The organism is Streptomyces lichenis (assembly GCF_023218175.1).
GTDB classification, from domain to species: domain Bacteria; phylum Actinomycetota; class Actinomycetes; order Streptomycetales; family Streptomycetaceae; genus Streptomyces; species Streptomyces lichenis.
The window spans coordinates 1-55674 of the sequence record NZ_JALPTH010000002.1 but is presented as its reverse complement, the minus strand read 5'-3'; the positions used below and the strand labels follow the sequence as shown (position 1 = coordinate 55674).

Below are 55674 nucleotides of genomic sequence, written 5' to 3'. Positions count from 1 at the left end.
GCCGCCGCACCAGGGAACCGCGCCGATGACGACCACGGACACGGACACGACATCGGGCCCGGCCACGGACCCGCCCGCCATCGAGACCCACCAGCTGGTCAAGGTCTTCGGCACCAACCGGGCCGTCGACGGCATCGACCTGCGCGTGCCCGCCGGCACCGTCTACGGGGTGCTCGGCCCCAACGGCGCCGGCAAGACCACCGCCGTGCGGATGCTGGCCACCCTGCTGCGGCCGGACGGCGGCGAGGCCCGGGTGTTCGGCAAGGACGTGGTGCGGGACGCCGACGCGGTGCGCGCCCGGGTCAGCCTCACCGGGCAGTACGCCTCGGTGGACGAGGACCTCACCGGCGCCGAGAACCTGCTGCTGCTCGGGCGGCTGCTCGGACATGGCAAGGCGGCCGCCCGGCAGCGCGCGGCGGAGCTGCTGGAGGCGTTCGGGCTGGCGGACGCGGCCGGGCGGCAGGTCAAGAACTACTCGGGCGGGATGCGGCGCCGGATCGACATCGCCGCCTCCATCCTCAACACCCCCGACCTGCTCTTCCTGGACGAGCCCACCACCGGGCTCGACCCGCGCAGCCGCAACCAGGTCTGGGACATCGTGCGCGCGGTCGTCGCCCAGGGCACCACGGTGCTGCTGACCACCCAGTACCTGGACGAGGCCGATCAACTGGCCGCCCGGATCGCGGTGATCGACCACGGCAAGGTCATCGCCGAGGGTACCAAGGGCGAGCTGAAGGCGTCGGTGGGCTCGGGCTCGGTGCACGTACGCCTGCGGGAGGCCGGGCAGCGGCCGGCGGCGGAGCGGGTGCTCACCTCCGTACTGGACGCGACCGTCACCCTGGACCCCGACCCGGTGGCGCTCACCGCCACCGTGGACGGCCGGGCCAGCGAGCTGGGCGCCGCCGAGGAGGCGGCCAGGGCGCTGGCCGAGCTGGCCCGGGCCGGGATCGCGGTGGACAACTTCGCGCTGGGCCAGCCGAGCCTGGACGAGGTCTTCCTCGCCCTCACCGACCGCCGCACGGGCGACGGGCGGGACGGCGCCGGGCCGGACGGCAGGGGGCCGGACGGTGGGGGGCCGGACGGTGGGGACGGCACGCGGGTGGACGACCCGACCGAGAGGACGACGGCCCGATGAGCACCAGCACGACCACCAAGGCCTCGGGGCCGGCCGAGGACACCGCCTTCACCGCGCCCCGCGCCGAGGACCTGGCCGCGCTGCTGGTGTCGGCCCGGCGGCCGCCGCGCCCCAGCGCCCTGTCGGCCTCGCTGACCTTCGGCTGGCGGGCCATGCTGAAGATCAAGCACGTGCCGGAGCAGCTCTTCGACGTGACCGCGTTCCCGATCATGATGGTGCTGATGTACACGTACCTCTTCGGAGGTGCGCTGGCCGGATCGGTCGACCGGTATGTGCAGTTCCTGCTCCCGGGCATCCTCACCATGAGCGTGGTGATGATCACCATGTACACCGGGGTGGCGGTCAACACCGACATCCAGAAGGGCGTCTTCGACCGCTTCCGCACCCTGCCGATCTGGCGGCCCGCGCCGATGGTCGGTTATCTGCTGGGCGATGTGGTCCGCTATGTGATCGCGTCCGTGGTGATGCTGGCGGTGGGGATGGCGATCGGCTACCGGCCGGAGGGCGGGGTCCTCGGGGTGCTGGCCGGGGTGGCGCTGCTGCTGGTCTTCTGCTTCGCCTTCTCCTGGATCTGGACCATGTTCGGGCTGCTGCTGCGCACCGAGAAGTCGGTGATGGGCGTCAGCATGATGGTGATCTTCCCGCTGACCTTCCTGAGCAACGTCTTCGTGGACCCGAGGACCATGCCGGGCTGGTTGCAGGCCTTTGTGAACAACAGCCCGGTGACCCATGTGGCGAGCGCGGTGCGGCGGCTGATGGCGGGCGAGTGGCCGGCCGCCGACATCGCCTGGTCGCTGGGGTGGGCGGCGCTGTTCGTGGTCGTCTTCGGGACGGTGACGATGCGGCTCTACAACCGCAAGTAGGGCGTCCACGGCGGCGGGTGCCCACCCCCGGCTCCCGTCTCAGGCAGGCTTCGCCACGTCCCCGCGTACCACCACGACCGGGCAGGGCGCGTGCTGGGCGACATGGGTGCTGACCGAGCCGAGCAGCGCGGCGCGCACCCCGCTGTAGCCGCGGTCGCCCACCACCAGCAGGTCCGCGCCCTCGGCGAGCTCGGTGAGCACCTGCGGGGGGTGCCCCGCGACGATCCGCCGGACCACGCCCGCCGCGGTGGGCCCGCCCAGGGCGGCGGCCAGGGCCTCGTCCAGCTCCTTGCGGGCCAGCTGCTCGGGGTCGTAGTCGTCGGGGAGCGCGGGCGCGGTGGGGCCCATTCCGGTGGTGAGCCCGGCCCAGGCGCTGGGCGGGTACTCCCAGCAGATCACCGCCTCCAGCGCGGCGCCGGTCAGCCGGGCCTGGCCCGCCGCCCACACCAGGGCCTTCCGGGCCGGTTCGGAGCCGTCGACGCCCACCACGATCCGGTTCGCCGCCATGGCCACCACCTCCGCGTGTCAGCCGCCGAGCCGCGCAAGCTGCTGCTCGAACGGTACGAGGTCCGCTTCCAGGTCCCTTTCCGCACCCCTGGCCCGGGATCCGTCCAGGTCACCCTCACCGTCCTCCTTACCCGAACGCGCCGCCGCAACCGGGCGGCCCGCCACCAGCGCGGCCAGCTCGCCGCCCGCCCGGGTGATGCGCTCCGCCAGGCCGCCGTCCCCGCTCCGCCCGCCGGCCGCGCCCCAGTCCTCGGAGGCCGCGTAGACGGCGGTGGGCACGGTCACGGCCCGCAGGTAGGCGAAGAGCGGGCGCAGCGCGTGCTCCAGCACCAGCGAGTGCCGGGCGGTGCCGCCGGTCGCCCCGATCAGCACGGGCATCCCGGTCAGCGCGTCCGGGTCGACCAGGTCGAAGAAGGACTTGAACAGCCCGCTGTAGGAGGCGGTGAAGACCGGGGTGACCGCGATCAGCCCGTCCGCGCCGGTCACCGCGTCCAGCGCGGTGCGCAGCGCGGGCGGCGGGAAGCCGGTGACCAGGTGCTTGGCGATGTCCACGGCCAGATCGCGCAGCTCCACCACCCGGACCTCCACCGGGGCGGCGGCGGCCTTGGTGACGGCCTCCGCGAGCCGGTCGGCGAGCAGCCGGGTGGAGGACGGGCTGCTCAGCCCGGCCGAGACGGCGACGACACGGACAGGGGTGCGGGACATCACGAGGCCTCCGGGGCGGTGTCGGTCAGCGCGGGGTGCAGCGGCGCGGTGGCGGGGACGTCTGCCGGGCGCAGGTTCTCGAACTCCTTGCGCAGCACCGGGACGACCTCCTCGCCGAGGATGTCCAGCTGCTCCAGCACGGTCTTCAGCGGCAGCCCGGCGTGGTCCATCAGGAACAGCTGGCGCTGGTAGTCGCCGACCGCCTCGCGGAAGCCGAGGGTCCGCTCGATCACCTGCTGCGGGGAGCCGACGGTGAGCGGGGTCTGCTCGGTGAAGTCCTCCAGCGAGGGGCCGTGCCCGTAGACCGGCGCGTTGTCGAAGTACGGGCGGAACTCCCGTACCGCGTCCTGCGAGTTGCGGCGCATGAACACCTGGCCGCCGAGGCCGACGATGGCCTGCTCGGGGGTGCCGTGGCCGTAGTGCGCGTACCGCTTGCGGTAGAGCTCGACCATCCGGCGGGTGTGCTCCTGCGGCCAGAAGATGTTGTTGTGGAAGAAGCCGTCACCGTAGTAGGCGGCCTGCTCGGCGATCTCCGGGGAGCGGATCGAGCCGTGCCAGACGAACGGCGGGATGCCGTCCAGCGGGCGCGGGGTGGCGGTGAACCCCTGGAGCGGGGAGCGGAACGTGCCCTCCCAGTCGACCACGTCCTCGCGCCACAGCCGGTGCAGCAGGGCGTAGTTCTCGATGGCGAGCGGGATGCCCTGGCGGATGTCCTGGCCGAACCACGGGTAGACCGGCCCGGTGTTGCCGCGCCCCATCATCAGGTCCACCCGGCCGTCGGCGAGGTGCTGGAGGACCGCGTAGTCCTCGGCGATCTTCACCGGGTCGTTGGTGGTGATCAGGGTGGTGGAGGTGGAGAGGATCAGCCGCTCGGTGCGGGCCGCGATATGGCCGAGCAGGGTGGTGGGGGAGGAGGGGACGAACGGCGGGTTGTGGTGCTCGCCGGTGGCGAAGACGTCCAGCCCGACCTCCTCGGCCTTGAGCGCGATGGCGACGGTCGCCTTGATGCGCTCGTGCTCGGTCGGGGTGCGGCCGGTGGTGGGGTCGGTCGTCACATCGCCGACGGTGAAGATGCCGAACTGCATGGTGCTCACCTCTCGCCTTCCGTCGGGGCCCCGGTCTCTCACCGGACCGCTCCCGCGGTTGTTGAAGCAACTGGTTGAAGCTTAAACTATCTCGCTCAACGGCGCCACCGCCTCCGCTATTCCGCCCTCTCGCAGGGGTGGGGTCCGCCGGGGCGCTCGGGTGGCGGCCGGTAGGGTCGCGGCCGTGAGCAGCACCGACACCGGGCAACCGTCCCCCGGCCCCCGGCCCACCGGGCACCCCCACCCCGTCACCGTCGTGGGGCTCGGCGCCGACGGCTGGGCCGGGCTGCCGGAGGCCTCCCGGGAGGCGCTGCGCGCGGCCGAGGTGCTGATCGGCGGCGCCCGCCAGCTCGACCTGCTGCCGCCACAGGAGTGCCCCGGTGAGCGGATCGGCTGGCCCTCCCCGCTGCGGCCCGCCGTGCCCCGGCTGCTCGCCGAGCACACCGGGCGCCGGATCGCCGTGCCGGCCAGCGGCGACCCGATGTTCTACGGGATCGGCCGCGCCCTCGGCGAGACGGTCGGCCCGGACCGGCTGCGCGTGCTGCCGCACCCGTCCTCCGTCTCGTACGCCTGCGCCCGCCTCGGCTGGCCGGTGGAGGACACCGAGACCGTCACCGCGGTCGGCCGCCCCCTCGCCGCGCTGGCCGCCGCGCTGCACCACGGGCGGCGGCTGCTGGTGCTGAGCGCCGGGCCGGCCACCCCCGGGGAGGTCGCCGCGCTGCTCCGCGACCGGGGCTACGGGCCGAGCCCCCTCACCGTCCTCGAACAGCTCGGCTCCGACCGCGAGCGGACCCTGACCGGCACCGCCGACGACTGGCCGCACCCACCCGGCGACCCGCTCAACCTCGTGGCCGTCTCCTGTGTCCGGGCGCCCGGAGCGCTGCGGCTCGGGTCCGTCCCCGGCCTGCCGGACGAGGCGTACGAGCACGACGGCCAGCTCACCAAGCGCCATGTGCGGGCCGCCACCCTCGCCGCCCTCGCCCCGGCCCCCGGAGAACTGCTGTGGGACATCGGCGGCGGTTCGGGCTCCATCGGCGTGGAGTGGATGCGGGCCCACCGCTCCTGCCGGGCCATCGCGGTGGAACGGGACGGGGCGCGGGCGGAGCGGATCGGCCGGAACGCCGCCGCGCTGGGCGTACCGGCGCTGCGGGTCGTGCACGCGCCCGCCCCGGACGGCCTCGCCGCCCTCCCCGCCCCCGACGCGGTCTTCGTCGGCGGCGGGCTGACCGCGCCCGGACTGCTGGAGGCCTGCTGGTCGGCGCTGCGGCCGGGCGGCCGGCTGGTCGCCAACACGGTGACCCTGGAGTCCGAGACACTGCTCGCCGACGCCTACCGCCGGCACGGCGGCGAACTGGTCCGGCTCGCCGTGGCGCACGCCGTCCCGGTGGGCGGCTTCACCGGCTGGCGGCAGGCCATGCCGGTCACCCAGTGGTCCGCCACCAAGCCCCCGTCCGGCGCTGGAACTCCCCGGCCCCCGTCCGACGGCAGTGGTGCCCCCCGGCCCCCGTCCGACGACGGCGACGCTCCCCGGCCGTCATCCGGCGGTGGCCCCCTCCCGCCCCCGTCCCCCAGCGACGCCCACCGCCCTCCGCCCTCCGCACGAAAGTGATGCCCCATGACCGTCTACTTCATCGGGGCCGGCCCCGGCGCCGCCGATCTGATCACCGTGCGCGGGGCGCGGCTGCTCGCCTCCTGCCGGGTCTGCCTCTACGCGGGTTCGCTGGTGCCGCCCGAGCTGCTGGCCGAGTGCCCGCCGGACGCCCGTCTGGTGGACACCGCCCGGCTCGACCTGGACGCCATCACCGCCGAACTGGTCGCCGCCCATGAGGCGGGGCAGGACGTGGCCCGGCTGCACTCCGGCGACCCGGCCGTGTTCAGCGCGGTCGCCGAGCAGATGCGGCGGCTGGACGCGGCCGGGGTGCCGTACGAGGTGGTGCCGGGGGTGCCCGCGTTCGCCGCGGCGGCGGCCTCCCTCAAGCGGGAGCTGACCGTGCCGACGGTGGGCCAGACGGTGATCCTGACCCGGATCGCCGAACAGGCCACCGCGATGCCGCCCGGCGAGGACCTGGCCACCCTGGGCCGCTCCGGCGCCCTGATCGTGCTGCACCTGGCGGCCCGCTACGTGGACCGGGTGGTGGCCGAGCTGACCCCGCACTACGGCGCCGACTGCCCGGCCGCCGTGGTCGCCCTGGCCAGCCGCCCCGACGAGATCGTGCTGCGCGGCACCCTGGCGGACATCGCGGAGGCGACCAGGGCCGCCGGCATCACCCGTACCGCGGTGATCATCGTGGGCCGCACCCTGGCCGCCACCCAGTTCCGCGACAGCCACCTCTACTCGCCGGAGCGCGACCGCCACACCTGCTGACACCGTCCCTCGGCCGCCTGACCGCCTGGCCGCCTGGCCGCCTGACCGCCTGACCGCCTGACCGCCTGACCGCCTGACCGCCTGACCGCCTGGCCGGTGGCGGCCCGGTCGGTGGCCGGTGGCGGCCTAGCCCCCTCCCCATCATGGAAGGACCCTGGACCTCTCGTGCACCTGCTGATTCTGGGCGGCACCACCGAGGCCCGCCGGCTCGCGGAGGAGCTCACCTCGCCGTCCGCCGCCCCGCCCCTCCGGGTCACCAGCTCGCTCGCCGGCCGGGTGGCCGCGCCCCGGCTGCCGGCCGGTGGCGAGGTGCAGATCGGCGGCTTCGGCGGGGTCGAGGGCCTCACCCGCTGGCTGGGCGAGCACCGGGTGGACGCGGTCATCGACGCCACCCATCCCTTCGCCGAGACGATCAGCTCCCACGCGGCCCGCGCCGCCCGCGACGCCGCGATCCCCCTGCTGGTGCTGCGCCGACCCGCCTGGGCCCCCACCGAGGGCGACGACTGGCACCGGGTGCCCGGCCTCCCCGAGGCCGCCGAGACCGCCGCGCGGCTGGGGCGCCGCGTCTTCCTGACCACCGGCCGGATGGGCCTCGCCGCCTTCGCGCACCTGGCCGACCCCTGGTTCCTGGTCCGCTCCGTGGACCCGCCCGAGCCGCCGCACCCGCCGCGCCTGGAGGTGCTGCTCGACCGGGGCCCCTTCACCCTGGACGGCGAGCGGGAGCTGCTGCGCCACTACGCCGTCGATGTGCTGGTCACCAAGGACAGCGGCGGCGCCGCCACCGCCCCCAAGCTCACCGCCGCCCGCGAGGCGGCCATCCCCGTCGTCATCGTCGACCGCCCCCCGACCCCACCCGGCACCCCCGTCACCACCACCGTCCCCGAGGCAGCGGGCTGGGCGAGAGCCCTGGCCCGACCCTGACCGGAGCCCCGGCGGCCGTTGTCCGGCGGGGGGCTCAGCTGTCCGGGTAGGTCCTCGGGGTCCAGGCCAGCCGGGTGCCGTCGGGGCGGGTGGTGGTGCGGGTCTGGGAGGAGCCGATCAGCAGCAGGGTGCGCATGTCGACCTCGGCGGGGTCCAGGTCGGCGAGGGGGAGGACGCGGACCGACTCCTCGGGGCCGCCGACGTCGCGGGCGACGACCACGGGGGTGTCCGGGGCGCGGTGTTCCAGGAGGAGTTCGCGGGCCTTGGCGACCTGCCAGGTGCGGCTGGCCGAGCCGGGGTTGTACAGGGCCAGCACCAGGTCGGCGGCGGCCGCGGCGGCGAGGCGGCGGGCGATCACCTCCCAGGGCTTGAGCCGGTCGGAGAGCGAGATGGTCGCGTAGTCGTGGCCCAGCGGCGCCCCGGCCTTGGCGGCCGCCGCGTTGGCCGCGGTCACCCCGGGCAGCACCCGGACCGGCACGTCCGCGTACGCCTCCTGCGCGGCCACGTCGAGGACGGCGGTCGCCATGGCGAACACGCCCGGGTCGCCGCCGGAGACCACCGCGACCCGGTGCCCGCGCCGGGCCAGGTCCAGGGCGAACTCGGCGCGTTCGGACTCGACCTTGTTGTCCGAGCCGTGCCGCCGCTGCCCGGGCCGCTCCGGCACCCGGGCCAGGTAGGTGGTGTAGCCGACCAGGTCGGTGGCGGAGGCCAGCGCCCCGCGGGACTCCGGGGTGAGCCAGCCCGCGCCCGCCGGGCCGGTGCCGACCACCAGGACCTCACCCGACCCGGGGCGGGGCTCCGGCGGTGCGGCGTCGATCCGGGACGGCAGCACCGCCACCGAGAAGTACGGCACCGACTCGGGGTCCACGTCCGTCAGCCGGCCGGTGCGCTCACCCGCCATCGTGGCGCGCTCCACATACCGGGCGTCCTCCAGCCGCCCGGCCCGCTCCAGCGCCCGGCGCACGGCCGGGAAGGTGCGGCCGAGCTTCATCACCACCGCCGAGTCGGCGGCGGCCAGCCGGGCCGTCAGCTCCTCCTCCGGCAGGGTGCCGGGGATGATCGTCAGCGTCTCCTCGGCCTCGCACAGCGGCTCACCCAGCCGGGCCGCCGAGGCGCTGACCGAGGTCACCCCGGGGATCACCTCGGTGTCGTAGCGGTGCGCCAGCCGCTTGTGCATGTGCTGGTAAGAGCCGTAGAAGAGCGGATCGCCCTCGGCCAGCACCGCCACCGTGCGCCCCGCGTCCAGGTGCGCGGCCAGCCGGGCGGAGGCCTCCGCGTAGAAGTCGTCCAGCGCGCCCCGGTAGCCGCCGGGGTGGTCGGTGGTCTCCACGGTGAGCGGGTACATCAGCCGCTCCTCGATGTGGTCCTCGCGGATGTGCTTGGCCGCGATGGAGCGCGCGATGGACCGGCCGTGCCGGGCCGAGTGGTACGCGACCACATCGGCCGCCGCGATGGCCTCGACGGCCCGTACGGTCATCAGCGAGGGGTCGCCGGGCCCGAGCCCCACCCCGTACAGCTTCCCGGGCGGGAGAGCTTGCTCCTCCGTCTCCGTCACCGACACCGGCTCCGTCCGGTCGCTGTCCATCGCGTGACCGCTGTCCATGGTGCTCACTCCGCCTCGCTCGCGATCGCGTTGACCGCCGCCGCCACCATCGCACTGCCGCCGCGCCGGCCCCGGACCACCAGGTACTCCAGACCCTCGGTGGCCGCCAGCGCCTCCTTGGACTCGGCCGCGCCGATGAAACCCACCGGGATGCCGAGCACGGCCGCCGGGCGGGGCGCCCCCTCGGCGATCATCTCCAGCAGCCGGAACAGCGCGGTGGGCGCGTTGCCGATGGCCACCACCGAGCCTTCCAGCCGGTCCCGCCACAGCTCCAGCGCGGCGGCGCTGCGGGTGGTGCCCAGTTCGGCCGCGAGCGCCGGGACGGCCGGGTCGGACAGGGTGCAGAGCACCTCGTTCTCCGCGGGCAGCCGCTTGCGGGTGACCCCGCTGGCGACCATCCGCGCATCGCACAGGATCGGCGCCCCGGCGCGCAGCGCGGCCCGGGCCCGCAGGACGACGTCCGGGCTGTAGGCGAGGTCGCGGACCAGGTCGGTCATCCCGCAGGCGTGGATCATCCGTACGGCGACCTGGCTCACCTCGGCCGGCAGGCCCGCGAGGTCCGCCTCGGCGCGGATCGTGGCGAAGGACTGGCGGTAGATCTCCGCCCCGTCCTTCTCGTAGGCGTAGCCGTCCGCGGAGGCGGATGCGTCGAACCCTGTCACTGTGCTGCTCTCGCTCATCTCATTGGTCATGGAGGGGTGGGCGGGGCCCGGGGACGGTTTCACGTGAAACATCCTGTGCGACACCGTGTTTCACGTGAAACATCGCGCCGGGCGCACCCGCACGAGTGTGCACCGTCTGCTGGTAGGAGCCCTCACCGGTGGCGACCATGTCGACCCAGTCGCCGCGCGGGTGCCCGCAGCGCCGCTCGCAGCCGGACCAGTGGACCGGGAGCCCACCGCCCAGCGGGCGGGCGTCCCCCCGGACGTCGGCCAGCGACTTGGCGCAGCCGGGCCGCCCGGTGCAGGCGCTCACTGTGGCCCAGGGCGTGTCCGGGGCGGTGAGGTAGCCGGCCGCCGCCAGCTCGGCCAGCCGGTCCCGGGCGGCAGCCTCGTCCGGCCAGGCGGGGAGGACGAACCCGCGCCAGGGGGTGACCCGTATCTCGGCGGCCGGCAGCAGCGCGCGGAAATGGTCGCTGGTCACCCGGCCGAGCCGGGCCGACACGGAGATGAAGCCGCCGTCGAGGATGCCGGGCGGCGGGGGGCCGGAGCCTGCCGAGGGGGTGACCGGCCGGGCGGCGGGGGAGGCCGTCACTCCCGCCCGGGCCAGCTCCTCGGCCACCTCCATCCCGCGTCCGCCGTCGGGCAGTTCACCGATCCGCCAGGCACCGGTTCCGGCGGCCTCGGCGGCGGTCAGAAAGGCCCGGGCGGCGGCCAGCGCGGCGGCCGGGGCGTCGGCTCCGGCGACCTCGTACGCCTGGTCGGCGACGACGAGGAGGAAGGCCCCGCCGGCCCCGCAGCCCCCGCCGGCCCCGCAGCCCCCGCCGGCCCCGCAGTCCCCATCAGCCCTGAAGTCCCCATCGGCTGGGAGGTCCCGATCGGCTGTGGAGTCCCCATGAGCCTCGAAGTCCCCGCCGGCCTCGGAGTCCCCGCCGGTTGTGAAGTCCCCGTCCGCCGCCGCCCGCAGGGTCACATCCGCGCCGAGCGCCGCCACGTCCCCCCGGCCGTCGTCCACCGCGAACAGGAAGCGCCCGGAGAGCCCGGTCGTCCAGGCCTCCCCGCACAGCAGCGCGTCCAACGCATGGGCCGCGGCCTGCACCCGGGGGCCCGCCAGGGGCGAGACGACCATGTTGCGTATCCGCTCATGCGCCTCGGAGTCCGGCAGCAGTCCGGCGCCGCGCAGCAGCTCGGCCAGCTCCAGCCCGCAGCTCTCGCCGAGGCCGCGCAGCTCCAGGTTGCCGCGCGAGGTGAGCGAGAGGTGGCCGTCGCCCAGCCGGTCGGCGGCGTCCGCCAGCACCCGTGTCTGGTGCTCGGTGAGGACACCGGTGGGCAGCCGCAACCGGGCCAGCGCGCCGTCGTCCGCGCGGTGCAGCCGCAGCGCCCCGGGGCAGGCGTCACCACGGTCACGGATACGGCCGGAACGGCGGGTCCGTATATGGCCTTCGCCCGGTTCGGGGCGTTTGGGTGAGCTGGACGGCATGGCGGCGAGCATACGCGCAGCCTCTACTATGCAGACGGCACAGGGTCCCAGGGCCCGAGGGAGGAAGCCCGGTGGAAATCCGGCGCGGTCCCGCCACTGTGAGTCCGGCCGCGGAGGCGGTCCGGGCGAGTCAGGAACTCCCGCCGTCCTCATCACCACCCGGGGCGCGGACACCCCGAGGAAGGCCAGCGCAGCGATGACGCACGCCGACGAGCCGACGACGACCCCCGACGCGCCCGATGCGCCCCCCGCGGCCGTGTCGCCCGCCGCGCCGCAGCCGGGGATAGCCGAGGGAGCACCGGAGGAGGCCGCCCCCGCGCCGGAGAGGTCTTCCGCCGCCCCCGTGCTGCTCCTCTCGCACTCCGACACCGACCTGCTCAGCGCCCGCGCGGCCGGCGGCCCGGTCGAGTACCGGTACGCCAACCCCTCCCGCCTCCCCCAGGAGGACCTGCCCGCGCTGCTGGACGGTGCCGGGCTGGTGGTCGTCCGCCTCCTCGGCGGCGTACGGGCCTGGGAGGACGGGCTCGCCGTCCTGCGCGACAGCGGCCTTCCGCTGGTCGTGCTCACCGGCGAGCAGGCGCCCGACGCCCAGCTGATGGAGGCCTCCACCGTGCCGATCGGCCTGGCGGCCGAGGCGCACGCCTACCTCGCGCACGGCGGCCCCGCCAACCTGGAGCAGCTGGCCCGCTTCCTCTCCGACACCGTGCTGCTCACCGGCCACGGTTTCGAACCGCCCGCCCCCGCGCCCACCTGGGGCGTGCTGGAGCGCACCACCAGGGCGGTCGACGGCCCGACCATCGCCGTCCTCTACTACCGCGCCCACCACATGAGCGGGAACACCGCCTTCGTGGACGCGCTCTGCGGTGCCATCGAGGACGCCGGGGGCCGCCCGCTCCCGCTCTACGTGGCCTCGCTCCGGGCCCCCGAGCCGGAGCTGATCGACCGCCTCCGGGCCGCCGACGCGGTCATCACCACCGTGCTCGCGGCCGGCGGCACCAAGCCCGCCGAGGCCCAGGCGGGCGGGGACGAGGAGGCCTGGGACGCCGGTGCGCTGGCCGGGCTCGATGTGCCGATCCTCCAGGCGCTCTGCCTGACCGGGTCCCGGGCCGCCTGGGACGAGAACGACGAGGGACTCTCCCCGCTGGACGCCGCCACCCAGGTCGCGGTGCCCGAGTTCGACGGCCGGCTGATCACCGTCCCGTTCTCCTTCAAGGAGATCGACGAGGACGGGCTGCCGGTCTACGCGCCGGACGCCGAGCGCGCCGCCCGGGTCGCCGGGATCGCCGTCCGGCACGCCAAGCTCCGGCACATCCCCAACCCCGCCAAGAAGCTGGCGCTGGTCCTCTCCGCGTACCCGACCAAGCACTCCCGGATCGGCAACGCGGTCGGCCTGGACACCCCCGCCTCCGCGGTGGCGCTGCTGCGCCGGCTGCGCGCCGAGGGCTATGACTTCGGCCCCGAGGAGGAGATCCCCGGGCTGGTCTCCGGCGACGGCGACGAGCTGATCCGGGCGCTGATCGACGCCGGCGGCCACGACCAGGAGTGGCTGACCGAGGAGCAGATGGCCCGCAACCCGGTCCGTATCCCGGCCGCCGACTACCGGCGCTGGTACGCCACCCTCCCCGCGGCGCTGCGCGAGCAGGTGGAGGAGCACTGGGGCCCGGCCCCCGGCGAGATGTTCCTGGACCGCTCCCGCAATCCGGAGGGCGACATCGTGCTCGGCGCCCTGCGCCGCGGCAACCTCCTGATCGTCATCCAGCCGCCGCGCGGCTTCGGCGAGAACCCGATCGCGATCTACCACGACCCCGATCTGCCGCCGTCGCACCACTATCTGGCCGCCTACCGCTGGATCGCCGCTCCCGCCGAGGACGGCGGCTTCGGCGCCGACGCCATGATCCACCTGGGCAAGCACGGCAACCTGGAGTGGCTGCCCGGCAAGAACGCGGGCCTGTCCGCCGCCTGCGGCCCCGACGCCGCCCTGGGCGACCTGCCGCTGGTCTACCCCTTCCTGGTCAACGACCCGGGCGAGGGCACCCAGGCCAAGCGCCGCGTCCACGCCACCCTGATCGACCACCTGGTCCCGCCGATGGCCCGTGCCGACTCCTACGGCGACATCGCACGGCTTGAGCAGCTGCTGGACGAGTACGCGCAGATCTCCTCCATGGACCCGTCCAAGCTGCCCGCGATCCGCGCGCAGATCTGGACCCTCATCCAGGCCGCCAAGCTCGACCACGACCTCGGGATGGCGGACCGCCCCGACGACGACGGCTTCGACGACTTCCTGCTCCATGTCGACGGCTGGCTCTGCGAGGTCAAGGACGCCCAGATCCGCGACGGGCTCCATGTCCTGGGCGGCGCCCCGGCCGGCCCCGAGCGGGTCAACCTGGTGCTGTCCATCCTGCGCGCCCGCCAGATCTGGGGCGGTACCCAGGCGCTGCCCGGCCTCCGGGAGGCCCTGGGCCTGGACGAGTCCGCCGCCACCCTGAAGACCGCCGACGAGGCCGAGGCCAAGGCCCGTGAACTGGTCGAGGCCATGGAGGCCGCCGACTGGGACCCGGCCGCCGTCACCACCGTCGCCGCCGGGCACGTCCAGGCCGTCGCCGACATCCTGGACTTCGCCGCCCGCCAGGTGGTGCCCCGCCTCGCCGCCACCACCGACGAGCTGGACCACGCCGTGCACGCCCTCAACGGCGGCTTCGTGCCCGCCGGGCCCTCCGGCTCGCCCCTCCGCGGCCTGGTCAACGTCCTGCCGACCGGCCGGAACTTCTACTCCGTCGACCCGAAGGCGGTGCCCTCCCGGCTCGCCTGGGAGACCGGCCAGGCGCTCGCCGACTCCCTGCTCACCCGCTACCGCGAGGACAACGGCGACTGGCCCACCTCCGTGGGCCTGTCCCTCTGGGGCACCAGCGCGATGCGCACCGCGGGCGACGACATCGCCGAGGCGCTCGCCCTGCTCGGCATCCGCCCGGTCTGGGACGACGCCTCCCGCCGGGTCACCGGACTGGAGCCGGTGCCGCTGGCCGAGCTGGGCCGCCCCCGGATCGACGTCACCCTGCGGATCTCCGGCTTCTTCCGGGACGCCTTCCCGCACACCGTCGGCCTGCTGGACGACGCCGTCCGCCTCGCCGCCGCCCTGGACGAGGCCGACACCGACAACCACGTCCGCGCCCACACCCGCGCCGACCTGGCCGAGCACGGCGACGAACGGCGCGCCACCACCCGTATCTTCGGCTCCCGGCCGGGGACCTACGGGGCCGGTCTGCTCCAGCTGATCGACTCCCGCGACTGGCGCACCGACGCCGACCTGGCCGAGGTCTACACGGTCTGGGGCGGCTACGCCTACGGCCGCGAACTGGACGGCCGCCCGGCGCGCGAGGAGATGGAGACCGCGTACAAGCGGATCGCCGTCGCCGCGAAGAACACCGACACCCGCGAGCACGACATCGCCGACTCGGACGACTACTTCCAGTACCACGGCGGCATGGTGGCCACCGTCCGCGCCCTGCGCGGCACCGCCCCCGAGGCGTACATCGGCGACTCCACCCGCCCCGAGACGGTCCGCACCCGCACCCTGGTCGAGGAGACCTCCCGGGTCTTCCGTGCCCGGGTGGTCAACCCCAAGTGGATCGAGGCGATGCGCCGCCACGGCTACAAGGGCGCCTTCGAGCTGGCGGCCACCGTGGACTACCTCTTCGGCTACGACGCCACCACCGGCGTCATCGCCGACTGGATGTACGACAAGCTCACCGAGACCTATGTCCTGGATCCGGAGAACCGCAAGTTCCTCCAGGAGGCCAACCCCTGGGCCCTGCACGGCATCGCCGAACGCCTCCTGGAGGCCGAGTCGCGCGGCATGTGGGCCCAGCCCGACCCGGAAGTCCTGGACAAGCTCCGCCAGGTGTTCCTGGAGACCGAGGGCGAACTGGAGGGCGAGTGACCCCGGACCCCGAGGTCCGGCTGACGATCGGCGGCGAGGACCAAGACCTCTCCGACCGCCTCGACCGCGAGCTGACCGCGTACAACAGCGCCGCGGTCGACGCCGAGGAGGCGGAGGTCTCGGTCCGCGCCGAGGACGCCTCCGGTGCCCTGGTGGGCGGCCTCACCGCCTCCACCTGGGGCACCCTGGGCAGCATCCACATGCTCTGGGTGGACCCCGCCCACCGCGCCTCCGGCCTCGGCGGCCGTCTCATGGCCGCCGCCGAGGAGGAGGCCCGCCGCCGCGGCTGCACCGTCATGGAGGTGTCCTCGTACACCTTCCAGGCCCCGCCGTTCTACCGCCGCCTCGGCTACACCGAGACCGGCCGCATCGAGGGCGTCCCCGGCGGCCACGCCGACGTCCACCTCACCAAGCCCCTGGCCCCCGCCCCCAACCCGCCCTTCCACCTCACCGCCATCGTCGACTACCCGTCGGACCACACCGCCCCCGCCCGCGCCGCCGAAGAGGCCGCCCTGGCCCTCCTCCCCCGCCACGGCGGCCACCTGGAACGCCGCCTCATCACCCCCGACGGCCGCTCCGAGGTCCACCTCCTCCGCTTCCCCTCCGAGTCCGCCTACCGCGCCTACCTCGCCGACCCCGACCGCCCCGACCCCCAGGCGACGGGCACACAGGTCCGGGTCCTGGAGGTCGGCGAAGTCCACGGCTGACGGCGCCGGGGCGGGTCGAGGGTGGTCAGGCCACCGGCCGGTCCGGAGCATCCAGCCAGACCCGACCCCCACCGCCCCCCGCCCCGACCGTCAGCCCGAACCGCTCCACCCCCGGCGACCCGGCCCCGCGCCACCACGCGTACGCCGCCGCCACCTCGTCCCACACCCGCCGCGCCCCGTACTGGTGCACCGCGAACTCCTGCTCCCCGCCTACGTCCACCGCCGCCCAGGACGTGCCGTCCACCGTGGCCACCCACAGCCGGGCGGCCACCCCCGCCACATCCGGGTCCTCCTGCCAGGCGTGCCAGACGTCCCCCACCGACAGCCCCACCGCGAACCGCGCGTCCAGGTCGTCCCCCGCCACCGCCCACGGGGAGAGCCCGGTCACCGACCCCTCCGGCACTTGGCCGTCCCGCACCACGTCCCGGAAGATCCGCAGATCGGCGCGGTGGCCGCGCATCACCATGAACGCGGAGTGCGGGGCGAACCGCCCGGAGGCCGTGCCGTCGCCCTCCACGGTGAGCCGCAGCAGCCCGTAGCAGCACCAGGGCGAGTCCCACGGTGTCAGGATGACCCCGCCCGGAGCCGTCTGCCCGACCCAGGCGTACGGCACCTCCCGTACGGAGCAGGTGGCCACGACCCGGTCGTACGGCGCCCCCGGCGCGTACCCCTCGGCCCCGTCCCCCGCGACCACCTCCACCCCCAGCCCCGCACCCCGGAGCCGGGCCAACGCCCCTTCCGCGAGCCCGGGGTCCACCTCCACGCTGGTCACCCACCCCGCGCCGCCCAGCCGCTGGGCCAGCAGCCCGGCGTTCCACCCGGTCCCGGTGCCGATCTCCAGCACCCGCTGCCCGTCCCGTACATCGAGCAACTCCAGCATCCGGAACACGATCGAGGGCGCGGATGCCGAGGAGGACGGCCAGGGGGTGTCGTCCTCCCCGGTCTCCTCGCCGTCGTTGAACTGGGTGATGGCGGGCTCGTCCTCGTACGCCGCCCGCAGCCACTCCGCCGGCTCCTCCCGCCGGTCCACGGGCACGCACTCCGGCCCCCGGTGGAACCGCTCCGGCAGGAAGTGGTGCCGGGGCGCCGCCCAGTAGGCCTTCTCCCAGGCGGCGGCCAGGGGATGGCCCAGGTCCTGGGCCATGGCGTGGAGCAGGGCGCGCATGGCAGCGGTCTGTTGCGTGGCCTTGTTCTGCGTCATGCGGAAGTCGATTCCTCTCGCCTGGCGATGGTGGGGCGTACGCCCCGGACCAGGAGCGTGCCGATTCGGCGGCTGCCGGTTGCCGGAGCGGGGAGAACGGTGGCGGTGACGTCCTCGAACCCGAACTGTTCGAGAGTGAGCGCCCATGTCTCGGACGGGTAGTCCCAACGCTTCACGATGGCCGGGTCCTCGTCGGGGCCTCGGGGGATGTACGACGCCTGACATCCGTGGCAACCATCGACAGCAGGGTGCTGGGACATCACGAACACCCCGCCAGGTTTGAGCCGGTCGAACACGGCGGGGAGGGTGAGCCGGGGGTCGGTGAAGTAGGCCGCTCCGAAGACGGAGTAGATCGCGTCGAGCGGTTCCTGCCGGGCCAGGAAGTCCAAGGCTTCGCCTTGGTGCAGCTCCATCCCGCGCACGCCGGACCAGCGCTCGCCGGCCTTCGCAAGCTGTGCCGGGGACAGGTCGACGCCCATGGCGCACATGCCGAGCTCGGCCAGGTGGGCGAGATTTCCACCGGACCCGCAACCGAGGTCCACGACGCGGCCGCCGGGCGGAAGCGACAGGAGCTCGGCTCCCGGGCCGTGGTCGGGATGCTGGGTCCAGTTGAACCACGTGGTCTCGCCCTTGGCGTTCGTTCTCCGCCGCTGGGGCTTCGTGCGCGCATAGCTGTCCCAGGCGGCAGGGCGGGCGTCGGTCATCGCGGGTCCGTTCTCGGTGAGGGCGCCGGCCGACCGGCAGTGTGCCGGTCGGGCGAGCCCTGGTGGGCTGGTCGCCCCCACATGGCTACCGCTCGCGCCCGAGCCGGTTCCCCATGCATGACGTGCTCCCTCCTCGGAGGACGGGCCCATCCCTAGGGATGGTGGAGCATTATCCCTAGGGAGGACTATCCCTCGGATGGGTGCATGACGCTGGATGGGTGTGCGAAAGGGAGGTCAGCCGGGTATGGCTGACCTCCCTTCACCGTGGAATCGTTTCAGCTGCTCAGGTGGTACTCCATGACGTAGACCCCAGCGTCCAGCAGCATCCGGTTGAGTTCCACGGCGCGGCCGTCCTCGGTGAAGGCAGTGCGCCAGACCTCCACCACCGGCGTTCCTTCAGCGAGTTGAAGACGCTCTGCCTCGTCCGGGGCCGGCATGCGCGCACGAAGCTCCTCCACGAAGCGGTCGGGCGAGAGGCCCAGCTCCGCCAGCCGTGCGTAGGTGCCGCCGGGGCCGGTGTCGGGCCGGGCGATGGCGCTGTCGCGCACCAGCTCGGCCGGGAGGTAGGAGGTGGCGAGCTGGACCGGCTGGTCCTCGACCACGAACCGGCGGTCCCGGACGAGGACGGCCTCGCCCTCCGCCAGGCCGAGGGCCTGGGCCACACGGGGTGGCGCCGGGGCCTCCTCGACGGTCAGATCGGTGACCGACAGGGGCCGGTCCTCCAAGTCCGCCTGCCAGATCGAACGCCCGGCCGCCCAACCGTCCTGGGCCGGCCGCCGGTTGGCCACCCGCCGGATCGGCCGGAAGTCGCGTACGTACGTTCCGCTGCCGCGCCTGCGGACGGCCAGGCCCTCGGTGACCAGGAGGGTCAGCGCCCGTCGGGCCGTCTCCTTCGCCACCCCGTGGTCGCGTACGAGCGCGGGCTCGCCCGGCAGCCGCGCGCCCGGTGCCAGCTCGCCGGAGTGAATGCGCTCACGCAGCTCGTCCGCGATCTGCCTGGCACTCTGCGCCATCGTCGTGCCCTCACTTCCCTAGGGTGGCCTCCTTCCACCTTGGCACAGCGCGGACGATCAGCCGTCTGCGGGACGCCGAAGGGGCCGGTCACGGTGGCGGTGACCGGCCCCTCACGCGTCAGCAGGCCTCAGACGCCGATGTCGCGGCCGTCCTTGCGGTAGACGGCGACGACCGAGGGGCGGACGATGCGGCCCGGGCCGTCGGGCCAGGTGGAGGCGGGCTTCTCGACGGAGGCGCCGTCCACCTCGCCCGGGTGCTGGACGGCGACCAGGACGCGGCGGTCCTGGATGAGCGGGCCGCAGGTCTCCGCGCCGGTGGGGACGGTGAGGAACTGCTTCAGCTCACCGCGCCGCTCACCGTGCACGGCCACCCCGAACAGCCCGTCGTGCGAGCCGAGCTGGTTGCCGTCGGTGGAGATCCACAGGTTGCCGTGCGGGTCGAACGCCACGTTGTCGGGGCAGGAGATGGGGCTGACCTTCTCCTTGGGGTAGCCCGCGAAGTAGGTGGCCGGGTCGTTCGGGTCGCCCGCGACCAGGAACAGCCGCCAGGCGAAGCCGTCCGACGCCGGGTCGTCCCAGTGCTCGGCCAGCTCCAGGATCTGCCCGTGCTTGTTGAGGTTGCGCGGATTGGCCTCGTCCGCCCCGGCCTTGCCCGCCTTGCCGCGGTCGGTGTTGTTGGTGAGCGCCACGTACACCCGGCCCGTGCGCGGGGAGGGCTCCACGTCCTCGGGGCGGTCCATCTTGGTCGCGCCGACCTTGTCCCCGGCGAGGCGGGTGAAGACGTACACCTCCTCCGCGGTCATCCCCGGGACGTGCGAGACGTCCCCGGTGGCGAGCGGGATCCAGTGGCCGGAGCCGTCGAACTCCCCGTCGGCGGGCAGCTTGCCGGTGCCGTCGATCTCGGCGGCGGGCGAGTCGCCGGTGATCTTCGCGACGTAGAGGGTGCCCTCGTCCAGCAGGGTCAGGTTGTGCTCCCGGGCCCGCCGCGAGTCGCCCTTCATCATCCGCTTGGAGGAGACGAACTTGTAGAAGTAGTCGAAGCGTTCGTCATCGCCCATGTAGACCACCGGGCGCCCGTCGCGGGTCAGCCTCGGCTGCGCCGCCTCGTGCTTGAACCGGCCGAGCGCGGTCCGCTTGCGCGGGGTGGAGTCCGGGTCGTACGGGTCGAGCTCCACCACCCAGCCGAAGCGGTGCGGCTCGTTGGGCTCCTGCGCCACGTCGAAGCGCTTGTCGAACCGCTCCCACTTGCGCTCGGTCGCCCCGGTGCCGATGCCGTACCGCTTGTCGGTGGCGCTCGACGCGTTGGCGAAGTACTGGTTGAAGTTCTCCTCGCCGTGCAGCGTGGTGCCCCACGGGGTGGTGCCGCCCGCGCAGTTGTTGAGCGTGCCCAGCACCCGGCGGCCGCTCGGGTCGGCCGAGGTGCGCAGCAGGGCGGACCCGGCCGCCGGGCCGGTCAGTTCGAAGCGGCTGGTGGCGGTGAGGCGGCGGTTGAGCGGGTGCCGGGAGACCGGGGTCAGCCGGCCGTCGCGGTGCTGCTCCTGGACCACGACCACCGAGAGCCCGTGTGCCGCCCAGGCGATCTCCACCTGCTCACGGGTCGGGTTCGCCGCGTCGTACCCGCGGAACATCAGCACCTCGTCGGTGTACTCGTGGTTGGCCACGAGCACCTGCCGGCCGCGCTCGCCCTTCAGCGGCAGCAGCGAGAGGAAGTCGTTGTTGTAACCGAACTGCCCGGCCTGCGCCTTGGCGCTCTGCTTCTCGGAGTCGAAGGCCGGCGCCCCGCGCAGGATCGGCTCGCCCCAGCGGATGACCACGCTCTGCGCGTACCCCTCGGGCACGGTGACCTTGTCGTCCTTGTTGGGCGCGACCGGGGCGAAGCGCAACCCGCGCGCCCCGCCGGGACCGTGGTGTCCACCGCGTGCGGGGACGGCGGCCTGGGCGGCCGGGGCGCCCGCGCCCTGGGCGAGCACCGCGCCGCCGGCCGCGGTGGCCACGGTCACCGCGGCGGTGGCCCGCATCATCGAGCGCCGCGAGAACACCCCGGCGATCACATCGCCCGCGTACTCGTTGTCGCTGGTGTTCGGCACCTCCTGGAAGCACGCGTCCCCGCACCGGTAGCGGCAGGTGAGGGCGGACCGGCCGCCCCCGTGCGGGTGGTTGCCGAGCAGCGGCAGCAGCTTGCGCACGTGGTCCTCCTTCGGCGCGGGCCGCGCCGACATCGTGTCGGTAATCCTTCGGCCGCGACGTTAGGGGCGGAGGTGTGCAGGTCGGCGGCGGCACGATGAACGGCCGGTGAATGCGGTCCGTCCGGAGTGATGTTGACGCGATCGCCCCTTGCCTTTCGCCGCTGCGCGGGACGGCTAACCTTACGTATCGCCGCTGGCCATGGATGATTTCCCCGATAACAGGCCAGTGTGGACATACACGGCACCCCACATGCGAAAGGCCTCTCCCCATGGGCATTCGGAGCTTGCTGCGCAAGGTGTTCGGCCGCGACCGTGCGGAGAGCGAGGAGACGTCGACCGTCTCCGTCCCGCCCCAGACGGGACGCGCCGTGCCCCAGGACACCTCCGCCCCGGCCGCCGATGCGGATGAGGGCGGTAAGGAGAAGAAGAAGGACGAGGGCGAGGGCCGCGCTGGGGATGCGGGCCGGGCGGACGACGGCGGTGATCGGCAGGAGCGGCGGGACGAGGACGAGCGCCGCCCGGACACGGTGGAGCCCGGCACCGGCGGCGAGGGCTCCGGCGCGGACCGCCCCTCCGACGAGCCGACGGCATCCCGCGCGGCGGATGCGGCTGATGCCTCCGATGTGTCCGGTGCGTCTGATGAGTCGGTTGCGGCGGATGCCTCTGAGGGGTCGGACGCTTCCGGCGGTGGTGGGAGCGGTTCCGCCGGTACGGGCAAGGGCACGGGTGCCGGCCGTTCGCGTGGCGCGAAGGCTTCCGGCGGTACGGAGCCGGTTGCCGCTTCCTCGGGTGCCGCCGCCTCCTCGGTGACGGTGCCGTCCCCGGCGGCCCCCTCCCCGGCGGCCCCCTCCCCGGCCGAGCAGACGGCCGCGGACCTGGTCGCCGCCTCCTTCGACCAGCCGCGTGCGCGCCGCGCCCAGGTTCCGGCCGCCCGCGACGAGGCCGTTCCGGAGCGCAACGAGGACGAGCAGCGGGACGCGGAGCCGAAGGCGGGCATCCCGGCCCAGACCTCCTCGTCCGCACCGGAGCGCAAGGCCGAGTCTGAGCCCACCACCGGGCCTGCGACGGAACCGGCGGTCGAGCCCGCGCCGGAACAGGAGACGGCGCCCGAGGCGAAGCCCGTACCGAAGAAGTCCGAGAAGGCGGCACCCGAGAAGCCCGCTGAGCAGGCGGCAAAGAAGACCGCCGACAAGGCGCCCGAGAAGCCCGCCGGGAAGGCGGCAGCGAAGGCGACGGAGAAGACCGTCGAGAAGGCCGCCTCCCAGCCCGCCGGGAAGGCGCCCGGCAAGCCCGCCGCCGAGAAGCCCGCTGGGAAGGCGGCAGCGAAGGCAGCGGAGAAGGCCGCCGACAAGGCGCCTGAGAAGCCCGCCGGGAAGGCAGCCTCCCAGCCCGCCGCCGAGAAGGCCGCCTCCCAGCCCGCCGCCGCCGGGAAGCCGGCCGGCAAGGCCGCCGCCGCGCAGGCGTCCGGCAAGCCCGCGTTCACGCTCGCGCGGGTGAAGTCGCGGGCGCCGCAGCTGGCGGAGGCGTACAAGGCGGCCGGGGCGGTGCTGCGGAAGCAAGGGCTGACCGGGGCGCGGGCGACGGTGTACCTGGTGCTCGACCGCTCCGGTTCGATGCGGTCGTTCTACAAGGACGGCAGCGCCCAGCACCTGGCCGAGCAGGCGCTCGCGCTGGCCGCGCACCTGGACGAGCGGGCGACCGTGCCGGTGGTCTTCTTCTCCACCGAGGTGGACGGCACCGGCGAAGTGTCCCTGGAGGACGTCGAGGGCCGGATCGAGGCCCTGCACGACGAGCTGGGCCGGATGGGCCGCACCCACTACGAGCAGGCGATCGAGGAGGTCCGGCGGCTGCACGCGGCCTCGGAGGCGGCGGGCGGCCCGGCGCTGGTGGTCTTCCAGACGGACGGGGCGCCGGAGTCCCGGACGGCGGCCACCAAGGCGCTCGCAGAGGCGGCGGAGGGCAGCCCGGAGATCGAGTGGCGGTTCGTCGCGTTCGGCGAGAAGGACGCGAAGGCGTTCGACTACCTGCGCAAGCTACTGGAGGACGGGACGGAGAGGTTCGGCTTCCAGCACGCGGGCCCGGCCCCGGCCGAGGTGCCGCACGCCACCTTCTACCGCGAGCTGCTGGCGGACTGGACGACCGCGTCCTGAGTCCTCTTCGGGGCCCGGGAGCCGGAGCGCGGCGGGTCCGCGGCCGGTTCCCGGGCCCTTCTCGTCCGGCCTGTTCCCCGGGGCGGCGCGTGGAGTCCTTGAGCTCGATGCCGTGATCACCTTGGGGGAGGGGCCGACATGCACTGGGGGACGTTGGTGGCGACGGTCAGCGGGCCCGACTCGCGGAAACCGGCTACGCCGAAGGTCCTGTGGAGGCCCACTGAGGCCTCTCCGGTGTACCGGCAGGGCCCCGGTCCCGAGGGCGTTCCTCGGGGCCGGGGCCCTGTGCGGTGCCGGGGGCCGGGTTACTTGTCGGCGACCGGCTTGCGGAGCTGGATGTTCAGTTCGCGCAGGCGGGACTCGTCCAGCTCGGTGGGGGCGCCCATCATCAGGTCCTGGGCGTTGCCGTTGAGCGGGAAGGCGATGGTCTCGCGGATGTTGGGCTCGTCGGCGAGGAGCATCACGATGCGGTCCACGCCGGGGGCGATGCCGCCGTGCGGGGGGGCGCCGAAGCGGAAGGCGCGGAGCATGCCGGCGAACTCGTGCTCGACGGTGTCGCGGTCGTAGCCGGCGATCTCGAAGGCCTTGATCATGATCTCGGGCTCGTGGTTCCGGATCGCGCCCGAGGACAGCTCCACGCCGTTGCAGACGATGTCGTACTGCCAGGCCAGGATGTCCAGCGGGTCCTGGTTCTCCAGGGCGTCCAGGCCGCCCTGCGGCATCGAGAAGGGGTTGTGCGAGAAGTCGATCTTGCCGGTCTCCTCGTCCTTCTCGTACATCGGGAAGTCCACGATCCAGCAGAACCGGAAGACGCCCTCCTCGAAGTGGCCGGCGCGCTTGGCGGCCTCCACGCGGACCGCGCCCATGATCTTGGAGACCTCGGCGTACTCGCCCGCGCCGAAGAAGACGGCGTGCCCGGCGGCCAGGCCCAGGCGCTCGGTGAGGACCTTGACGTTGTCCTCGGTGAGGAACTTGGCGATCGGGCCGGTGAGCGAGCCGTCCTCGCCGACGCGGACCCAGGCCAGGCCCTTGGCGCCCTGCTCCACGGCGTAGTCGCCGAGGCCGTCGAAGAACTTACGGGGCTGGGCGGCGGTGTCCGGCACCGGCAGCGCCCGTACGTGCTTGCCCGCGAAGGCCTTGAACTCCGAGCCCTCGAAGACATCGGTGATGTCGACCAGCTCCAGCTGGGCGCGCAGGTCCGGCTTGTCGGAGCCGTACTTGTCCATCGCCTCGCGGAAGGGGATGCGGGGGAAGGGCGAGGTGACGTGCCGCCCGCCGCCGAACTCCTCGAAGAGCTCGGTCATCAGCTTCTCGATCGGCTGGAAGACGTCTTCCTGCTCGACGAAGCTCATCTCCACGTCGAGCTGGTAGAACTCGCCCGGCGAGCGGTCGGCGCGGGCGTCCTCGTCGCGGAAGCAGGGCGCGATCTGGAAGTAGCGGTCGAAGCCGGAGACCATCAGCAGCTGCTTGAACTGCTGCGGCGCCTGGGGCAGGGCGTAGAACTTGCCCGGGTTGAGGCGGGAGGGCACCACGAAGTCGCGCGCGCCCTCGGGGGAGGTGGCGGTGAGGATCGGGGTGGCCATCTCGTTGAAGCCGAGCGCGACCATCTTGGAGCGGATGGCGGCGATGACCGCCGAGCGCAGCATGATGTTGCGGTGCATGCGCTCGCGGCGCAGGTCGAGGAAGCGGTACTCCAGGCGCCGCTCCTCGTTGACGCCGTCGTCCGCGTTGATGGTGAACGGGATCTGCTGGGCCGCGCCGAGCACCTCGACCTCGGCGGCCTCGATCTCGATCTCACCGGTGGGCAGCTCGGGGTTGACGTTCTCCGCGCCGCGCGAGACGACCTTGCCGTCCACCCGGACGACGGTCTCCTTGGTCAGCTTGTCCAGCACCTCGGCGGCGGCCGTGCCGGGACGGGCCACCAGCTGCGTGATGCCGTAGTGGTCGCGCAGATCGATGAAGAGGATGCCGCCCAGGTCGCGCCGATTGTGCAGCCAGCCGCTCAGCCGGACGTCGGTGCCGACGTCAGAGGCGCGGAGCTCGCCGCAGGTGTGGGACCTGTACCGATGCATCGTCGTTCATCCAGTCTTCGGGGTTGGGTGGTCTTGCGTGTGGTGTCGCGCGGGCGGGCGGGGTTCGTGCCTCCGGCGTGGGTCGGCGGCTGCCGGCGCCTGCTCCGCGCGTGTTTCACGTGAAACATCTCGCGTCAAACGACTCGCGTGACCCGTCAAGGTTACCGGTCGTCGCAAGATCGCTGCCCGGGGATTCGGCGGGGGGAGGGGACGACGGCCGGGGGCGGGGCCGGTGGCGACCGGTCGGTTCGTCTTCTTAAAGTGGGGCAATGCGCACCGAGGACGTCCTGGCCGCCACCGTGACCGGTCTGTGGCGATGGGACAACGCGTCCGGGATCGTCACCCTGGACGCGGAGGCCGCCCGGTTGCTGGGGCTGCCCGCCGAGCGGGTCACCCTGACCGAGGCGGGCGTGCGCTCGCGGTTCCACCCGGTGGACTGGAACGAGATCGACGGTGTGGTGAACCTGGCGGTCGCCGAGGGCACCCTCGCCGAGGCCCGGCTGCGGATCGTGGACGGGGAGGGGCGGGTGCTGCGGACCGTACGCAGCCGCTCCAAGCCATATGTCAAGGGCGGCGACTTCGAGCTGGTCGGGATGTTGCAGGAGGTCGCCGACGCCCAGCCGGGCACCGCCGCGCGCACCCCGGTCACCGGGGACTGGCGGCGCTCGCGGGAGGCGTTCCTGTTGGACGCCGGGCGGGCGCTGGCGGAGGCCCGTTCCACGGCGGAGGTGCTGCGGGTGGCGGCCTCGCTGTCGATGCCGGGCTTCTCCCCGGACGGGCTCGCGGTCTTCGGGGTGCAGGGCGACCAGCTGACGGTGATCGGCCACCACGGCCACGGCGTCACCGACGAGAGCCCGTTCACGGAGATGGCGCTCGACATCGACTACCCGGCGGCCGAGGTGATCCGCACCGGCCGCGCGATCTACCTCCCCACCCCGGAGGAGTACAAGTCCCGCTTCCCCGCGACCTGGCCGCTGGCCGAGCCGTTCGGCCGGGAGTCCTGGGCCTTTCTGCCGCTCACCGTGGCGGGGCGGACCCTGGGCGCCTGGATGGCCGCCTTCACCTACCGGGTGGGCTTCTCCCCGGACGAGCGGTCGGTGCTGACCACGGTGGCCCGGATGCTGGCCCAGGCGCTGGCCCGGGCCGGGGTCGCCGAGTCGGAGCGGGAGCTGTCGCTGGGCCTCCAGCGGGCCATGATGCCGGTGCTCGGCCCGGCGATCCCCGGCATGGAGGTCGCCGCCCGGTATGTGCCGACCGGCGGCGGGCTCCAGATCGGCGGCGACTGGTACGACATGATCCAGCTCCCCGGCGGCCGGGTGGCGCTGGTCATCGGCGACGTCCAGGGCCATGACGTCCGGGCCGCCGGGCTGATGGGCCAGCTGCGGATCGCGCTGCGCGCCTACGCCTCCGAGGGCCACCGGCCGGACGCGGTGCTCTCCCGTGCCTCCCGCTTCCTGCACGGCATCACCGAGGGCGGTATCGCCGACGGCGGCGGGAGCGCCGGTGCGGGGAGCCTGGGCGGGGTCCAGATGCGGGGCGGCGGCCTCGGCGCGGGAGGCGGCGGAGGCGGGATCGACGCCTCGGCGCGGTTCGCCACCTGCCTGTATCTGGAGGTCGACCCGGCCACCGGGACCCTCGACATCGCCCGGGCCGGCCACCCCGACCCGGCGATCCGGATGGCGGACGGCACGGTGATGGTCCGCCCCACGGCGGGCGGGCTGCCGCTGGGCATCATCCCGGACACCGACTACCCGACCACCCGGCTCATCCTGGAGCCCGGGGAGACGCTGATGGTCTGCACCGACGGGCTGCTGGAGACCGGCGGCCATGACCTGGAGACCGGCTGGGCCCGGGTCTGCGCCCTCATGGAGGAGCACGACCTCGCCGGGGAGGGGCTGGAGGCGCTGGCGGACCGGCTCATCGAGGCCGTGCACGGGCCCGGCTCGCACCACACCACGGGCCGCCTCGCCGACCGCCGCGAGGACGACATCGCGGTGCTGCTGCTCTCCCGTACCGGGGCCGAGGCCCGGCCGGCGGCGATCCGGCGCAGTGTGATGACGGTGGCGCAGGCCGAGCCGGAGCGGATCTCGGCCGCCCGCCGCCATCTGCGGGCCCTGCTGCACGACTGGGCGGACGCCGATCAGGTCGACTCGGCGGTGCTGATGGTGTCGGAGATGATCACCAATGTGCTCGTCCACACCGACGGCGACGCCCTGCTGGTGGTGGAGGCCACCGGCGACCACGGCCGGCGCCGGCTCCGGGTCGAGGTCGCCGACACCAGCGACGAGCTCCCGCACCGCCGCCGCCCCGGTGAGATGGCCTCCTCCGGCCGGGGCCTGGTGCTGATGGAGATGCTGGCCCATGAGTGGGGCGTCGACCCGCGCGGCGAGGGCAAGTCGATCTGGTTCGCGCTCTACGAGGAGCGGACGGTGGAGGCGTAGGGCGCGGGGGCGGGTGCGTGATCGCTGTGGGGCGCCCGGGCGGGTGGGTGGCCTTTGCGGGGCGCCCGGGCGGGTGGGCGGTCTTTGCGGGGCGCCCGGGCCCGGCGGCGGGGCGGGCGGCCGCCCGGGCATGAGCCCCTGCCGGGACCCGGCGGCCACGGGTACGGCTTGGGCGGCCGGGGCGGCTACGACCGGGTCGGCCGCGCGCTAAGACGGCCGCCCCCGGGGGGCGCGGCCCGGGGCTCCGGCAGGCAGGGGCATCAGGTGGCCGTGCGGCCGGGCGCGTGCCTTGCGGCGCGGCAGGCGGGGCCTGGGTACCGCCGGGGAAGCGATGGCTCGGGCCCCGGTAGGGGGGCGTCAGGTGGCTGTGCGGCCGTCCAGGGTCTCGCGGATGATGTCGGCGTGTCCGGCGTGCTGGGAGGTCTCGGCGATGACGTGTGCCAGCACCCGGCGGGCGCTCCACGACTGGCCCGGCGGCTGCCAGGGCGCCTCGGGCAGCGGATGTGCCACCGACAGGTCCGGCAGGGCGGCGACGGTCTCAGCCGTCCGGGCGGCGACCTCCTCGTACTGCCGCAGCACCTCCGCCAGCGTCTCGCCGGGCTGCATGGCGAAGGACTCCTGGTGCTCGACCATCCACTGCGGGGGTTCGGCGGTGCCGGACATGATGTCGCCCCAGCTGACGCCCTCGGGCAGACGGGCGTGCATGCCTTCGGGGCCCTCGACCACGAAGCGCAGCCACCGCTCCTCGACGCGGGTGACGTGCTTGACCAGTCCGCCCAGGCACAGGGCGCTGGCCGTGGGGCGTTCCCCGGCCTGCTCGTCGGTGAGCCCGTCCACGGTGGCGGTCAGGGCGGCGCGCGCCCCGGCCAGCGCGGCCAGCAGATCGGTCCGCTCCGCGTCGAGCACGGGGATGGGGTCGGTCATGGTGATCTCCAGTCCGTTCCGGCGATTTCCCGGGTGGGGTCGGTCGGTGCAGGACCACGATCACAGGCCTTTAGGACAGAATATGACCGCCATGCGCGCGAAGGTACGAGGGGACGCAGCGATCCGTCCGGACGGCGGCCTCCGGTTCGAGGAGTGGCACCAACTCCCCGGCGGCCCGGCGGCCCGGCGGCCTGGCTGCGCGCTCGGCGTCAGCGGTGGCTCAGTACGTTGACCACCCGGCCCCCCGGGTCCCGGACGAAGAAGCGGCGGACGCCCCACTCCTCGTCCGTCAGCGGGTACACGATCTCCGCGCCGCTCGCGCGCACCGTGGCGTACGCGGTGTCCACGTCGTCCACCTCCACGCTGAGGTCGGGCGTGACGGGGGCGGCCTGGTCGGCGGTCATGAAGCTGATCTGCGCGGTCGGGGTGCCGGGCGGGGCGAGCGTCATGATCCAGCCGTGGTTCATGACCTCCTCGAACCCGAGCAGACCGTAGAAGACGCGGTTGTCCTCGGCGTCCTCCACCCCCTCGGAGCGGACGTTGGGCACGACTCGGCGTACGGTCATCGCTGCCTCCCTCGATCGATGCCGCACGGCCACCCGGTGGCCGCGCGGTCCCAGCAGGGTAGAGCCGCTGCGGAGAGCCGATGCCCTTGGCGGCCCGGGTCAGTGAGCGCGGCGCCGGAGCACCACGACCTCCACCCGGAGGCAGACGGTGCGCCAGCCGGACGCCGCGCCCGCGGCCGGGGTGGCGGCGGTACGGGGCTGGAGCTGGCCATCGCCCGGGAGACCACCACCGGGCACGGCGGCAGCCTCACCGTCGCCGACGACCGTGACGGCCTCGGCGGGGCGCGGTTGCTGGTGCGTCTGCCGGCCTCGCCGTGAGGCGGGTGCGGGGCCTCAGCTCAGGCCACCCGCGGTCATGCCGTGGACGGCGGGGACGCGGCCGAGGCGGCCGGCCTGGAAGTCGTCGAAGGCCTGGCGCAGCTCGGCCTGGGTGTTCATGACGAACGGGCCGTAGTGGGCCATCGGCTCCCGGATGGGCTGCCCGCCGAGCAGGACGATCTCCAGGTCCGGGGTGTTGCCGTCCTGGGTCTCGTCGGCGCGGATGGTCAGGGTGGAGCCCTCGCCGAAGACGGCGGTCTGGCCCATCGTGACGGGCCGCCGCTCGGCGCCGACCGTGCCGCGTCCGGCCAGGACGTAGGCCAGGGCGTTGAAGTCGGAGCGCCAGGGCAGCGTGATCTCGGCGCCGGGGCGCAGGGTGGCGTGGACCATGGTGATCGGGGTGTGGGTGATGCCCGGCCCCTGGTGCCCGTCCAGCTCGCCGGCGATGACCCGGAGCAGGGCGCCGCCGTCGGCGGAGGTGAGCAGCCGGACCTGGCCGCCGCGGATGTCCTGGTAGCGGGGGTCCTTCATCTTGTCCTTGGCGGGCAGGTTCACCCAGAGCTGGAGGCCGTGGAAGAGGCCGCCGGACATGACCAGGGACTCCGGCGGGGCCTCGATGTGCAGCAGGCCGGACCCGGCGGTCATCCACTGGGTGTCGCCGTTGGTGATGGTGCCCCCGCCGCCGTTGGAGTCCTGGTGGATGAAGGTCCCGTCGATCAGGTAGGTGACGGTCTCGAAGCCGCGGTGCGGGTGCCAGGGGGTGCCCTTGGGCTCGCCCGGCGCGTACTCCACCTCGCCCATTTGGTCCATCATGATGAACGGGTCCAGGTGCCGGTACGCGATGCCGGCGAACGCCCGCCGGACCGGGAAGCCCTCGCCCTCGAAGCCGCTGGGGGCGGTGGTCACGGCGAGCACGGGACGAGTGGGCGCGTCCGACCCCGCGGGGGCGGTGACGCGCGGCAGGGCCAGCGGGTTCTCGACGGTGACGGCAGGCATGGCGGGACCTCCTTGAGGGGCCGCCGAGGGGCTGCCCCGGCGACTGCGTACCCCCAGATTAGTTGAACGATGAACTTCTTGCCACCCCGAACGCGCAGAACCCGGCGGGCATTCCCGCCGGGCGCTTGGTTTCACGTGAAACGTCAGAGATGTCGGAGACGAGACGTCAGAAACGGCAGAGACGTCGTCCGTGGTCGTCAGCCGTACATCCGCCGCATGGCGAAGTCGACCATCTCCTCCACGGCCTTGGCGTCGAAGACGATCCGGTGGTCGCCCTCCATGTCGAGGACGAAGCCGTACCCGGTCGGCAGCAGGTCGATCACCTCGGCGCCGGTGATCACGAAGTACTTGGACTCCTTGCCCGCGTACCGGCGCAGCTCCTTCAGCGAGGTGAACATCGGGATCACCGGCTGCTGGGTGCTGTGCAGGGCGAGGAATCCGGGGTTGTCGCCGCGCGGGCAGTAGACCTTGGAGGTGGCGAAGACTTGCTGGAAGTCCTCCGGGGTCAGCGACCCGGTGGTGAAGGCCCGCACCGCGTCCGCGAGCGACGGAGGAGACGGCTCCGGATACAGCGGCGGCTGCTGCGCGTACCCCTGCTGGGGCGGGGCGTAGGCGCCCTGTGTCTGCTCGTACCCGTACATGCGGACCAGCCTATCGGCCGCTACGGAACAGGGCTGCGGCTCCCGGTTGTTGCCGCCCCGGACCCGGGAGCCCCCGGGACGTGGGCCCGGACCCCGGAGGCCCCGGGACGTGGGACCGGGCCCGGGCTCCGGCGCGGCTCAGGCCGATGCGCCGAGGGACTCGGCCGGGGTCGAGGCCGCGGCCTCCCGTACGCCCCGCCGGGGCCCGGGCAGGAAGAGCAGGGCGAGCAGGGCGGCGACCGCGCCGAGGGTGGCGAGCCAGGGCAGCGCGGTGGCGGTGGCGGCGGCCTGGGCCTGGTGCAGGCCCTCGCCCAGGTGGCCGGTGAGGGTGTCGGCGTAGAGCGTGCCCGCGACGGCCAGCGCGATCGAGCCGCCGATCTGGCGGAAGAAGGCGATGTTGGAGCTGGCGGTGCCCAGGTGGGCCGGGTCCACCGCGGTCTGTACGGCGATGGTCAGCCCGGACAGCATCGGGCCGACGCCGAGGCCGATCAGCGCCATCCAGAGCGCCATGGTCCACCGCGAGGTGTCCAGGGTGAGCCCGGTGAACAGCAGGGACCCCGCCGCGCCCAGCACGGCCGCGCCGATCAGCCACGGCCTGGTCCGGCCGGTGCCGCTGATCAGGGCCCCGGCCAGGAAGCTGCCGGCCACCATGGCGATCATCAGCGGGTAGATCAGCAGGCCGCTGGTGGCCGCGCTGTGCCCCTGCGCCTCCTGGAAGAAGCGCGGCAGGAACACCACCGCGGCGAAGAGGCTGAAGGCGGAGAAGAACGAGGCGAGGTTGGCCACCGTGTAGGCGCGGTCGCGGAACAGGCCCATCGGCATGATCGGCTGGGCGGCCCGGTTCTCGATCAGCACGAACGGCACCAGCAGCACGGCCGCGAGCACGATCGGCCCGACCACCACCGCGTCCGTCCACCCGTGGCCGTCGATGCCCTTCATGGTCAGCCCGACCAGCAGGGCGCTGATGCCCGCGGTCAGCACGGCGATGCCCGCGTAGTCGGGCCGCCCGCCGCCCGGCACCCCGGCCACCCTCGGCAGCTTCCGCCAGATGACGGCGAGCACGGCCGCGCCGATCGGCAGGTTGACCAGGAAGACCCAGTGCCAGCTGGCGTGGTCGGTGAACAGCCCGCCCAGGTAGGGCCCGACCACATAGCTGAGGGCCATGACCCCGCCCACCGCGCCCTGCGCGCGGCTGCGCCACTCGGCCGGGACGGTGTCGGCGACCAGGGCCAGCGAGAGCGGGATCAGGGCGCCGGCGCCCAGGCCCTGGACGGCGCGGAAGGCGATCAGCTGGCCCATGTCCTGCGACAGCGCGCACAGCACGCTGCCGAGCAGGAAGACCGCGATGCCGGTGAGGAGCAGCGGCTTGCGGCCGTGCAGGTCGGACAGCCGCCCGTAGAGCGGGACGGTGACCGTGGAGGTCAGCAGGTACGCCGTCACGGTCCAGGTGTAGAGGCTGGCGCCGCCCAGGTCCTCGGTGATCCGGGGGAGCGCGGTGCCGACGATCGTCTGGTCCAGCATCGCCAGGAACATGCCGCCGAGCACGGCGACGAGAAGGAGTCCGTTGCCGGACCGGTCACGCGTCTTATCGGTCATGTGAAGAAAGTGACATGTAGAAACTGACACGTCAAGGTGGAGGCATTCCCGGAGGTACCCTGCCGGTATGTCCCTGCGCATCGCCCTGCTCGGAACGCTGGCCTCCAAGGGCCCGGCCTCCGGCTACGAACTGGCCAAGACCTTCGACGACGTGATCAACCAGGTCTGGCAGGCCAAGCACAGCCAGATCTATCCGGAGCTGGCCAAAATGGTGGAGAGCGGGGCGGTCACCGTCGAGGAGACGGGCGGCGGGCGCGGCCGCAAGGTCTACACGATCACCGAGGCCGGGCGGACGGAGATCGACGCGTGGGTGGCCCACCCGGAACCCCACCGCGCCGTCCGCAACGAGACCGCCCTGCGCGCCTTCCTGCTGCCGCTGCTGCCGCCGGACCGGGCGGCGGCCACCATGCGGGGGCTGGCGGAGCGCCACGCCGCCCTCCTGGACGACCTGCTGAAGGACCGGGCCGCGATCGAGGCCCGGGGCGCTTCCGGCGAGCCGCCGTTCGGCGGTTACGCGCTGGACCTCGGCATCCGCACCTTCACCGTGCTGCGCGACTGGGCCCGGGAGACCGCCGAGGACCTGGAGCGCCGCGCCGCCGAGAACGGGGGTAAGGGGCGGTGACGGGCACACAACCGTCGCCGCCCGTGCGGGGTCTCGTGGCCGAACGCGTGTTCAACGGCTGTTTTCGGCCGTGCGTGTGCCCCTCAAGGGCCCCTTCAGCCGGGCCGGGAAGTACGGCAGTCGGCAGCCCCTCGGCGGCTACGGCTATCTCGACGTGGCGGAGCTGGTCGCGGGGAACGTGGACGGCAAGGGCGGCACCGACGTCTACATCGTCGGCCGCGACCTCTACCAGAACACCCCCGCCAGGCAGCAGCCCGTCTTCCTGCACCGCAGCGGGACCTCGTGGACCTCGTTCGCCGACCGGCCCGTGCACCCGCTCCGCGTCCCCGACGACGGCGGCGGCCAGACGGGACCCGGCCTCTCCGTCGTCGGCGACTTCGGCAAGGACGGCTTCGGGGACCTGGCGGTCGGCCGCGGCCTGGAGAACACCGACCGCGGGCGCGGCTCGGTGATCGTCCACTACGGCAGCGCCGACGGCCGCCCCAAGCGGATGCAGACCCTCAGCCAGGACACCGCCGGGGTCCCCGGCGCCTCGGAGAACGACGGCCACTTCGGCTCGGCGCTGGACGCCGGGGACGTCGACGGCGACGGTTACGCGGACCTGGCCGCCGGCGCGTACGGCGAGGACGCGGGCAGGGTGCGGAACACCGGCATGGTCACCGTGCTGCGCGGCGGCCCCGGCGGGCTGACCGGCAAGGGCGCCACCGCCTTCGACCAGAGCACGGCGAACGTGGCCGACACCCCGGAGCAGGACGGCGCGTTCGGCCGGACGCTGAAGCCGGCCGACTACACCCGCGACGGCCGCGCCGACCTGCTGGTCGACGTCAACGAGGAGCTCGACGGCAAGGACCGCTGGGGCCTGGTCCAGATCCTCAAAGGCTCGCCCTCCGGCACCACCACGAGCGGTGCGAAGCACTTCACCACGGACTCCCTGAAGCTGAAGTACCGCACCCTGGGCACCTACTTCGCCGGCTGAGCCCCAGCCCCGGGCTTCCCTGGCCACCGGGCATCCCGACCGGTCCGCCCCGGTCACCCTGCCCCGGGCAGGCCGCCGGACGCCACGGGTGCGAGGAGTTCGGCCAGTGCGGTGCCGCGCTCGGTCGGGAGCAGCCGCACCTCCCAGCCGCGCCGGTCGCGGTGGAGCGGCCCGGCCTCGGCGAGCTGCCCGCAGTGGTACGTGGCGGTGCTGACCCTCACCCGGAGGTGCGCCGCCAGGGCGCTCACCGTCGGGTGGTGCGGGAGGAAGCACAGGATCTCCGCCCGCACCGGCCCGAGCACCACGCCATGCGGGATCGAGTGCGGGGTCGGCGGTGGCGATCTCCCCCGCCGGCTCCTGCCTTCCCGACGTCATCGGTCCTCCTGGAGTTTCAGCATGTCGTGGAACGGGCCGGCGCCGGTGGACAGTTCACCGAAGGTGCCGACTTGGACGATGTGGCCGTGGTCCAGGACGGCGATGCGGTCGGCGAGCTTGGTGTTGATCAGGCGGTGGGTGATGAAGATCGTGGTGCGGCCGGCGGCGAGGTGGCGCAGGCGGCTGAAGATCCGGTGCTCGGCGCGGGCGTCGAGGGCGGCGGTGGGCTCGTCCATGACCAGGACCGGGGCGTCGCGGTGGAAGGCACGGGCGAGTGCGACGCGCTGCCATTCGCCACCGGACATCTCGTGTCCGCCCCACCAGGAGCGGGCCAGGGAGGTGTCCAGGCCGTGCGGGAGCCGGGCCAGGACGGTGTCGGCGCCGGCGGCTTCGGCGGCGGCGTGGACGGCGTGGTCACCGGTGGGTCGGGGGTGGCCGAGGGTGATGTTCTCGCGGGCGTTCAGCGGCCAACGGGTGTAGTCCTGCGGGACGACGGCGATGCGCTGGTACACCGAGGCGGGGTCGGTGTGGGCGAGGTCGTGGCGGTCCCAGGCGACGCGGCCGGTGGTGGGGAGGAACAAGCCGGTGAGGAGCTTGGACAGGGTGGTCTTGCCGGAGCCGTTCTCGCCGACCAGGGCGAGGACTTCGCCGCGGTGGAGGGTGAGGTCGATGCCGGTCAGCGCCGATGTGGTCGCCCCGGGGTAGGTGAAGCCGACCGCGCGGGCGGTGATGGTGCCGGGCGCCGCGGTGATCCGGGCGGGGCCGCGGGTGCCGGCCCACTGCCGGGCCAGGCTCAGGAACCGGGTCCAGTCGGCCAGGGACAGCGAGGTGCGGAAGAGGCGGGCACCGACCCGTACCGAGGTGGTCAGGGCGGTGTTGGAGGTGCGTACGGCCAGAGCGGCGGCCCCGGCGGCGGCCGGCTCCATGTGGCCGGTGGCGACCAGGGTCAGCAGCGCGGCCCAGGTGAGGAGCAGTCCGCCGGCGGACAGGGTGTCGCCGACTCCTTGCGCGAGGAGGGCGCGGCGGGAGGCGGTGAACTGCTCGGTCTCCAGGCGGCTGGAGACGGTGCGGTACTGGTCGATGAGGAAGTGGGCCATGGTGCCGGCGCGGACCTCGTCGGCGGTGGAGCGCTCGGTGGCGTAGTTGCGCAGGACGGCTCGCAACCGGGTGTCGGAGTGGTTGCGATGGTGGGCGGTGTGCTCGATGCGGGCGGCACGCAGGGCGCCGAAGGCGCAGGGCAGGGCGGCCAGGATGAGGAGTGGCACGAGAAGGGGATGCAGGGCGGTGGCGACTGCGGCCGCGGCGGTGAGCTGGGCGAGGGCGCCGGTGATCTGCCGGGCGTCGAGGACCAGATCGCGCGTGGCGTTGGCGCCGTCGCCGGCCGCCTGGTGGGCGTCTGCGAAGTCTGGATCCTCGTACGCGACCAGTTCGGCGCCGGTGGCGGCGGTGATGACCTGCAAGTCGGCCTCGCGGACGACCTTGGGTGCCAGCCTGGCCGCGGCCGCCTTGGCCCCCGCGTCGGCGAGGTAGCGGCCGGCCACCGCGCCGGTGACGGCCCCGAGGGCGGCGGTGTTGCCCTGGATGCCGAGGATCAGGCTGTCCGCGGCCAGCACGGTGGTGAGCAGGTGCGCGGTGGCGGTGAGGGCGAGCGCGGTGAGGACGGCCGCGGTGACCTGGGCGGCCAGCAGGGTCAGGACGGCCGTGCGGTCCACGTGCCACCCGAGCCGGGCGGCCCGGGCCAGGGTGGAGGGCAGGCGCCGGGCGACGGCCCAGGTGCTCAGGCCGGTGCCGGCGTCATGGTGCCGGTCGGCGGCAAGTCGCATGTGCGGGGGCTGCTGGCCGGGAGTGGGGGTCACCCGTACAGGAAGCGACCCCCAGCGAGGCGGCGGCAACGCCTTATCCGGGCGCCTGGACGATCGGGCCAGCTCAGGTCGGTGTTGGCGTCAATGTACGTGAACTGAATTCACCCGTTCGGGACGGCGGCTCGGGGCGGGGAGGTTTGCCGCGGGCCGTGGTGCCTGCTAACGATCAGGCACGGTCATCACGAGGGTCCATGGCCGGTCGCCCGCGTCGCCGATGTCCCGGCCGACGCTGTGCCCGGGCACCTCGGCCCAGGCGTGGAAGGCGTCGGGCTGGAACCGGGCACCGAGGACCCAGCGGACCTGGCGCCCGGTGAGCGCGGCGGCCAGCACGGCGGCCAGGCTCAGCTCCATACAGGCGATCCGGCCCGGCCACCACCATGGCGCGGCCGCGCACGCCGCGGTGTAGAGGGCGTCGAGCCGGGAGGGGGAGGCGTAGGGGAGGTGTCGGGTCTGGCGTACGAGGGCCAGGCGCCGGGGCAGCGGAAGGCGGGAGAGCACGAGCGCGGCCGCCAGGGCGGTGAAGGCCAGAGCCCGGTCCGGCCAGGGTGCGGTGGGGCGGGGGCCCGAAGCGACGACACTCATCTCCACCACCTCCTTCGCCGCCGCGCCACCGGGCGGGCGACGTCGATGAGGACCCCGTGTTCCAACAGGGCGGCGACGCACCTGGCGACGGCGGCCTGGGTGGCAGCCGGGTCGAGCCCGGCGGGGACGGCGATGCGGTCGGCCAGCCCGTCGACGGATCCGTGGCGCAGAGCCTCCCGCCACACCTGCGTGGCCGCCGGAGCCAGCGAAAGCCATTGCCCGGTCCGCGTGTTGAGGATGGCCGTGCCCTGCTCGGTGTCGGCGTGATACACGCCCGGGGCGACGGTCAGCATGCCGGCTCCCGCTGTGCGGCGGCCGGTCGGGTGGCCAGCCACTGGCAGGTGATCAGGAGGTGGTGCAGTTCGCCGATCGGGGCGGCGCCCCGCCCGGTGGCGGTCGCTCGTAGCGTGCGGCGGGCCGCGTCCGAGTCGAGCAGGCCGGCCTGGACGAGCGGGCTGTCGGTGATCAGACGGTCGAGCGCGCGGTAGTGGCGGGCGACACCGGCGATCCGCTGCGCGGTGAAGGACCCCTTGGAGCGGCGGCCGGTCAGCCAGGGGGGAAGCTGCGGCAGGGCGGCGGCCAACAGGGGCTTGAAGGTGTCCACCCCGCGGCGCTCCGCCGCCGGCACCGCGAACGCCGCCCGCACCACCTGGTTGTCGAGGTAGGGATGGACCGGGTGCAGGCCTATGGCCTCGTACAGCGGCAGCTCGGCGCGGGCGGCCGCACCGGTCGAGCGCAGCGCCGTCCACTGGTCGGCTTCGTCGGCGAACTCCGGCTGGGGGCCGTCGGCGGCCTCGTACAGCAACGCGGCCACGACGGCGCGACCGCTGCCGGTCAGCCACATCGCGGCTTGGCCGGTAGGCACCCAGGTCCAACCGGGCGGGCGCTCACCCACCGTGCCGGTCTCCAGCACCCTGGCGGCGCAGAGCAGGCTCTCGCGCCGACCGGTACGGGCGGTCTGCCGCAAGGCCCTCCAGTACGGGCCGGGCGCCTGCCCGCGCAGCCGTGCCCAGGCGTAGGCATGCCGCTTGGCGTCGCGGACGTAGCCGCGCTGGATCATGCCGACCCAGGCCGCCGTGGTGGCGTCCAGCACCGCGTCCCCGCCGTGGCCGGTCAGGTGCAGCGGGCTTCCGGCCACCGGCGCGCGGTAGAGCCGGTCCATGTCCCAGTTCACCGCCGCGGCGGCCGGTTCGCCGGTGGGTGGCACGTCGGTGAGCGCGAAGGGCAGGTGCTCGGCCGAGCCGGAGGCGATGTGGTGCTCGATGCCGGCGTACGCGGCGATGCGGGAGGCGTACGCGGTGTCCTCGGCACTGGTGTGCGCGTCCGTGCAGGTGACCGCCCGCACCGGGCCGATCGCCGCCGCCAGGAGCACGGCCGTGCCCGAGTCCAACCCACCGGACAGGTCGGCGCCTACTTCCTCCGCAGCCTCGCGTACCGGCCGCTGCACCGCCCGGGTCAGCGCGGACCCGAACGCCTCGGCACCGCTGCGGAGGTCGGCGACCGGCTCGATCCCCGTGACGTCCACGGTGCTCACCTCGCCCTCGCGCACCACCACGGCGCTCCCGCCGGGAACAAGTTCGATGCCCCGGTAGGGGGTGCGGTGCGGCCAGTGCTGTTCGCCATGGGTGATCCGGGCCGTCAGCAGCCCCAGGTCGAGCGGTGCGCCGGTGAGGCGGACCAGGTGACCGAGGTCCGACCCCCACAGCGGGCCGGTGCCGGTCCGGTTGAGGAACACGGGGCGCAGCCCGGCGAGGTCCCCGGCGATGAACCGGGTGCCGTCCGGCGCCTGGGCGATGATCCAGTATGAGCCGGGCCAGCGGGTCAGCTCCGTCCACCGGTGCTCGGCGACCGTGCGGAGCGCCTGGTCGAGCTGGGCCCGACCGGCACCGCAGTCCCCGGCCACGACGAGCCGACATCTACCGTCGAACGCCACCCTCACCGGTCCGCGGCGCAGTGCCCGCCGTTCCTCGGCGGTGGCGCCGCCACTCTCCTCCATCAGTGCTCTCCCCTCATCGGTCGACGCGGTAGGCGAGCCGGGGCCCGGTGCGCGGGACGGTCGATGCCTCCCGCGGGCCGGGCCCCGGTGGTGGATCGGGAGGGTCACATGCCCTCGAAGTACCGGTCCTTGTCGGAGTCGTTGTAGTTCTGCGAGCCGAGGGTGGCCGCGTCCACCGAGTGGACGTTCAGGTCGAAGCCGGTCGGCTCCGCGTCGGCGGTCTGGCTGCTCTGGGTGTCCTGCATGGGGGTGACCTCCCTGGAGGGTTCCGGCGCAGTGGCGGCCGGGCTGCTCCCAGTCCAGCGCCCGCCGGCGCGGCGTCTCCACGGCGATACCGGGGCGGTTTGCTGCGCTCGGCCGGACCTCCTTTCGCTGCGGGAGCGCTGCGAGTCGCTGCGAACCACGGCTGAACCGCACCGGGCCAGCTCCTCGCCTCGTACCCTTGAGGTCAGCGCACAGCCTTGGACCGCACCACGCCTTCATCATCTCTGAGCTGGAGGAACACGGTGTCGCAGCCGAATGACCAGCTGGCGCACTGGGTGCGGTTATCCCAGGCCAGCTACAGCCACATCGCCGCGGAGGTCGCTCGTGTCGCAGCCGCCCACGGACGGTATGACGTCCAGCCGGACAGCTCCCGCCTCTCGCGGTGGATCAACCATGCGGAGAAGCCCCGCCCGCCGGTGCCCGCGTTCCTCGCCGAGGCTTTGACACGGTTGTGCGGCCGTCGGCTGACCCCGGCCGATCTCGGCTTCGCCGCCGGCCCGCCGCGCCCGGGCGCAGAGGGGTGGTCGGCTCGCGCGGTCGTCGCCGCCCTACTCGCCACCACCCGGAGCGATGCCGTGACCGACACCCGCCCGCCCTCCCTCTCCCGCCTGCTGACCGGCCCGGCGCTGGTGGAGGCCGTGCAACCCTGGCTGCGCCTGCCCGACGGTGAACCCCTGCCCGAGCCCGTACGGCCCGGCGCCCGCGTCGGCCGGTCCGACGTCAGCCGTATCCAGGCGACCACCGCCGCCTTCCGCCTCCTCGACAACGAGCACGGGGGCGCCCTGTCCCGGCTCGCCGTCGTCGGCCAGCTCCAGCACGTCACCCACCTCGCCGCCACCGCCACCTACACCGAGGAGACCGGCCGCGCTCTGTTCGCGGCCATCGCCGAACTCGCCAGTGTCGCCGGGTGGATGACCCATGACGCCGGCGTCCACGACGACGCCCAGCGCTACCTCCTCCTCGGACTGCGGGCCGCCCACCAGGCCGGCTCCGACGGCACCGGCATCGGCGGGCATCTGCTGAACTGCCTCGCCCGCCAGGCCAATCACCTGGGGCACGCCCACGACGCCCTCGACCTCGTCCAAGCCGCCCAGTACGGCACCCGCAAGCTGCCTCCCGGACGACTACGCGCCCTGCTGGCCTCCCTGGAAGCCCGCTGCCACGCCGTCCTGGGCGACATCGGCGGGATGGAACGCGCCACCGCCGCCGCCGAGCACGCGCTGATGGGCGAGGGCGACGACCCGGCCCCGAGCTGGGCCGCCTGGTTCGACACCGCCGAGTTCCACGTCACCGCCGGGGTGTGCGAGTTCATCGCCGCCGAGTGTGTACCCGCACGCTCGGCGCGCGCCATCGACCTGATCACCCAGGGCACCGCACACCGGCCGGCCGAGCGGGTCCGCAGCCGCGCTTTCGACCACATCGCCCTGGCCCGCGCTCATGTCCGGGCCGGGCAGACGGATGCCGCCGACACCGCGACCACCACGGCCCTCGCCCTCATGGGCGAGGTGCACTCCACCCGCGTGAGCGACCGCCTACGGGAACTGGACACCGAACTGGCCGCGGCCCCGGCCGGCACCGCCGCTGCCGGCAGCCGAGGCCGTATCCGTGCGGCACTCCGGCCGAGTTGACACTATGGGGCCGGGCTCAGCCGCGCAGCCCGCCGCCCTTCACCGCGGAGACGAAGGGCGCCCAGGCGGTGGACGCGAGGAGGAGGACGGGGCCCTCGGTGACCTTGGAGTCGCGGACGGGGACGAGGCCGGGGACGTTGTCGGCGACCTCGACACAGTTGCCGCCGTCGGTGTTGCTGTAGGAGCTCTTACGCCAGTGGGCGGCACCGGGGAAGTGGCGGGCCACCTCGACACAGTCGCCACCGTCAGTGTTGCTGTAGCTGCTCTTATGCCAGACCGCGGTGCTCAAATCCGGTGCTGTGTGAGCCATTACGCCAGTCCTCCGCAGCTTGCTCGATCAGGGCGAGGGACGCCTCCGGTGAGAGGGCGGCGGCCCGCAGCCGATCGTACGACCTGCGGTACTTCTTCACGACCGCCGGATCGTCCACGGTTTGACCGGCGTATTGCGACTCGATGTAGACCAGCGGTGGTTCGTCAGCGAACGTCAGCACGATGACGTTGCCCATCATCAGAGGGTGGACACCTTCGCTCCACGGCATCACCTGGAGAGTGATTCGGCCCGACCGCACCAGCTCCGCGACATGCTCACACTGCTCGGCCATCAGGCCGGGCGGCAGTACTGACATCCGCAGCGCGCTCTCATGGAGCACGATCCAGTACTCCGGCTTGATCGGGTCCTTCAGGAAGAGCTCGGCGCGCGCCAGCCGACCGGCGATCTTCTGCTCGGTCTCCTCCGGGAGTTCTAGAGGACGGTCCGTTTTGAACAGTGCCCGGATGTACGGCTCGGTCTGGAGCAGGCCCGGGAATACTGCCTGCGACCACTGGTCGATGGTCAGCGCCCGCTTCTCCGCCTCCAGCACCGTCTCGAAGTAGTCGGCGTGGCCGTTGAGCCGGGCCTTGCGGACGTCCTCGCAGTTCCGGAGGAAGTAGCCGTCGGTCTTGAGGACCCGGTCCACATGCCCGGCGAGATCCTTCGGCATGGAGCGGTTGCCGCGTTCGATCTCGCTGATGAAGCCCAGTCCGTAGAAGCTGTCCTCCGCCAACTGCTCCAGCGTCAGCCCGGCTTCGTTGCGTTTGTGGCGCAACTCCTTGCCGTACAGCTTGGAGACGGTGATGACGTCGTCTTTCTTCTTGCGCGCGGCCATGGTTGCCCGCCTTTCAACGCCCGTTGCCGAGTAGCCGAAACCTCTTCCACGGTAGTGGTCATCGCGCCACTGTGTGACCAGTTCGTCACAGAAGGCGGCGAGTAGCGCGAAAGGCAGGCCATCCCCATGACCGACCACCCCCACACCCACACCCCCGACCCCGACCTCGTCGCCCGGGAGACCGTGGACGACCTGCGGGCCGTCCTCGCCGAGCACGGGATCAAACTGCCCTCCCTGGGGCGGGACTTCGGGCACCCGCCGCTGGTCATCCTCGGCAACTGCAACCTGGCGACCGCCCGCGCGCTGGTGGACGTGCTGCGGGCGAAGGGCGGGCGGTGAGCGTGTTCACGGCCTCGCTGCTCGCCGTGGCGAAGGAGGTGCCCGAGCTGCGGCGGGCGGTGCGGGAGCACCTGGGGGAGCCCTGTCCCGAGGTGGAGCTGTGCGTGAGCGAGCTGCTGGCCAATGTGATCACGCATGTGGGGGAGGGCACCCCGGTCACCGTGCTGATCACCTCGGCCAACGGCCTGGTGCATGTCCAGGTGACGGACCCGGATCCGCGCGCCCTGCCCACACTGCGCTCCGCCGACCCGGATGACGAGGGCGGGCGGGGGCTGGCGCTGCTGGACGCGGTGGCGCTGCGGTGGGGGGTGGTGCCGGGGCCGGGGCGCAAGACGGTCTGGTGCGAGCTGCCGGCCGTGCGGCCCGGGCCGGTGTTCCGGCCGGAGTCCGTGGGCGTCTGCCGTCAGGACTAGGCGGGCGGGGCGTGACATCGTGGTGTCCATGACCATCGAGGTTCGCCCCGCGTCGGCCTTCGAGGACGTTCGGGCCCTGGTGGGGCCGAAGTCGCCGGGGGCCACCGTCTGCTGGTGCCTGAGCTACCGGCTCCCGTCCAAGCTCAACAACGAGCTTCGTGGACCGGCCCGGGGGGAGTACGTGGCCGGGCTGTGCCGGGCCGAGGTCCCGCCGGGGGTGCTCGCGTACGAGGGGGAGGAGCCGGTCGGCTGGGCGGCGGTGGCGCCGCGGGCGGACACCGCGTTCGCGCGCAGCCGGGTGATCCCGCGCGTGGACGAGCTGCCGGTCTGGTCGCTGTGGTGTGTGCGGGTGCGCCCCGGTCACCGGAGGAAGGGGATCTCGCACGCGCTGATCGCGGGGGCGGTCGAGTTCGCCCGGGAGCGCGGGGCGCCGGTGGTGGAGGCGTACCCGATCGACAGCGGGGGCGACCGGATCGACCTGACGATGGCGTACGCGGGGATCCGGAAGAACTTCGAGCGCGCCGGGTTCGTCCACGCCGCCGACACCACCTCGGTGCTGGCCGGGCACCCCCGGGTGCTGATGCGGCTCGACCTGCGCTGAGGAGTCAGCCCCGTAGCGCCGACTCGCGCCGGCGGCGCTCGGCGAGCGGCCCGAACTCGTAGGCGTGGCGGCCTTCATGGTCCTTCTGGAGCCAGCAGGACTCGGACTGGACGCTGCCCGGCAGGGAGGTCACGGGGCAGTCGTCCAGGCGGACCAGTTCGCGCTCGGGGCCGTGCGGGTTGTCGCCCCAGCGGGCGTGCAGGCTCCACGGCGGGGTGGTCTCGGTGCCGGCCACTCCCTGGGCGATCGTGTGGTGGAGGCTGGTGTGCCCGGCCTCCAGCGTGCAGTACAGAAGCTGCTCAAGCTGGAAGCCGCCGTCGAGGGCGGCCATCATCCGCATCTCGTCGTCGCGGAAGATGATCCGGGCGGGGCAGCTGATCTTGAAACGGGACATGGTGCGGCACCTCCTGTACTCAGTGTGAGCGAGCGGGGACCTTCCGCGCAGGGGGTTGGGGAATATTCACCGGGCGGTGCGGGTGGTGGTGCGGGGCTCGTCACGGATCGCCCCATAGGGGTTGCTCTTATTACCGACGGGTAGCATCATCGTAGCTACTGCCTGGTACGTGGACAGCGTGTACGAGGCGCCGAAACCGCCTCCCCGAGCCTTACGGAGCCTTCGCCATGGGGCACTACAAGTCGAATCTTCGCGACATCGAGTTCAACCTCTTCGAGGTCCTCGGCCGCGACAAGGTGTACGGCACCGGTCCGTTCGAGGAGATGGACGTCGAGACCGCCAAGAGCGTCCTGGACGAGCTGGCGCGCCTCGCGGAGAACGACTTCGCCGAGTCGTTCGCGGACGCCGACCGCAACCCGCCGGTCTTCGACCCGGAGACCAACACCGCCCCGGTGCCGGCCTCCTTCAAGAAGTCGTACCAGGCGTTCATGGACTCCGAGTACTGGCGGCTCGGGCTGCCCGAGGAGATCGGCGGCACCACCTCCCCGCGCTCGCTGATCTGGGCGTACGCGGAGCTGATCCTCGGCTCGAACCCGGCGGTCTGGATGTACTCCTCCGGCCCGGCCTTCGCGGGCATCCTCTTCGAGGAGGGCAACGAGGTCCAGAAGAAGATCGCCGCGATCGCCGTGGAGAAGCAGTGGGGCTCCACCATGGTGCTGACCGAGCCGGACGCCGGCTCGGACGTGGGCGCCGGGCGGACCAAGGCCGTGCGGCAGGAGGACGGCTCCTGGCACATCGAGGGCGTGAAGCGCTTCATCACCTCCGGTGAGCACGACATGTCGGAGAACATCCTCCACTACGTGCTGGCCCGCCCCGAGGGTGCCGGTCCGGGCACCAAGGGCCTGTCGCTCTTCCTCGTCCCGAAGTACCACTTCGACTGGGAGACCGGCGAGCTGGGCGAGCGCAACGGCGTCTACGCCACCAACGTCGAGCACAAGATGGGCCTCAAGGCCTCCAACACCTGCGAGATGACCTTCGGCGACCGCCACCCGGCCAAGGGCTGGCTGATCGGTGACAAGCACGAGGGCATCCGGCAGATGTTCCGGATCATCGAGTTCGCCCGGATGATGGTCGGCACGAAGGCGATCGCCACCCTCTCCACGGGCTACCTCAACGCCCTGGAGTACGCCAAGGAGCGCGTGCAGGGCCCCGACCTGGCGAACTTCATGGACAAGACCGCGCCCAAGGTCACCATCACCCACCACCCGGACGTGCGCCGCTCGCTGATGACGCAGAAGGCGTACGCGGAGGGCATGCGCGCCCTCGTCCTCTACACGGCCGCCGTGCAGGACGAGATCGCCGCCAAGGAGTCCGCCGGGGAGGACGCGAAGGCGCTGGTCGGCCTGAACGACCTGCTGCTGCCCATCGTGAAGGGGTACGGCTCGGAGAAGTCGTACGAGCAGCTGGCCCAGTCGCTCCAGACCTTCGGCGGCTCCGGGTACCTCCAGGAGTACCCGGTCGAGCAGTACATCCGGGACGCCAAGATCGACACCCTCTACGAGGGCACCACGGCCATCCAGGGCCAGGACTTCTTCTTCCGCAAGATCGTCCGCGACCAGGGCGCCTCGCTGAACGCGCTGGCCGAGGAGATCAAGAAGTTCCTGGCGCTCGGCACCGGTGGCGAGGAGCTGGCTCCGGCCCGCGACTCGCTGGCCAAGGCGGCCGTGGACCTGGAGGCGATCGTCGGCCAGATGCTGACCGACCTCACCGCCACCGGCGAGGACGTCAAGAACATCTACAAGGTCGGCCTCAACACCTCCCGGCTGCTGCTGGCCTCGGGTGACGTGGTCGTCGGCTACCTGCTGCTGCGGGGGGCGGCCGTGGCCGCCGAGAAGCTGGAGACCGCGTCCGCCAAGGACCGTGCCTTCTACCAGGGCAAGATCGCGGCGGCGAAGTTCTTCGCGGCCAACGTCCTGCCGAACGTCTCCACCGAGCGGCTGATCGCCGAGTCGGTCGACAACTCGCTGATGGAGCTGGACGAGGCGGCCTTCTGACCGGAGCGGTCGGCCGAGTCGGCTGAGGTGGAATAGAGCAGGTGTTCGGCTGCGGCCCGTCCCCGGGATGACCCCGGGGGCGGGCCGCGGTCGTTTTCCGGGCGCGGTCGCCCCTGCGGAAGCTCTGGGTGCGGTGGTCGCTTTTCCGGGTGCGGGGTCGTGCGCGGGGATTAACTGACTTGCTTTTGACCAGGACTTGGTATGTAAGGCAAGGCTTACCTAAGTAGCTTGCTCGGAGTGACCGGAGGGCCCTCGGGAACGGAGGGCGCTCGCGGTCGTTCGTGGTCCTTCCTGGACGGAGACAAGCGCATGAGTGGTACGTCCGAACCACGGCCCTTCACGCTGGCACGCCTGCGTGCGGACGTGGCCGAGGTGCTCTACGTCGAAGCCGACGAGCTCGCCGACGACGAGAACGTGTTCGACCAGGGGATGGACTCCATCCGGACGATGACCCTGCTGGAGAGCTGGCGAGCCGACGGCGCCGAGGTCGACTTCACCCAACTGGCCGAGCGGCCGACCCTGAGCGCGTGGGCCGCGCTCCTCGCTCCGCAGGCCACCGCACCCGCCGCGACACAGGCGGGGTCCTGACCCGTCCGGAGTCCTCACCGGGGCGGCCGACGCCGGCGCCCCGTCCTTTCCGTGTGCCGCCACCTTGATGTTCCTGATGCTGAGGGAGACAACCCATGACCCAGTCCGGCCCCTATGACGTCGTCGTGGTCGGGGGCGGCCCCGGCGGCTCCACCACGGCCGCGCTGGTGGCGATGGCCGGCCATCGCGTGCTGCTGCTGGAGAAGGAGTCCTTCCCGCGCCACCAGATCGGCGAGTCGCTGCTCCCCGCGACCATCCACGGCATCTGCCGCTTCCTGGGGGTCAGCGAGGAGATGGAGAAGGCGAACTTCATGCCCAAGCGGGGCGGTACCTTCCGCTGGGGCTCCAACCCCGAGCCGTGGAACTTCCTCTTCGCCTACTCCCCGCTGATGTCGGGCCCCACCAGCACCGCCTACCAGGTCGAGCGCATGAAGTTCGACAAGATCCTGCTGGACAACGCCCGCCGGCTGGGCGTGGACGTCCGCGAGCGGTGCACGGCCGTGGCGACCCTGTCCGAGGGCGACCGGGTCACCGGACTGCGCTGGACCGACGAGGACGGCAGGACCCATGAGACCGGCGCCCGGTACGTGGTCGACGCCTCCGGCAGCAACAGCAGGCTCGCCCGTACCGTCGGCACCCGCAACTACTCCGACTTCTTCCGCAACGTGGCCCTCTACGGCTACTACGAGGGCGGCAAGCGGCTGCCCGGGCCGGACGCCGGCAACATCCTCTGCTGCGCCTGGGACGACGGCTGGTTCTGGTACATCCCGCTGACCGACACGCTCACCAGCGTCGGCGCGGTGGTCAACCGCTCCCAGGTCGGCACGCTCTCCCGCGATCCCGAGGCCGCCATGGCCCAGTTCATCGAGCGGGCGCCGATGATCAAGGACTATCTGAAGGACGCGACCCGGGTCACCGAGGGCCCGTACGGCGAACTGCGCGTGCGCAAGGACTACTCGTACGCGATGGAGCGCTTCTGGCAGCCCGGCATGGTGCTGGTGGGCGACGCGGCCTGCTTCGTGGACCCGGTCTTCTCCACCGGGGTCCACCTGGCCACCTACGGCGGGCTGCTGGCCGCCCGCTCGATCAACAGCGCGCTCTCCGGCGACCTCGACGAGGAGCGGGCCTTCGGCGAGTTCGAGCGCCGCTACCGCCGCGAGTACGGCGTCTTCTACGAGTTCCTGCTCGCCTTCTACGACATGCAGCACAACGAGGACTCCTACTTCTGGCAGGCCCGCAAGGTCTCCCGGGCCGAGGCCACCGACCTGCGCGCCTTCGTGGAACTGGTGGGAGGCGTCTCCTCCGGCGAGTCGGCGCTGATGGACCTCGACGGGCTCAAGGAGCGCTTCGGCACGTCCTCCCGCGACCTCGCCGACGCCGTGACCCGGACCGGGCCCGCCCAGTCCGAGAGCGGCGAGCGGATGGGCGAGCTGTTCGGCACCACGGTGGTGACCGAGGTGATGCAGGGGATGAACGAGATCCAGGCCCGCGCCTCGCTGGGCGGGGCCACCACCCTGGAGCAGCCGCTGTTCCCGGACGGCCTGGTCGCCTCGCCCGACGGCCTCGGCTGGGCCGACCCCACGGCGCCGACCACCGGGACGGGCAGCGTGGCGGCCGAGCTCGCCGGGACCGGGACCGGGACCGGGGACGCGGTCGGGGCCGGCTCCGACGGCGGTGGCGGTACGGCGGCGTGAGGACGCTCACCGACCGCTCGGGGCGCGTCCGGTGACAGCCGAGCAGATCACCACGAGCGTGCTGCTCGCCACCGGCACGGTCGTGGTGCTCGCCGCCGCCCTCTCCGCCCTCGCCCGGCGGATCGGGCAGCCCCCGGTCATCGGCCAGGTGCTCGCGGGCATCGTGCTCGGCCCGAGTGTGCTGGGCCGGCTGCCCGGCGACCCCAGCGCGCTGCTGGTGCCGGACGAGGTCCTGCCCTACCTCGGGGTGCTCGGCCAGGTGGCGCTGGTGCTGTTCATGTTCTCCGTCGGCTGCGAACTGGACACCTCGCTCCTGCGCCACCAGGGCCGCACCGTCACCTCGGTGTCCCTCGCCGCGCTCGCCGTCCCCATGGCGGCGGGCGCGGCCCTGGGGTGGGCCGTCGTCGCCCGGGGCGCCGAGCCCGAGGGCGCACCGAGCGGCTGGGCCTTCCCGCTCTACCTCGCGGTCGCCCTGTCCATCACCGCGATGCCCGTCCTGGCGAGCATCATCCGGGACCGGGGCCTGGCCGGCACCGTGCCGGGCCTCGTCGCCACCGCGGCGGCGGCCCTCACCGACGTCGCCGGCTGGCTGGTGCTGGCCGGAGTGGTGGCGCTCGCCGGTAGCGAGGCCCACTCCCCGGCCGTGGTGGGCGGCCTGCTCGTCTGCTACCTGCTGGTCATGCTGCTGCTGGTCCGCCCGGTCCTGCGGCGGGCGTACGCCCTCCCGGGCGCGCTGCGGGACGGGCCGCTGATCGCGGCAGCCCTGCTGTCGGGGTGGGCGACCAACGCGCTGGGACTGCACGCCGTGTTCGGGGCCTTCCTGGCGGGGCTGCTGATGCCGCGCCGGGGGGACGGGCGGCCCGACCCCGGGCTGGTCTCCTGGGCGGACCGGGTCGGCGGTCTGCTCCTGCCGGTCTTCTTCATCACCACCGGCTTCTCCGTGGACATCGGCGGACTGGGCGCGGGAGACCTCCTGCTGCTGGTCGTGCTGCTGGCCGTCGCGATCGCGGCCAAGCTCGGCGGCTGCGCCTGCGCCGCCCGCCTGGGCGGCCGGAGCTGGCGGGAGAGCGCGGTCATCGGGGCGCTGATGAACACCCGGGGCCTGACCGAGCTCATCGCCCTCAACGTGGGCAAGCAGGCGGGGCTGCTGGACGACCGCTGGTACGCCCTGCTGGTCGTCGTGGCCCTCGTCACCACCGCCATGACGGGGCCGCTGCTGAGCTGGTTCCGCCGGGATGCCGAAGCGGACGCGGAGCCGGACGGGGAAGCGGCGCCGGAAACGGACCCGGGGACGGGGAGGTACGCCGGGACGGGCGCCTCTCCGGCCCGCGCGGCCCGGTGATCCGCGTACCCCGGCCCCCGTCCCGGCCTCCGTGGCCGGTGGTCTCCGCGGCCCCCGGCCCTCGCGGCGCGGGCGGCCCGCCCCCCGCCGCTAGGCCGCGGCCGTCGCCGGGCCCGGGGAGCCGCCCGGGGCGGTCGGGGGCGGGGCGGATATGCGCAGGGCGGCCGCCGTCACGGCGAGGAGGTCGCCGAGGAGCACCGGCTCGCGGTCCGGTGTGCCGGAGGCGGTGCCGGCGCAGTGGGCGCAGAGCGGCAGCCCGGGCGGGCCCGCCCACACCGAGCGGGCCAGCGGCCGGCTCCAGACCGTGCCCGGGGCCGCACCGCAGGCGGCGCAGAGGGGGCCGGGGGCGGACGCCTCGTACGGGTGCCCGGCCGGGCGGGGCGGCTCGGCGGTGGTACGGGGAGGGTCGGGCACCCGGGCGTGCTCGGGCGGACGGGCGGGGCGCCCGGGTGTCCGCCGCGCCCGCGGGGTGGGCAGCGGCACGGATCCGTTCGTCGTCGTGGTCACCTCGGGACCTCCGGTCGAGTCGGCGGGCCGGCGCGGCCCGCACCTGTCATCCGAACTCGGTGCGCTGTCGTGCTGCTCTCACTGCTCCTGCTGCTCCTGCTGGTCCATCCGCTTCCGATGGTGGCAGGCACCACTGACAACGGGCCCGGGGAACCCTTGGGAGGCGGGCCGGGGCCGCCCGTAGGGTGGGCCTCATGACCAGCTCTGCACCCCGCTTCGACCGCGGCCACACCGATGACCTGATGGCTTTCCTGGCCGAGTCGCCCTCGCCGTACCACGCCGTCGCCAACGCCGCGGACCGCCTGGAGAAGGCCGGCTTCCGGCAGCTCGACGAGACCGCGGCCTGGGACGGGGCGGCGGGCGGGGCGTTCATCGTGCGGGGCGGGGCGCTCATCGCCTGGTACGTCCCCGAGGGAGCCGAGGCGCACACCCCGTTCCGTATCGTCGGCGCGCACACCGACTCACCGAACCTGCGGGTCAAGCCGCGGCCCGACATGGGCGCGCACGGCTGGCGGCAGGTGGCCGTGGAGACCTACGGCGGGACGCTGCTGAACACCTGGCTCGACCGCGACCTGGGCCTCTCCGGGCGGCTGACGCTGCGGGACGGCGGGCACCGGCTGGTGAACGTGGACCGCCCGCTGCTGCGCGTACCGCAGCTGGCCATCCATCTGGACCGGGCGGCCAACGACGGTCTGAAGCTGGACCGGCAGCGCCATATGCAGCCGATCTGGGGCCTCGGTAAGAACGTCCGCGAGGGCGACCTGATCGACTTCGTGGCCGGGGAGGCCGAGGTGGACGCGGGGGAGGTGGCCGGCTGGGACCTGATGGTCCACTCGGTGGAGCCCCCGGCGTACCTGGGCCGGGACCGGGAGCTGGTCGCCGGGCCCCGGATGGACAACCTGGTCTCGGTGCACGCCGGGGTGGCCGCGCTGACCGCGGTGGCGACGGCCGGGAAGCCCGCGTACATCCCCGTACTCGCCGCCTTCGACCACGAGGAGAACGGCTCCGAGGCCGACACCGGCGCCCAGGGGCCGCTGCTCGGCACGGTGCTGGAGCGGTCGGTGTACGCGCGCGGGGGAGGGTACGAGGACCGGGCGCGCGCCTTCGCCGGCACCGTCTGCCTGTCCTCCGACACCGGGCACGCGGTGCACCCCAACTACGCCGAGCGGCACGACCCCACGCACCACCCGCGGGCCAACGGCGGCCCGATCCTCAAGGTCAACGTCAACCAGCGGTACGCCACCGACGGCGGCGGGCGCGCGGTGTTCGCCGCGGCGTGCGAGCGGGCGGGGGTGCCGTGGCAGACCTTCGTCTCCCACAACGACATGCCGTGCGGGACGACGATCGGCCCGATCACCGCCGCCCGGCACGGCATCCGGACCGTGGACATCGGCATCGCGATCCTGTCCATGCACAGCGCCCGTGAACTGTGCGGCGCGGACGACCCGCATCTGCTGGCGAGCGCGGTGGCGGCGTTCCTGGGCTGAGGCCCTGTCAGCGTGCCGCGGCTCGCGGTGCGGTGTTGCGTAGCCGGGTGGGAAGGGGGTATCCGCACCACCTGACTACCGACCAGGAGGCGGGAATCATGGGCCTTGGTGGCTGCATCATCCTCATTGCGGTCGGGGCGATCCTGACCTTCGCGACCGACTGGGAGGCCAGCGGCGTCAACCTGGACCTGGTGGGTCTCATCCTGATGGCCGTCGGCCTGATCGGAGTCGCGACCTTCACCAGCATCGCCCGGCGCCGTCGCGCCATCGTCCAGCCGGTCGCCCCGACCGTGGTCGACCCGGCGCACGACGAGCGCCGCTACTGAGCACCACCCCGTACCACCCCGTACCACCCCGCCCCCGCGAGCCGCCACGGCCCGCGGGGGCGGGCCGCCGTCAGCCCTCGTCCATTCCCGCCAGGATCAGCGGGAGCCGGTCCGCGCCGCCCTCGCGGACGGTCACCGGGACGCCCCAGTCCTGCTGGTGGACATGGCAGGCGGGATATTCGTTCGCCGGGTCGTCGTCGCAGGAGGCGGCCATCGCCGAGACATGCAGCACGCCCTCGGTGACCGAGGGGTCCAGGGCGAGCGTCCGGGAGAGGTCGGTGCCGGTGCCCGCGCCGTCGGCGAGCAGTTCCGGCGGGGTGGCCGAGACCAGCAGCCGGGTGGACGGCCCGTAGCGCTCGTCCAGCTTCTGGCCGGTGGGCGCCCGGAAGACCACGTCCAGCCGGAGGCTGCCCGGGGCGATGGCGGTGGCCTCGCGCCGGGTGCGGTGGGCGACCGCGTCCACCCGGACAGCCTGCTCCGGCAGCCGCAGCCGGGTGAGCCGGTGCCGGGCCGACTCCACGACGACGATGTCCTCCCCGGCCAGCACCGCCCCGCTGGGCTCGCGCAGATCGGTGGCGAGGGTGGTGACCTCGCCGGACTCGCCGGCCGCCGGGTCGTAGCGGCGCAGCGCGTGGTTGTAGGTGTCGCTGATCGCCACCGAGCCGTCCGGCAGGGCGGTCACCCCCAGCGGGTGCTGGAGCAGCGCCTGCCCGGCCGCGCCGTCGCGGTGGCCGAAGTCGAACAGCCCGGTGCCGACGGCGGTGCGGACCGCGTAGTCGTCGTCCTGAGGCTCCACCCAGCGCAGGGAGCTGGTCTCCGAGTCGGCCACCCACAGCCGCGTGCCGTCGGCCGCGACCGCGAGCCCGGACGGCTGGGCGAACCAGGCCTCGGCGGCCGGTCCGTCGACCAGGCCCTCGTTGGTGGTGCCCGCCGCCACGCGTACCGTCCCGGCCGCCGGGTCGAAGGCCCACAGCTGGTGGACGCCCGCCATGGCGATCCACACCTCGCCGCGCCACCAGGCCACGTCCCACGGTGAGGAGAGCGCCACCTCGCGGGCCGGTCCGGAGGTGGGCGAGGACTGCCACCACTGGGCGCCCGTCCCGGCGACGGTGGTCACCTCGCCGCTTACCGGGTCCAGCAGCCGCAGGGCGTGGTTGACCGTGTCGGCGACGACGACGCGGCCGTCCGGGAGGAGGGCGAGGCCCTGCGGCTCGCTGAAGCGGGCGTGCTCGGCGGGGCCGTCGGCGAGGCCCCGCTCCCCGTCCCCGTACCGCCGCTGCACGGTCTCGCCGTCCGCAGCCAGCCGCACCAGCCGGTGGCGGGTGGTGTCGGAGACCAGGAAGGTGCCGTCGGGCAGCGGCAGCGCCTTGCCGGGGAAGCGCAGATGGGTGGCGACCGGCTCCGGCGGTACGTAGGGCCCGTCGCCGCGCCGCAGGGTGCCCTTGGCCGCGTGCTCGGCCTCCAGCTCCGCGACGAGCGTCCCGATGGCGCCCGCGTGGCCCTCCCCGGCGTGCTGGGCGACGACGTACCCCTCGGGGTCGATCACGACCAGGGTGGGCCAGGCCCGTACCGCGTACTGCTTCCAGGTGGCCAGCTCCGGGTCGTCCAGCACCGGGTGGTGCACCCCGTACCGCTCGACGGCGTCCACCACGGCCTGGTGCTCGGCCTCGTGCACGAACTTCGGCGAGTGCACCCCGATGACCACCACGGTGTCGCGGTGCTTCTCCTCCAGCTCGCGCAGCTCGTCCAGGACGTGCAGGCAGTTGACGCAGCAGAACGTCCAGAAGTCCAGGATGACGATGCGGCCGCGCAGCCCGGCCAGGGTGAGCCGCTCACCGCCGGTGTTCAGCCAGCCGCCCCTGCCGACCAGCTCGGGGGCGCGGACACGGGCACGGCTGCGGGGCGCGGGGGTGGGCGCCGGGGCGGAGTCGTTCATGGTTCAAGGGTGCCATCCGGGTGTGAACGGCGGGTCACACGTCCACGGCAGCGGCCAGGGCGGCCCGGGTCTCGGCCACCAGGGTGCGGGCGGCCGCCACCGTGGCGGAGAGCTCGGCGGCCGTGGCGCCCGGGGAGCCGAGCAGGGCGCGGGCCCGGTCGCCGAAGCCGGGCGGGGCGGCGGGCAGCGTCTCGGCCACGGCCAGGGCGCCCTTCTCGTTGAGGCACCAGCGGCGGGCGTGGGCGTACAGCGACTGGGTGAGCACCCCGAGGGCGCGGGAGAGGCAGAGCGAGACGAAGAGCGGGTCGGCGCCGGACGCCCCCTTGGCGGCCCCCTCCACCAGGAACTCCGCCTCCCAGGCGGCCGCCAGCAGCGAACGGCGCAGCGGCTCGGGGTAGGCGGCGGTGGCGGCGCGCAGGGCGGTCAGTTCGCCGGAGGGGTCGGCGAGGACCCGGCCGAGGGCGGCCTCGCCGGGGTAGCAGGGCGACCAGAAGCCGAGCGGGTGCCCGGCCTGGACGCCCACCTCGTACCGTCCCTCCTGGCACTCCCGCCACACCCGCCCCACCCGGTCCAGGTCGCGCAGGATCCAGTCCACGGCCGTGTCCCCGACCCGCAGCCAGGCCCCGCCGTTGACCCATGGCCCCCAGGCGCCCGGGGCGGCGACCTCCACCCCGTCCCCGGCGAGCGCGCCCAGGGCCGCGAGGTCGAGCGGTTCGCGGTAGTAGACGCCGAGGTCCCAGTCGGAGTCCGCCCGCCCCTCGCCCCGAGCCCGGCTGCCCCCGAGCATCACCCCGACGACGCCGGGGACGCGGGTGAGACGGTCGGCCATCTCCTGGACGGGGGCGGGGACGGGGAGGGAGGAAGTCATGGGGTGAGTGTGCGGGGGGAGGGGGTGCGGGGGCAGCCGGATTTCCGGTGCGGAGGGTGCTGCCCACCGCCGTACGGTGACGGCCGAACGGAAGGAGCAGCGACCATGAACGGCGACGCGATCGCGCGCACCACGTTCCCCGAGGGCTACACGGTCCTCTTCGGGACGGACGGAAAGATGATCCTGGCTCCTCGGAGTGCGGAGCACTCCAGCACGATCAGGTCGATGCAGATCGCCTCCGCCCATGCCCTCGGCCGCCATGCGAAGGTCATCTCCGATGTGCACATCGACTTCCCGGGCGGTGAGCACTGCGCACCCGACTTCGCCGTCCTCCGCGAGGACGCGAGCCGGGAGGGCGCGCGCTACGGCTTCGTGGACGTCCTGCTGATCTCCGAGGTGGTCTCGACCCCCTCGGCCCGTAAGGACTACGACGACTGCACGGTGAAGTACGGGCGCTACGGCGTCCCCGTCTACCTGGTCGTCGATCCGTACGCCCGGGAGGTGGTGCTGCACACCGAGCCCACCTTCACCGGCTACAGCACCGCGCACACCCGCGCGTACGGCACCGGCACGCTGGCCATCCCGCTGGCCGACGGCCGCACCTTCACCCTCGACCTGGACGAGTGGGCACACCGGGGGCGGGTGGACCGGGTGTGGACGGAGCCGTTGTTCTCCCGGCCCTGAGGGGGCCCGGCGACCTGCCAGGGTGACCCTGGGCGCTCGGCGGTGTCCCGCTTTCGGGTGAGCTCGGCGTCAGCGGTGGGGGCGGCGGCGGGTCCACCAGAGGGTGGTGGCGGCCAGGAGGGCGGAGCCGACGACGGTGAGGGGGAGCAGGAGGTGGGGGCCGTCGTCGGTGGGGGCGGTGGCAGAGGCGGGGGGCGGGGGGGGGGGGTGGGAGGG

The 55674-nt window shown here is 73.5% G+C and carries 51 protein-coding genes and 1 riboswitch; of the genes, 23 read left to right on the top strand and 28 right to left on the bottom strand.

The window, feature by feature from the left end; genetic code table 11:
• Positions 1–25: 25 nt before the first annotated feature.
• Together M1O15_RS01935 and M1O15_RS01930 are read left to right on the top strand one after the other, a co-directional pair.
• Positions 26–1135 carry an ATP-binding cassette domain-containing protein gene (locus tag M1O15_RS01935; protein ID WP_248631394.1) on the top strand — a complete coding sequence of 370 codons (1110 nt, stop codon included), beginning with the start codon at positions 26–28 and terminating at the stop codon, positions 1133–1135.
• On the top strand, positions 1132–1998 hold the full coding sequence (locus M1O15_RS01930; protein WP_248631393.1) for an ABC transporter permease: 867 nt from the start codon (positions 1132–1134) through the stop codon (positions 1996–1998). The genes M1O15_RS01935 and M1O15_RS01930 overlap by 4 nt, the downstream gene beginning before the upstream one ends.
• A gap of 39 nt (positions 1999–2037) precedes the next feature.
• Here the strand turns inward: M1O15_RS01930 and M1O15_RS01925 are convergent, their stop codons facing one another.
• Genes M1O15_RS01925 through M1O15_RS01915 form a run of 3 tightly spaced genes read right to left on the bottom strand, consistent with a single transcriptional unit; the run spans position 2038 to position 4295 of the window.
• Complete coding sequence (locus M1O15_RS01925) at positions 2038–2505, bottom strand: universal stress protein (RefSeq protein ID WP_248631392.1); 468 nt, start codon at positions 2503–2505, stop codon at positions 2038–2040.
• An 18-nt stretch (positions 2506–2523) separates the two neighbouring features.
• Positions 2524–3213, bottom strand: a complete 690-nt coding sequence (locus M1O15_RS01920; protein ID WP_248631391.1) for an FMN reductase — start codon at positions 3211–3213, stop codon at positions 2524–2526.
• Positions 3210–4295, bottom strand: coding sequence for an LLM class flavin-dependent oxidoreductase (locus M1O15_RS01915; protein WP_248631680.1), 1086 nt, complete (start codon positions 4293–4295; stop codon positions 3210–3212). Before M1O15_RS01915 ends, M1O15_RS01920 begins: the two co-directional genes overlap by 4 nt.
• 184 nt (positions 4296–4479) lie before the next feature.
• Between M1O15_RS01915 and cbiE the strand changes: the two genes are divergently transcribed.
• The 3 genes from cbiE to M1O15_RS01900 all read left to right on the top strand — a co-directional run bounded on the left by cbiE (position 4480) and on the right by M1O15_RS01900 (position 7581).
• Positions 4480–5904, top strand: a complete 1425-nt coding sequence (cbiE, locus tag M1O15_RS01910; protein ID WP_372499334.1) for a precorrin-6y C5,15-methyltransferase (decarboxylating) subunit CbiE — start codon at positions 4480–4482, stop codon at positions 5902–5904.
• A 6-nt stretch (positions 5905–5910) separates the two neighbouring features.
• Positions 5911–6660, top strand: coding sequence for a precorrin-4 C(11)-methyltransferase (gene cobM / locus M1O15_RS01905; RefSeq protein WP_248631390.1), 750 nt, complete (start codon positions 5911–5913; stop codon positions 6658–6660).
• 165 nt (positions 6661–6825) lie between these two features.
• The gene (locus M1O15_RS01900; RefSeq protein WP_248631389.1) at positions 6826–7581 is read left to right on the top strand and encodes a cobalt-precorrin-6A reductase; all 756 of its coding nucleotides are present in this window, start codon (positions 6826–6828) and stop codon (positions 7579–7581) included.
• A 34-nt stretch (positions 7582–7615) separates the two neighbouring features.
• Here the strand turns inward: M1O15_RS01900 and cobJ are convergent, their stop codons facing one another.
• The 3 genes from cobJ to M1O15_RS01885 all read right to left on the bottom strand — a co-directional run bounded on the left by cobJ (position 7616) and on the right by M1O15_RS01885 (position 11335).
• Positions 7616–9058 (bottom strand): precorrin-3B C(17)-methyltransferase, encoded by a 1443-nt coding sequence (cobJ, locus tag M1O15_RS01895; RefSeq protein ID WP_248631678.1) that lies wholly within the window; start codon positions 9056–9058, stop codon positions 7616–7618.
• Positions 9059–9189: 131 nt separating this feature from the next.
• Positions 9190–9864 carry a precorrin-8X methylmutase gene (locus tag M1O15_RS01890; protein ID WP_248631388.1) on the bottom strand — a complete coding sequence of 225 codons (675 nt, stop codon included), beginning with the start codon at positions 9862–9864 and terminating at the stop codon, positions 9190–9192.
• Between the two features lies 1 nt (position 9865).
• Entirely contained in the window at positions 9866–11335 is a 1470-nt protein-coding gene (locus M1O15_RS01885) for a ferredoxin-like domain-containing protein (RefSeq protein WP_248631387.1), read from the bottom strand.
• Between the two features lie 10 nt (positions 11336–11345).
• A riboswitch (cobalamin riboswitch) is annotated at positions 11346–11481 on the top strand.
• A gap of 38 nt (positions 11482–11519) precedes the next feature.
• Between M1O15_RS01885 and cobN the strand changes: the two genes are divergently transcribed.
• Together cobN and M1O15_RS01875 are read left to right on the top strand one after the other, a co-directional pair.
• The gene (gene cobN / locus M1O15_RS01880; protein ID WP_248631386.1) at positions 11520–15260 is read left to right on the top strand and encodes a cobaltochelatase subunit CobN; all 3741 of its coding nucleotides are present in this window, start codon (positions 11520–11522) and stop codon (positions 15258–15260) included.
• Positions 15257–15967 carry a GNAT family N-acetyltransferase gene (locus M1O15_RS01875; RefSeq protein ID WP_248631385.1) on the top strand — a complete coding sequence of 237 codons (711 nt, stop codon included), beginning with the start codon at positions 15257–15259 and terminating at the stop codon, positions 15965–15967. The genes cobN and M1O15_RS01875 overlap by 4 nt, the downstream gene beginning before the upstream one ends.
• A 25-nt stretch (positions 15968–15992) precedes the next feature.
• Here M1O15_RS01875 and M1O15_RS01870 read toward each other — a convergent pair whose 3' ends face one another.
• The 4 genes from M1O15_RS01870 to M1O15_RS01855 all read right to left on the bottom strand — a co-directional run bounded on the left by M1O15_RS01870 (position 15993) and on the right by M1O15_RS01855 (position 21071).
• Positions 15993–17168, bottom strand: a complete 1176-nt coding sequence (locus M1O15_RS01870; RefSeq protein ID WP_248631384.1) for a methyltransferase domain-containing protein — start codon at positions 17166–17168, stop codon at positions 15993–15995.
• Positions 17165–17872, bottom strand: a complete 708-nt coding sequence (locus tag M1O15_RS01865; RefSeq protein ID WP_248631383.1) for a class I SAM-dependent methyltransferase — start codon at positions 17870–17872, stop codon at positions 17165–17167. The genes M1O15_RS01870 and M1O15_RS01865 overlap by 4 nt, the downstream gene beginning before the upstream one ends.
• A 275-nt stretch (positions 17873–18147) precedes the next feature.
• Positions 18148–18885 (bottom strand): GntR family transcriptional regulator, encoded by a 738-nt coding sequence (locus M1O15_RS01860; protein ID WP_248631382.1) that lies wholly within the window; start codon positions 18883–18885, stop codon positions 18148–18150.
• Positions 18886–19013: 128 nt separating this feature from the next.
• Complete coding sequence (locus M1O15_RS01855) at positions 19014–21071, bottom strand: PhoX family protein (protein WP_248631381.1); 2058 nt, start codon at positions 21069–21071, stop codon at positions 19014–19016.
• A 269-nt stretch (positions 21072–21340) separates the two neighbouring features.
• On the opposite strand from M1O15_RS01855, the gene M1O15_RS01850 reads away from it, so the two are divergent.
• Complete coding sequence (locus M1O15_RS01850; RefSeq protein ID WP_248631380.1) at positions 21341–23221, top strand: VWA domain-containing protein; 1881 nt, start codon at positions 21341–21343, stop codon at positions 23219–23221.
• Positions 23222–23526: 305 nt separating this feature from the next.
• On the opposite strand, the gene aspS is transcribed toward M1O15_RS01850, so the two are convergent.
• Positions 23527–25293, bottom strand: coding sequence for an aspartate--tRNA ligase (aspS, locus tag M1O15_RS01845; RefSeq protein ID WP_248631379.1), 1767 nt, complete (start codon positions 25291–25293; stop codon positions 23527–23529).
• A 269-nt stretch (positions 25294–25562) separates the two neighbouring features.
• On the opposite strand from aspS, the gene M1O15_RS01840 reads away from it, so the two are divergent.
• Positions 25563–27734, top strand: a complete 2172-nt coding sequence (locus M1O15_RS01840; protein WP_248631378.1) for an ATP-binding SpoIIE family protein phosphatase — start codon at positions 25563–25565, stop codon at positions 27732–27734.
• A 357-nt stretch (positions 27735–28091) separates the two neighbouring features.
• On the opposite strand, the gene M1O15_RS01835 is transcribed toward M1O15_RS01840, so the two are convergent.
• Positions 28092–28658 (bottom strand): DinB family protein, encoded by a 567-nt coding sequence (locus M1O15_RS01835; protein ID WP_248631377.1) that lies wholly within the window; start codon positions 28656–28658, stop codon positions 28092–28094.
• Between the two features lie 209 nt (positions 28659–28867).
• Positions 28868–29224 (bottom strand): VOC family protein, encoded by a 357-nt coding sequence (locus M1O15_RS01830; protein WP_248631376.1) that lies wholly within the window; start codon positions 29222–29224, stop codon positions 28868–28870.
• 102 nt (positions 29225–29326) lie between these two features.
• Here M1O15_RS01830 and M1O15_RS01825 point away from each other — a divergent pair, with 102 nt between their 5' ends.
• Entirely contained in the window at positions 29327–29542 is a 216-nt protein-coding gene (locus M1O15_RS01825; protein WP_248631375.1) for an ATP-binding protein, read from the top strand.
• Between the two features lie 15 nt (positions 29543–29557).
• Here M1O15_RS01825 and M1O15_RS01820 read toward each other — a convergent pair whose 3' ends face one another.
• The 3 genes from M1O15_RS01820 to M1O15_RS01810 all read right to left on the bottom strand — a co-directional run bounded on the left by M1O15_RS01820 (position 29558) and on the right by M1O15_RS01810 (position 32775).
• A complete protein-coding gene (locus M1O15_RS01820) occupies positions 29558–30538 on the bottom strand; it encodes a pirin family protein (protein ID WP_248631374.1) in 981 nt (326 codons plus the stop codon).
• A gap of 197 nt (positions 30539–30735) precedes the next feature.
• Positions 30736–31179, bottom strand: coding sequence for an SseB family protein (locus M1O15_RS01815; RefSeq protein ID WP_248631373.1), 444 nt, complete (start codon positions 31177–31179; stop codon positions 30736–30738).
• A gap of 138 nt (positions 31180–31317) precedes the next feature.
• Positions 31318–32775 (bottom strand): MDR family MFS transporter, encoded by a 1458-nt coding sequence (locus tag M1O15_RS01810; protein ID WP_248631372.1) that lies wholly within the window; start codon positions 32773–32775, stop codon positions 31318–31320.
• A gap of 67 nt (positions 32776–32842) precedes the next feature.
• Here M1O15_RS01810 and M1O15_RS01805 point away from each other — a divergent pair, with 67 nt between their 5' ends.
• Together M1O15_RS01805 and M1O15_RS31560 are read left to right on the top strand one after the other, a co-directional pair.
• Positions 32843–33397 carry a PadR family transcriptional regulator gene (locus M1O15_RS01805; protein WP_248631371.1) on the top strand — a complete coding sequence of 185 codons (555 nt, stop codon included), beginning with the start codon at positions 32843–32845 and terminating at the stop codon, positions 33395–33397.
• Between the two features lie 70 nt (positions 33398–33467).
• Positions 33468–34373, top strand: a complete 906-nt coding sequence (locus M1O15_RS31560; protein WP_248631370.1) for an FG-GAP repeat protein — start codon at positions 33468–33470, stop codon at positions 34371–34373.
• 53 nt (positions 34374–34426) lie between these two features.
• Here M1O15_RS31560 and M1O15_RS01795 read toward each other — a convergent pair whose 3' ends face one another.
• From M1O15_RS01795 to M1O15_RS01765, 6 genes are all read right to left on the bottom strand, one after another.
• The gene (locus tag M1O15_RS01795; protein ID WP_248631369.1) at positions 34427–34678 is read right to left on the bottom strand and encodes a helix-turn-helix domain-containing protein; all 252 of its coding nucleotides are present in this window, start codon (positions 34676–34678) and stop codon (positions 34427–34429) included.
• A gap of 66 nt (positions 34679–34744) precedes the next feature.
• Positions 34745–36571 carry an ATP-binding cassette domain-containing protein gene (locus tag M1O15_RS31310; protein WP_282576156.1) on the bottom strand — a complete coding sequence of 609 codons (1827 nt, stop codon included), beginning with the start codon at positions 36569–36571 and terminating at the stop codon, positions 34745–34747.
• Between the two features lie 198 nt (positions 36572–36769).
• Positions 36770–37192, bottom strand: coding sequence for a lasso peptide biosynthesis B2 protein (locus M1O15_RS01780; protein ID WP_248631368.1), 423 nt, complete (start codon positions 37190–37192; stop codon positions 36770–36772).
• The gene (locus tag M1O15_RS01775; RefSeq protein ID WP_248631367.1) at positions 37189–37485 is read right to left on the bottom strand and encodes a PqqD family peptide modification chaperone; all 297 of its coding nucleotides are present in this window, start codon (positions 37483–37485) and stop codon (positions 37189–37191) included. The genes M1O15_RS01780 and M1O15_RS01775 overlap by 4 nt, the downstream gene beginning before the upstream one ends.
• Entirely contained in the window at positions 37479–39188 is a 1710-nt protein-coding gene (locus M1O15_RS01770; protein WP_248631366.1) for an asparagine synthase-related protein, read from the bottom strand. The genes M1O15_RS01775 and M1O15_RS01770 overlap by 7 nt, the downstream gene beginning before the upstream one ends.
• Positions 39189–39292: 104 nt before the next feature.
• Complete coding sequence (locus M1O15_RS01765; RefSeq protein ID WP_248631365.1) at positions 39293–39433, bottom strand: hypothetical protein; 141 nt, start codon at positions 39431–39433, stop codon at positions 39293–39295.
• Positions 39434–39694: 261 nt separating this feature from the next.
• Here M1O15_RS01765 and M1O15_RS01760 point away from each other — a divergent pair, with 261 nt between their 5' ends.
• Positions 39695–41080, top strand: coding sequence for an NsdA family TPR-like regulatory protein (locus M1O15_RS01760; RefSeq protein ID WP_505017675.1), 1386 nt, complete (start codon positions 39695–39697; stop codon positions 41078–41080).
• 16 nt (positions 41081–41096) lie between these two features.
• Here the strand turns inward: M1O15_RS01760 and M1O15_RS01755 are convergent, their stop codons facing one another.
• Positions 41097–41390, bottom strand: a complete 294-nt coding sequence (locus M1O15_RS01755; RefSeq protein WP_248631363.1) for a DUF397 domain-containing protein — start codon at positions 41388–41390, stop codon at positions 41097–41099.
• Positions 41347–42225, bottom strand: a complete 879-nt coding sequence (locus tag M1O15_RS01750) for a helix-turn-helix domain-containing protein (protein WP_248631362.1) — start codon at positions 42223–42225, stop codon at positions 41347–41349. Before M1O15_RS01750 ends, M1O15_RS01755 begins: the two co-directional genes overlap by 44 nt.
• Before the next feature lie 126 nt (positions 42226–42351).
• Between M1O15_RS01750 and M1O15_RS01745 the strand changes: the two genes are divergently transcribed.
• The 3 genes from M1O15_RS01745 to M1O15_RS01735 are packed head-to-tail and all read left to right on the top strand — an operon-like array spanning position 42352 to position 43578.
• Entirely contained in the window at positions 42352–42564 is a 213-nt protein-coding gene (locus M1O15_RS01745) for a hypothetical protein (protein WP_248631361.1), read from the top strand.
• Complete coding sequence (locus M1O15_RS01740) at positions 42561–42977, top strand: ATP-binding protein (RefSeq protein ID WP_248631360.1); 417 nt, start codon at positions 42561–42563, stop codon at positions 42975–42977. Before M1O15_RS01745 ends, M1O15_RS01740 begins: the two co-directional genes overlap by 4 nt.
• Before the next feature lie 28 nt (positions 42978–43005).
• Positions 43006–43578: a GNAT family N-acetyltransferase gene (locus tag M1O15_RS01735; RefSeq protein WP_248631359.1), complete on the top strand. Its 573-nt coding sequence runs from the start codon at positions 43006–43008 to the stop codon at positions 43576–43578.
• 4 nt (positions 43579–43582) lie between these two features.
• Here the strand turns inward: M1O15_RS01735 and M1O15_RS01730 are convergent, their stop codons facing one another.
• On the bottom strand, positions 43583–43972 hold the full coding sequence (locus tag M1O15_RS01730; RefSeq protein ID WP_248631358.1) for a hypothetical protein: 390 nt from the start codon (positions 43970–43972) through the stop codon (positions 43583–43585).
• A 227-nt stretch (positions 43973–44199) separates the two neighbouring features.
• On the opposite strand from M1O15_RS01730, the gene M1O15_RS01725 reads away from it, so the two are divergent.
• The 4 genes from M1O15_RS01725 to M1O15_RS01710 all read left to right on the top strand — a co-directional run bounded on the left by M1O15_RS01725 (position 44200) and on the right by M1O15_RS01710 (position 49650).
• Positions 44200–46026, top strand: coding sequence for an acyl-CoA dehydrogenase (locus tag M1O15_RS01725; RefSeq protein WP_248631357.1), 1827 nt, complete (start codon positions 44200–44202; stop codon positions 46024–46026).
• 309 nt (positions 46027–46335) lie between these two features.
• The gene (locus M1O15_RS01720; RefSeq protein WP_248631356.1) at positions 46336–46614 is read left to right on the top strand and encodes a phosphopantetheine-binding protein; all 279 of its coding nucleotides are present in this window, start codon (positions 46336–46338) and stop codon (positions 46612–46614) included.
• 95 nt (positions 46615–46709) lie between these two features.
• On the top strand, positions 46710–48308 hold the full coding sequence (locus M1O15_RS01715; protein WP_248631355.1) for a tryptophan 7-halogenase: 1599 nt from the start codon (positions 46710–46712) through the stop codon (positions 48306–48308).
• Positions 48309–48339: 31 nt separating this feature from the next.
• On the top strand, positions 48340–49650 hold the full coding sequence (locus M1O15_RS01710; protein ID WP_248631354.1) for a cation:proton antiporter: 1311 nt from the start codon (positions 48340–48342) through the stop codon (positions 49648–49650).
• 90 nt (positions 49651–49740) lie between these two features.
• Here M1O15_RS01710 and M1O15_RS31305 read toward each other — a convergent pair whose 3' ends face one another.
• Entirely contained in the window at positions 49741–50157 is a 417-nt protein-coding gene (locus M1O15_RS31305) for a hypothetical protein (protein WP_282576155.1), read from the bottom strand.
• 194 nt (positions 50158–50351) lie between these two features.
• Here M1O15_RS31305 and M1O15_RS01700 point away from each other — a divergent pair, with 194 nt between their 5' ends.
• Both M1O15_RS01700 and M1O15_RS01695 read left to right on the top strand, forming a co-directional pair.
• Entirely contained in the window at positions 50352–51644 is a 1293-nt protein-coding gene (locus M1O15_RS01700) for a M18 family aminopeptidase (protein ID WP_248631353.1), read from the top strand.
• A 98-nt stretch (positions 51645–51742) separates the two neighbouring features.
• Complete coding sequence (locus M1O15_RS01695) at positions 51743–51970, top strand: DUF6458 family protein (RefSeq protein ID WP_248631352.1); 228 nt, start codon at positions 51743–51745, stop codon at positions 51968–51970.
• Positions 51971–52040: 70 nt separating this feature from the next.
• Here M1O15_RS01695 and M1O15_RS01690 read toward each other — a convergent pair whose 3' ends face one another.
• Entirely contained in the window at positions 52041–53906 is a 1866-nt protein-coding gene (locus M1O15_RS01690) for an NHL domain-containing thioredoxin family protein (RefSeq protein ID WP_248631351.1), read from the bottom strand.
• A gap of 34 nt (positions 53907–53940) precedes the next feature.
• Positions 53941–54774 (bottom strand): nucleotidyltransferase domain-containing protein, encoded by an 834-nt coding sequence (locus tag M1O15_RS01685; protein ID WP_248631350.1) that lies wholly within the window; start codon positions 54772–54774, stop codon positions 53941–53943.
• A gap of 105 nt (positions 54775–54879) precedes the next feature.
• Between M1O15_RS01685 and M1O15_RS01680 the strand changes: the two genes are divergently transcribed.
• Positions 54880–55458 (top strand): Uma2 family endonuclease, encoded by a 579-nt coding sequence (locus M1O15_RS01680; RefSeq protein WP_248631349.1) that lies wholly within the window; start codon positions 54880–54882, stop codon positions 55456–55458.
• Positions 55459–55674: the final 216 nt, after the last annotated feature.

Excerpts from the sequence above, each read along its gene's own strand:
- M1O15_RS01935 (WP_248631394.1), top strand. The coding sequence starts at position 26 with ATGACGACCACGGACACGGACACGACATCGGGCCCGGCCACGGACCCG.
- M1O15_RS01930 (WP_248631393.1), top strand. The coding sequence starts at position 1,132 with ATGAGCACCAGCACGACCACCAAGGCCTCGGGGCCGGCCGAGGACACC.
- M1O15_RS01925 (WP_248631392.1), bottom strand. The coding sequence starts at position 2,505 with ATGGCGGCGAACCGGATCGTGGTGGGCGTCGACGGCTCCGAACCGGCC.
- M1O15_RS01915 (WP_248631680.1), bottom strand. The coding sequence starts at position 4,295 with ATGCAGTTCGGCATCTTCACCGTCGGCGATGTGACGACCGACCCCACC.
- cobM (WP_248631390.1), top strand. The coding sequence starts at position 5,911 with ATGACCGTCTACTTCATCGGGGCCGGCCCCGGCGCCGCCGATCTGATC.
- cobJ (WP_248631678.1), bottom strand. The coding sequence starts at position 9,058 with ATGACCGTACGGGCCGTCGAGGCCATCGCGGCGGCCGATGTGGTCGCG.
- M1O15_RS01890 (WP_248631388.1), bottom strand. The coding sequence starts at position 9,864 with ATGAGCGAGAGCAGCACAGTGACAGGGTTCGACGCATCCGCCTCCGCG.
- M1O15_RS01885 (WP_248631387.1), bottom strand. The coding sequence starts at position 11,335 with ATGCTCGCCGCCATGCCGTCCAGCTCACCCAAACGCCCCGAACCGGGC.
- cobN (WP_248631386.1), top strand. The coding sequence starts at position 11,520 with ATGACGCACGCCGACGAGCCGACGACGACCCCCGACGCGCCCGATGCG.
- M1O15_RS01870 (WP_248631384.1), bottom strand. The coding sequence starts at position 17,168 with ATGACGCAGAACAAGGCCACGCAACAGACCGCTGCCATGCGCGCCCTG.
- M1O15_RS01865 (WP_248631383.1), bottom strand. The coding sequence starts at position 17,872 with ATGACCGACGCCCGCCCTGCCGCCTGGGACAGCTATGCGCGCACGAAG.
- M1O15_RS01860 (WP_248631382.1), bottom strand. The coding sequence starts at position 18,885 with ATGGCGCAGAGTGCCAGGCAGATCGCGGACGAGCTGCGTGAGCGCATT.
- M1O15_RS01850 (WP_248631380.1), top strand. The coding sequence starts at position 21,341 with ATGGGCATTCGGAGCTTGCTGCGCAAGGTGTTCGGCCGCGACCGTGCG.
- aspS (WP_248631379.1), bottom strand. The coding sequence starts at position 25,293 with ATGCATCGGTACAGGTCCCACACCTGCGGCGAGCTCCGCGCCTCTGAC.
- M1O15_RS01840 (WP_248631378.1), top strand. The coding sequence starts at position 25,563 with ATGCGCACCGAGGACGTCCTGGCCGCCACCGTGACCGGTCTGTGGCGA.
- M1O15_RS01835 (WP_248631377.1), bottom strand. The coding sequence starts at position 28,658 with ATGACCGACCCCATCCCCGTGCTCGACGCGGAGCGGACCGATCTGCTG.
- M1O15_RS01830 (WP_248631376.1), bottom strand. The coding sequence starts at position 29,224 with ATGACCGTACGCCGAGTCGTGCCCAACGTCCGCTCCGAGGGGGTGGAG.
- M1O15_RS01820 (WP_248631374.1), bottom strand. The coding sequence starts at position 30,538 with ATGCCTGCCGTCACCGTCGAGAACCCGCTGGCCCTGCCGCGCGTCACC.
- M1O15_RS01815 (WP_248631373.1), bottom strand. The coding sequence starts at position 31,179 with ATGTACGGGTACGAGCAGACACAGGGCGCCTACGCCCCGCCCCAGCAG.
- M1O15_RS01810 (WP_248631372.1), bottom strand. The coding sequence starts at position 32,775 with ATGACCGATAAGACGCGTGACCGGTCCGGCAACGGACTCCTTCTCGTC.
- M1O15_RS01805 (WP_248631371.1), top strand. The coding sequence starts at position 32,843 with ATGTCCCTGCGCATCGCCCTGCTCGGAACGCTGGCCTCCAAGGGCCCG.
- M1O15_RS31310 (WP_282576156.1), bottom strand. The coding sequence starts at position 36,571 with ATGCGACTTGCCGCCGACCGGCACCATGACGCCGGCACCGGCCTGAGC.
- M1O15_RS01780 (WP_248631368.1), bottom strand. The coding sequence starts at position 37,192 with ATGAGTGTCGTCGCTTCGGGCCCCCGCCCCACCGCACCCTGGCCGGAC.
- M1O15_RS01775 (WP_248631367.1), bottom strand. The coding sequence starts at position 37,485 with ATGCTGACCGTCGCCCCGGGCGTGTATCACGCCGACACCGAGCAGGGC.
- M1O15_RS01770 (WP_248631366.1), bottom strand. The coding sequence starts at position 39,188 with ATGGAGGAGAGTGGCGGCGCCACCGCCGAGGAACGGCGGGCACTGCGC.
- M1O15_RS01765 (WP_248631365.1), bottom strand. The coding sequence starts at position 39,433 with ATGCAGGACACCCAGAGCAGCCAGACCGCCGACGCGGAGCCGACCGGC.
- M1O15_RS01755 (WP_248631363.1), bottom strand. The coding sequence starts at position 41,390 with ATGGCTCACACAGCACCGGATTTGAGCACCGCGGTCTGGCATAAGAGC.
- M1O15_RS01750 (WP_248631362.1), bottom strand. The coding sequence starts at position 42,225 with ATGGCCGCGCGCAAGAAGAAAGACGACGTCATCACCGTCTCCAAGCTG.
- M1O15_RS01745 (WP_248631361.1), top strand. The coding sequence starts at position 42,352 with ATGACCGACCACCCCCACACCCACACCCCCGACCCCGACCTCGTCGCC.
- M1O15_RS01735 (WP_248631359.1), top strand. The coding sequence starts at position 43,006 with ATGACCATCGAGGTTCGCCCCGCGTCGGCCTTCGAGGACGTTCGGGCC.
- M1O15_RS01730 (WP_248631358.1), bottom strand. The coding sequence starts at position 43,972 with ATGTCCCGTTTCAAGATCAGCTGCCCCGCCCGGATCATCTTCCGCGAC.
- M1O15_RS01725 (WP_248631357.1), top strand. The coding sequence starts at position 44,200 with ATGGGGCACTACAAGTCGAATCTTCGCGACATCGAGTTCAACCTCTTC.
- M1O15_RS01720 (WP_248631356.1), top strand. The coding sequence starts at position 46,336 with ATGAGTGGTACGTCCGAACCACGGCCCTTCACGCTGGCACGCCTGCGT.
- M1O15_RS01715 (WP_248631355.1), top strand. The coding sequence starts at position 46,710 with ATGACCCAGTCCGGCCCCTATGACGTCGTCGTGGTCGGGGGCGGCCCC.
- M1O15_RS01700 (WP_248631353.1), top strand. The coding sequence starts at position 50,352 with ATGACCAGCTCTGCACCCCGCTTCGACCGCGGCCACACCGATGACCTG.
- M1O15_RS01695 (WP_248631352.1), top strand. The coding sequence starts at position 51,743 with ATGGGCCTTGGTGGCTGCATCATCCTCATTGCGGTCGGGGCGATCCTG.
- M1O15_RS01690 (WP_248631351.1), bottom strand. The coding sequence starts at position 53,906 with ATGAACGACTCCGCCCCGGCGCCCACCCCCGCGCCCCGCAGCCGTGCC.
- M1O15_RS01685 (WP_248631350.1), bottom strand. The coding sequence starts at position 54,774 with ATGACTTCCTCCCTCCCCGTCCCCGCCCCCGTCCAGGAGATGGCCGAC.
- M1O15_RS01680 (WP_248631349.1), top strand. The coding sequence starts at position 54,880 with ATGAACGGCGACGCGATCGCGCGCACCACGTTCCCCGAGGGCTACACG.